Here is a 48,174-nt window from a genome sequence, read left to right on the forward strand (position 1 = left end):
ACCTCGGACTCGTCAATGTAGTCCACGCCGAGGGACTGCAGGACCTGGGCCTCCACGAAGTGGCCGATCCGGGCCTTGGCCATCACCGGCACGGAGACGGCGTCAATGATCTTGTCGATCATGTCCGGGTCCGACATGCGGGACACGCCGCCCTGGGCACGGATATCGGCCGGAACACGTTCCAGGGCCATGACTGCAACGGCACCGGCGTCTTCGGCAATGCGGGCCTGTTCAACGTTGACGACGTCCATGATGACGCCGCCCTTGAGCATCTCAGCCATGCCCCGCTTGACGCGGTTGCTGCCCGTGACGCTGTTCGCGGACGAACCGGCTTCGCTGCTTACATCAGGTGTAGACACAAAAACCCCTATGGGTAGATAGATGATCTTCGCCGGGCGTGAGGGCGGCAAGAAACCGAAAGTACACGCACCGGGTTGCCGGATACATTGACCGGGCAGTCACAATACTAGTCCCACGCCAGGCGGCGGGCTTAATCAGCCTTAATCCGAAGCCGCGGACTCCGCAAACGCCTGGCGATGGACGGTGGCTACGCGCTGGATGATGGTGATGAGGCTGGCCAGAGCCAGGAGTCCGAGCGTCACCAGAAGGACCACGGGGGGCAGCCCCAGGCCGGTAAATCCGGTGACCACCAGCACCGAAACCAGTCTCTCGGCGCGCTCGGCGATGCCCACATTGGCTGTGAAACCGAGGGCTTCGGCCTTGGACCGCGCATACGAGACCACCATGCCCAAAACCAGGCAGAGCATGGCTGCGACGGCGATGGCGTAATCGGCGCCCCCGGTGAAGAACCAGATAGCAACGCCGGCGAACAGTGCACCGTCGGCGATCCTGTCCAGCGTGGAGTCCAGGAAGTTTCCCCAGCGGCCGCCTGAGTCCCGAAGCCGGGCCATTATGCCATCGAGCACGTCCGAGAAGATGAACGCGGTAATGAACAGGGTCCCCCACCAGAGCTGGCCGAGGGGGTAGAAGACCAACGCCCCGACCACCACGCCCGCGGTTCCGATGACCGTCACGGCATCAGGGGAAACACCGATTCTCAGGAGCCAACGCGCAAGCGGAGTGAACAGTACGGTGAAAAACCCGCGCGCATGCCTATTCAGCATCCGTCTCCCCGGGCCAGGCCTCTGCAACCTGCTGGCGGACTTCATCCAGGGTCTGCGTGATGGCCTTGGTCTGGGCGATGATGGGGAAGAAGTTACCGTCCCCGCCCCAGCGTGGAACGATGTGCTGGTGCAGGTGGGCGGCGATTCCTGCCCCGCCCACCACACCCTGGTTCATGCCGAGGTTGAACCCGCCCGGGTTCGCCACCTTGCGCAGGACCCGCATGGCTGTCTGGGTGATCTCCGCAAATTCCGAGGTCTCTTCCACCGTGAGGTCGGTGTAGTCCGGGACGTGCCGGTAGGGGCAGACCAGGAGGTGGCCCGGATTGTACGGAAACAGGTTAAGGACCACGTAACAGGTCTTGCCCCGGTAAACGATAAGGGCTTCCTCGTCAGTCCGGCCCGGACCCACACAGAAAGGGCAGTCGTTCTCGTTCTTGAACTGGTGCTGGCCGCCCTTGATATAGGCCATCCGGTGCGGAGTCCACAGGCGCTGGAAAGCATCCGGCACGCCCGCAAGATCAAAGTCATCTGTCACGCCGGTATCCCCTGGGTAGCCTGCGCCTGTGTTCTCCTGCACCGTGTCTTTATCCGTTTCCGCTAGCTGGTCCGGTTACGGACGGCTTCTGTGATCCGCTTGACGGCCTCGGCAACCGGCACGCCGTTGTCCTGGCTCCCGTCACGGAAGCGGAAGGACACCGCGCCGGCCTCGGCGTCGTCGCCGCCGGCGATCAGGACAAACGGGATCTTGTCCTTGCTGGCGGTCCGGATCTTCTTGGGGAACCTGTCCGAGGACGTGTCCACCTCGGCGCGGATGCCTGCCGCCTTGAGCTGGTCAACGACGTCGAACATGTACTCGTTGAACGTTTCGGCCACCGGGATGCCCACCACCTGGACAGGGGAAAGCCACGCCGGGAATGCGCCGGCGTAGTGCTCGGTGAGCACGCCCATGAACCGCTCGATGGAACCGAAGAGCGCACGGTGGATCATCACGGGACGCTGGCGGGTGCCGTCGGCTGCCTGGAACTCCAGCTCGAAGCGTTCCGGGAGGTTAAAGTCCAGCTGGATGGTGGACATCTGCCAGGTGCGGCCCAGCGCGTCCTTGGCCTGAACGGAGATCTTCGGTCCGTAGAAGGCTGCGCCGCCCGGATCCGCGACGAGTTCCAGGCCGGATTCCTCGGCCACCTCGGCGAGTGTCCGGGTGGCTTCTTCCCAGGCTGCGTCCTCGCCGACGTACTTCTCCGGGTCCTTGGTGGACAGCTCCAGGTAGAAGTCGTTCAGACCGTAGTCCTTGAGCAGGTCGAGCACGAACTTCAGGGTCTTTGTGAGCTCGTCCTTCATCTGCTCGCGGGTGCAGTAGATGTGGGCGTCGTCCTGGGTCATGCCACGGACCCGGGTCAGGCCGTGGACCACGCCGGACTTTTCGTACCGGTAGACCGAACCGAATTCGAACAGACGCAGGGGCAGTTCACGGTAGGACCGTCCACGCGAGCGGAAGATCAGGTTGTGCATGGGGCAGTTCATCGGCTTCAGGTAGTAGTCCTGGCCGGGCTTGCGCACGGTGCCGTCCTCGTTGAGTTCGGCATCCACGTGCATGGCCGGGAACATGCCCTCCTTGTACCAGTCCAGGTGGCCCGAGACTTCGTACAGGTGGCCCTTGGTGATGTGCGGGGTGTAGACGAACTCGTAGCCGGCATCCACGTGGCGCTGGCGGGAGTAGTCCTCCATCTCCTTGCGGATGATGCCGCCCTTGGGGTGGAACACCGGCAGGCCGGAGCCCAACTCGTCGGGGAAGGAGAACAGGTCAAGTTCGACGCCGAGCTTGCGGTGGTCGCGCCGCTCAGCCTCCGCGATGCGCTCCTGGTAGGCCTTCAGCGCGTCCTTGGTGGGCCAGGCGGTGCCGTAGATCCGCTGCAGCTGCTGGTTTTTCTGGTTGCCCAGCCAGTACGCCGAGGAGGACCGGGTCAGGGCGAAGGCGTTGGAGATGAGCTTGGTGTTGGGCAGGTGCGGGCCGCGGCAGAGGTCGCACCAGACGGTGGTGCCCTCTTTGCGCTCAACATTGTCGTAGATAGTGATGTCGCCGGCGCCGACCTCGACGTTGACGCCCTCGCCGGCTTCGGCGGCATTGTTCTTCTTGCCCAGGAGTTCTAGCTTGTAGGGCTCGTTCTTCATGGCCTCGCGGGCCTCGTCCTCGCTGACCACGCGACGGACGAACTTCTGGTTCTGGTTGACGATCTTGAGCATCATCTTCTCAAGGGTCTTGAGGTCCTCGGGGGTGAACGGTTCAGCGACGTCGAAGTCGAAGTAGAAGCCGTCGGTGATGTACGGTCCGATGCCCAGCTTGGCCTCCGGGCGCAGCTGCTGCACTGCCTGTGCCATCACGTGGGCGGTGGAGTGGCGGAGGACGTCCAGGCCGTCAGGGGAAGCGATGGTGACGCCCTCGATCTCGGCGCCCTCGGGCAGCTCCTGGTCCAGGTCCTTCAGCTCGCCGTTGACGCGGGCAACAACAACATCGCGGCGCTCAAAGAAAAGTTCCGCACCGGTTGTCCCGGTAGTCACCTTGGTCTCTTCGCCATCGACGATGAGGGTGATCTGCTGGGCATCTGACACGGGTGTCTCCTATTCAAAGTTTTAGGCTTCATAGCTTGTGGCATACGGGGACCACAGCCAGCCATCGTCAATGCTATCGGTTTCCCGGGAGGCCGACCAACGGGACCCGCGGCCCCTCATCCGCCCATTCCGGTAATCGCAAGGCTTCGGCTGATCCCGTCCAGGGGATGCGGCACATCGGTGCTCTCCACGCGATCCGCCGCGAACGGCAAGGATTCCACCCTGCTCAGGTCCCAGGCCATGCTGGCGCTCAGGCTGATTCCCCGGGGACCTGTCCGCCGCGTGGTGCCCCGGATCAGCAGCAGCCTGGTGCCGAACAACAACAGCCCCGCCTGCTCCTGGGCTTCATGGAAGAACACGGAATCGACGCAGCCGGTGCCGTCATCGATGCTGATGAACACCACCCGCCGGCCGCCACGCATGGGCGGGGTCTGGGTGGCGATCCGCACCCCGGCCACCAGCACCTCGGTGTTGTTGCGCAGGCTCAACAATTTGTCTGCAGTGGTGACCCCCAGCCGGTCCAGCATGGGCCGGTGGCTGTCCATCAGGTGCCCGCTGACGTCTATGGCCATCAGGTCCAGTTCTGCCCGGACGTTTTCCACCAGGGTGGGCGCGGGAAGCCCGGGTTTGACGTTCCGCAGTTCCACATCCCCCAGCGGCAGGGACAGCTGCCCTTCCATGATGTCGATGCCTTTCCGGGTACCGCCCGCGGCCTGGAGCTGTTGCAGGTGCTGGACGAGGTCCGCGCGGTTGGCGGCGCCGCCCGATTCACGGTGCAGGGAATCAAAAGCACCCAGCTGGGCTAGCCTTTTGATACTTGGCTTGCCCAACCTGGACCGGGCCCGGAGGTCAGCCAGGGAGTCGTAGGGCTGGCCGGCGACAATCCGCTTGAGCTCGGTCCCGGACAGGCCGTAGATGCCGTTAAGGCTCAGCCTGATCCCCAGCTTGCCGGCATCCGGCCCTGCCGCCACCCGTTCCACCCTGTACTCGGCCTGGCTGCGGTTGATGTCCAGCGGCAGGATGGGAATGCCCAGCCTGCGGGCTTCGGCCACCAGCAGCCGTTTGGGGTACATGCCGGGATCGTGTTCCCACAGCCCCGCCAGGAAAGCCTCGGGGTGGTGCGTCTTGAGCCATGCGGACTGGTAGGTGGGAACGGCAAACGCCGCACCGTGCGCCTTGCAGAAGCCGAAGCTGCCAAAGGCTTTCAGGGTCTCCCAGACCTTGTCCACCACCTCCGGAGCGTACCCCTTGATCCGGGCCTCCTTGCGGAAGAACTCCTCCACCTTCAGCTCGTGGACCTCGTCGCCGAGCGCCCGGCGAAACTCGTCTGCGCGCGCCAGGCCGCAGCCAGTCATCACGTGGAAGGTTTTCAGGATCTGTTCGTGGAAGACAGTGACCCCATGCGTTTCCTGCAGCACGGGTTTCAGGTCGGGGTGCGGGTAGACCTCCGGCGCGAAGCCGTGCCTGTGCTCCAGGAAAGGCCGCACCATGTCCGATTTCATCGGGCCCGGCCGGAACAGCGAAATGTCGATGATGAGGTCGTTGAACTCACGCGGCGCCAGCTTGCCGATCAGCTCCCGCTGCCCGGGCGACTCGATCTGGAAGCAGCCCAGGGTGTGGGTGCTGCGGATCAGTTCGTAGGTTGGTTCATCATCCAGCGGCACGGCGTTGAGGTCGATGTGCCCGTTCTCGGCGATGTAGTCCGGCCCGGTCCCGTCAGGACCTGCAGGGTGGGCCCCGGCCGCCACCACTTCCGCCTTGGAAGGATGGATCCGGATGACTTCGCGGACGGCAAACGCCATGGCGCTCTGCATCCTGACGCCCAGGACATCAAGCTTGAGCATGCCCATGGGATCCATGTCGTGTTTATCAAACTGGCTCATGGGCAGGCCCAGTCCGCTGGGCTGCACCGGGGTCCGGTCCAGCAGCGTGGCGTCGCCCAGGATCACCCCGCAGGGATGCATGGAGATATGGCGGGGCAGCCGGTCCAGCCGTTCGGTGAGGTCCACCAGCAGGTCAAGCTGCTGGTTTTCGGCGAAGTCCCGCTGTTCCACCCGCCCGGCGAACTCCCGCAGCTCAGGTTTCTCAACCAGTGCCTCACGGAATTTCCTGGCCGAAAAGCGCCACAGCTGCTTGGCGATCTCGCCGACGTCGTCATCGTCCATGCCCAGGGCCATCCCGGCGTCGCGGACGGCACCGCGGGCGCGGTACCCGTTCTGCATGCTCATCAGCGTGACGCGCTCGGAACCGAAGCGGTCAAAGATCCGCCGGTATACGTTGTGCCGTTCGGCGCTTTCGACGTCGATGTCGATGTCCGGCAACGTGGCCCGGTCCCGGGACAGGAAGCGTTCGAAGATCAGGTCGTGTTGCAGGGGGTCCACCTGGCTGACATCAATGAGGTAGTTGACCAGGCTGGAAGCCCCGGAACCGCGGGCGGCTGCCCTGACCCCCATGTCCTGGATCATCCGGGAGACCTCCGCGACCGTGAGGAAATAGGAGGAAAACCCCAGGTTCCTGATGATCCCCAGCTCGTGCTCCAGCCGCGAGCGCATGTCCTTGTGAGCTGAGCCTGATATCCCAGGGAACCGCCTGCTGATCCCGGCCTCACAGCGCTGCACCAGTTCATTGTGCGGGTCCTGGCTGATGCCTATGACTGATGCCTCGGGGACTACCGGCTGCTTCCAGCCCATGTCAGTCACCGGGTCGATCCGGCAGAAGTCGGCGAGCGCCTCGGTCTGTGCCATCAGCTGTTTGAGGTCCGCTGCGCCATACCCTGCGGCGCGGATAATTTCCTTTCCGAGCTGAAGCATCTGCGCAGAGGATTTGAGCCAGGCCTGCCCGTTGGGCTGGAGCAGCGGTTCGGCCGCGAGTTCGGGGAGGGACTTCAGTGTCCGGGCGGAGTCGAGCACGTCTGCCGTGGCGGCACCGTCCTCTGCGCAGTAGCGGACAGCGTTGGTGAGCACGGCCGGTACGTGGTGTTCTTCCGCGAGCTTGAGCATACGTACCGCATGGGCGGTGCTCAGGTGCGCCCCGGGGGCGGTGAGCTGGGAAACGACTTCCGCCACCAGGGTTTTTGGGGGCATGGCGTCCAGCCAGCCTTTGAAAAGGGTGCGCGGACGGAGGTAGCGCCGGCCGCTCATGGCCCGTCCGACGTCGGAATCCGGGCCGATCAGTACCGTCAGGACCGGTTTCAGGGTTGTGGGGTCGAGCGTGCGGGAGGCGAGTTCGGCGCGGGTGACCGCCACCGGCACCGCTCCCCCGGCTTTGCCGGAGGTGCGGGCATGGGCATCGGACACCAGCCGGCACAGGGCCCGATACCCCGCCCCGTTGTTGTTGCCCCGGGCGAGCACCACCACCCTGCCGGCGAGCTGGGTGCGGTGGTCGCCGTCGTCGTCGAAGACCGCTAGGTCCACACCCACGATGGGGTCGATGCCGGCGGCCATGCAGGCTTTGAGGTGTTTGATGGTGCCGTACAGGCCGTCCCGGTCCGTGCAGGCGAGCGCGGTTGCGCCGTCCGCGGCGGAAACCTGGGCCAGTTCGTCGGGCCAGGCCACGCCATAGTGTGCGCTGAAGGCCGTTGAAACGTGAAGGTGGGAGAAGCTCATGCCGTCTGGGGCCGGAGTGCATCGTGGATCCGCAGGATCCTCCAGCGGCCGCTGCCGACATGCCTGCTCAGGTCCAGGGTGAGCGGCTCTCCTGCATCCCGAGGGCCGGTACCCTGCGGGTCCGCCTGTACTTGGACGCGCCAGATTTCGTGGTCCACCAGCCCCGGCCCGCTGCCGAGGGGCGCACGGCGCTCCTCGGCCCACCACTGCCGGCGTTCGTACCACCGGACAGGCTCGGCGCACACGGTGTAGTGCCGCCCGGCCCACTGGAGTTTCAGCGGCTGGCCCGCGGGGGTGCAGACGACGTCCACGGACTCGCTGAACATACCCATGGGCGCCTCCCGGAACTGAACGGAGCTGATGCAGGATGCTGATGCAACAACAATTATTCGAATACATATTCGAATAAATCCAGTCTACGACGGCGCTCCGACAAAACCTAGACAGGGGTGGACGGACGGGCGGCAGGAGGGCAGGATTGTGGCATGAGCACCCATGACGCACTCCTCAAGCACGTAAGCATCAAGGCCCAGGACGAAAAGCTCGTGGCAACCTTCGATATCGACGGCAACATACCGGGGGCAGGTGCGTACGTAGTGGGACTGGTGGCGGCGAGCCCTGATTACTCATCACAAAGACGGTTGGGCATTGAGTTCATGAACGGGGAGGCCATTGCCTTCTACTCATTCAGCCATGACCAGAGCGCCGAGGAAAACTATGATCTTGCCGGTGTGACACACTCGGGCAACACCATCACGGGCAACTTTCCCGTCGCGGCCGTGCATGGCCTGGGCAAGGGACACGTCATGTCGGCCTTCAGCGAGGCCGACGGCCGGGAATTCCAGTCGGGCGTCGCCGTCGACGAAGCGCTCTAGGAAACACGGGACTCCAGGAAACACAGGGCAGGTGCTGCCGGACCCGCGTCCGGACAGCACCTGCGGCGGTGTCAGCTGCTCTCTTTGTGGACCTTCATTTCAAGTTCGATAAACCCTAAGATCATGGCCCGGTAGGTTGATTCCACGATGTCCGGATCAATGTCCTTCTTTTCCGCGGCGGACCGGACATGCTCAATCACCCGTTCCACCCGGCCGGGGGCACGGACTTCAGCGTCGTCCCCCTTCAGGGTTCCGGCGATCCGTATCAGGCGTTCACGCCGCGCAATGAGCGTGACAATCTGCTCATCAACTTCGTCGACCGCAATCCGAACGGCTGCGAGCTGTTCCTTGTCGGCCAAAGCATCCCGATCGTTTCCTTGAATTGTTGCCATCTTCTGACAGTATCGAAGCATGCAGCCCAGAGTCGACTTCATCTCACTAGGCGTTCGCAGTGTTGACGCCTCCCGCCGGTTCTACGCCGAAGGCCTCGGCTGGCCTGTCCACCGCGAGTTCCCGGGCGATGTGGTGTTCATCCAGGTCAACCACGGCCTCGTCCTTTCCCTGTGGGACGCCGCGCAGATGCACGCCGAGGCCGGCGTAGGCGCGCCCGGCCCGGTCCCCTGCATCACACTCAGCCACAACCTGCCCAGCACCGAGGCGGTGGACCGGGTCATGGCGGAGGCGGCATCGGCCGGAGCCACCATCGTCGCTGCGCCGGTCACCCAGCCTTGGGGCGGGTACAGCGGCTATTTCGCCGATCCGGACGGCTTCCGCTGGGAAATTGCCTATAACCCCGCCTGGACAGTGGACGACGGCGGCCAGGTCACCGTTTAAGGGCCGGGCACCTCCGCCGTCAGCCGGGCCAGCGAACGGAGCTCCTCAGAACAGCGCATCCACCGGCCGGATGAGCTCCGGGGAGTTGTTGCGCACGTTGCCCACTTCGGTGCCGACGGAATCCACGTGCCAGTCTGCGGCGACGTCCTTCACATGGGCCCGAACCAGGTCCACGAGGAAGGCGGCGTCGTCGATCTGCGGATCAAGCCAGGACGCCATCGTGGCCCGGTCCATCGGCAGCGGAACGCGGTCATGCAAGGCAGTGAGCTTGCCGAAGATTGTCGACTCAGCACCGGGCGGCGGGGTGTCTGCCGTCAGGATGGATGTGGAGAGCATCCACCGGCCGGGGTCACCCTCGGCCTTGGCCGGATCCTTCCACCACTCGTACAGTCCCGCGAACACCAGCCCGCTGCCTTCGCCCGGATGGACGTAGTAGGGCTGCTTGGCTTTGCCGGTGCCCTGCTTCCATTCGTAGTACCCGTCCGCCGGGACAGCGCAGCGACGTGACTTCACGGCTTTGCGGAAGGCAGGCTTCTCGAGCACAGTCTCACTGCGCGCGTTGATCATCTTGGGGCCGATGCCCGGATCCTTCGCCCAGGACGGCACCAGGCCCCAGCGGGCCACGTGGAGCTGCCGCACGGGGCCGTCGTCCATCAGCCGTTCCAGGACGATCGGGACAGCGTCGGTTGGCGCCACGTTCCAAGACGGGAGAAGGTGTACTTCCTCCTCCAGCTGGGCATCAAAGTCGGCCAGCAAGTCGCCCACGGCCCGTGCCATCACATAGCGTCCACACATGGCTCCAGCATGCCATCAGCGTTATCTGCTGTCATCCGGCACCGCATCCGCCGGGCCGGCTCAGGGAATAGCCTGCCCCGGGTTACCGTTGATGGGAAGGAACCTACCCAACGATTTCAGGAGAGCTCCGTGGACTTTACCCCCGAGAACGGCACCATCACCATGTTTTCCACCACCTGGTGCGGCTACTGCAACCGGCTGAAGAAGCAGCTGGACGCGCAGGGCATCGGCTATACGGAAATCAACATCGAAGAGGTGGAAGGCACAGCCGACCTCGTGGAGAAGCTCAACGGCGGCAACCGCACCGTGCCCACCGTGCTCTTCCCGGACGGCACTGCCGCCACCAATCCTTCCGCTGCCGAGGTAAAGAGCCGCCTCGCGGCCTGAACACCGCAGCTCATGTGGTAGACAGAACGGGACCAACGTCCGTGTTGGTCCCGTTCTGTCTATCTGCATTAAGGGAGCCTTTCGTGATCCATAAAGTCAAAGGTGTCGTAGCCCGTTCCAAGGGCGCCCCGGTCACCCTGGAGACCATCCTGGTCCCGGATCCGGGTCCGGGCGAGGCCCTGGTGGACATCCTCACCAGCGGCGTCTGCCACACCGACCTGCACTACAAGCTGGGCGGCATCAGCGACGACTTTCCGTTCCTCCTCGGCCACGAAGCCACTGGAGTGGTCAGTGCCGTTGGCCCGGACGTCACGGACGTCGCCCCGGGCGACCGCGTGGTATTGAACTGGCGGGCCGTCTGTGGCGACTGCCGTGCGTGCAACCGAGGCCAGGCCCAGTACTGCTTCAACACCCGCAACGCCACCCAGAAGATGACGCTGGAGGACGGCACCGAACTGTCCGCCGCCCTGGGCATCGGAGCCTTCATCGAAAAGACCCTCGTGGCTGCCGGCCAGTGCACGAAGGTTGATTCCGACGCCGATGCTGCCGCCATCGGCCTGCTCGGCTGCGGGGTCATGGCCGGACTGGGCGCCGCGATCAACACCGGCGGCGTCAAGCGCGGTGACACCGTCGCCGTCATCGGCTGCGGTGGTGTGGGCATGGCTGCCATCGCCGGCGCCGCGCTCGCCGGCGCAACCACCGTCATCGCCGTCGACATCGACGCGAAAAAGCTGGAACGCGCGAAGGAACTCGGTGCCACCCACACCGTGGACTCCTCCGCTTCCGACCCGGTGGAGAAGATCCGGGAACTCACCGGCGGCTTCGGCGCAGACGTGGTGATTGACGCCGTCGGCCGTCCCGAAACGTACAAGCAGGCCTTCTACGCCCGCGACCTCGCCGGCACCGTGGTACTGGTGGGCGTCCCCACGCCGGAGATGACACTGGAGCTGCCGCTCCTGGACGTTTTCGGCCGCGGCGGGTCGCTGAAGTCCTCCTGGTACGGTGACTGCCTGCCGTCCCGGGACTTCCCCATGCTGATCAGCCTCTACAAGCAGGGCAAGCTGGATCTGGATGCCTTCGTGACCGAGCGGATCACCATCGACCAGGTGGAGGAAGCGTTCGAGAAGATGCACTCCGGTTCCGTGCTGCGTTCTGTGGTGGAACTGTGAGCGTCAGGATCGAGCACCTCGTCACATCCGGGACGTTCTCGCTCGACGGCGGCACCTGGGATGTGGACAACAACGTCTGGATCGTCGGCGACGCGGAGGAATGCGTGGTCATCGATCCCGCGCACGATGCCAAGGCCGTAGCCGCCGCCGTCGGTGGCCGGAAGCTCAAGGCGATCCTGCTGACCCATGGCCACGATGACCACATCCGGTCGGTGGCTGACTTCTGGGACCTCGTCCAGGCACCGATCCACCTTCACCAGGACGACTGGATGCTGTGGCGCAGCGTCTACCCGGAGGTGGAACCCGATGTCGCCATCAGGCACGGCGACGTCATCGAGGTGGCAGGGGCCAGCATGACGGCCCTGCACACCCCCGGGCACTCGCCCGGCTCGGTGTCCTTCCACCTGGCCGACGGGCCCGATGGCGAGGGCTCGCTTTTCAGTGGCGACACCCTGTTCCAGGGTGGCCCCGGCGCCACGGGCCGGTCTTATAGCGACTTCCCCACCATCATCGAGTCCATCCGGACGTGGCTGCTGCCGCTACCGGCCGAAACGGTGGTCCGGACCGGACACGGCGACAGCACCACCATCGGGGCCGAAGCCCCGCATCTGGATGAGTGGATCGCCCGGGGTCACTAGGATGCCCTGAGCCAGACCGCACCCCCCGCATGAGCGGGCTACGCCTCCCTGGCGTCCAAACCTGCATAGCTGCTGAAGTCGGCGTGCCGGAGGGAGGCGTGGCCCGCGTATGCGGCAATGACGGCGTCTTGGACATCCTGGACCGTCAGCCCGGGCACGAGGTCGTTGGCCGCGCCGGCGGTGGCCGGGTCCCAGTCCAGGCCCAAGGCGGCATAGCTGTCCGTCAGGACGTTGCGGATGGGGGCGGAGTTTTCCACCACGATCACGGAACTGAACAGCCACCCGCCGCTCACCACGCGTTGCGCTGTTCCGACGAGTTTGATCCGGCGTGCCGGATCGGCCGGGTCGGTTCCGTGAACGCTGAACTCGCCTGGGCAGTACTCTCCCGGAATTTCGCCAACTGCGGCCTGCACACCGACGTTCCGCAAAGACTGCGCCAGCAGCTCACCAAAGAATCCGAACCTGGCTTTGGAGCCGGCAATGGCATCGGTATGGGGCATCACGTGGTCCACCACCAGCGTGCCCTCGTGGTAAGCGGCGGCGCGGCCACCGGCCTTCCGCACCAGGGGTTCAAATCCGTGCTCCCGGCACGCCTGGGCGGCTGTGTCGAAGCCGGGCAGGCGGGTATCCCGCTGTCCGAACGCAACAGTGGGTGCGGGCCGGTACAGCCGGAGCGTGGGACCGATCCTGCCGCTCCTGGCCCGGGTCAGCAGTTCGAGGCCGAATTCCAGGTCACGTGCGGCGCCGAGGGAATGATCCTGGCGCACCACGGTGAGCGTCCCCATTCCTGCTTCGGCGTCCTGCATGTTGCTAAGCTCCCTTATGGTCATATTGCAATTCCTTGTTGTCGCGGCTGCGTTTGCCGTCATCGACGCCGTCTGGCTCAAGCTCATGAACCCGTTTTACCGCAGCCACATCGGTGACCTGCTCGCAGACAAGCCACATTTAGGTTACGCCGTGGCTTTCTATGTCATGTACATAGCGGGGATTGTCTTCTTTGCGCTGCGGCCGGCGCTCGACGGCGGCAGCTGGCTGACCGCCGTCGGCTACGGGGCCGCCTTGGGCGCCTTTGCCTACGCCACGTACGACCTCACGAATGCCGCCACGCTCAAAACGTGGCCACTGCAGCTTATTGTCGTGGACATCCTGTGGGGTGCCGCCCTGACGGGGCTGTCCACCCTCGCCGGTTGGCTGGTGTTCCGCTCCACCTGACATCCAGCGGATTAATACTGCACCGTCCCCATCGGGTGGCTAAACTCAGGAACTGGGCCCACCCGCTACTCCTCAGAAGAGGTAATCCACTGATACGCGTCATTAGCTACAATTTACGTAAGCACAAGGCCAGCGGGGAGCTGGTCGCCTTGGCACAGGACTTCGGCGTTGATGCCCTGTGCCTGCAGGAATGCGACACCACGGACCTGCCGGACACGCTGGGTCAACTGCAGCTGGCCGATTCCACGAAAGGCAACCGGCTGGGGCTGGCCATCTATTACCGGCCGGACCGGTTCACCGCCCACGGCACCAAGGCATTCGCGCTCAAGAAGTCCCTTCACGACATGGTCCTGGCGCCCGCCCATGAGCGCCTCATCGGCACTCGCGTGCGGGACAACGAGACCGATCACGAACTGGTCATCGCGTCTTTCCACGCTGCGCCGCTGACCGCCACCAACTCGCTGCGGCGCAACCAGATCCACGCTGCCCACGCGGAACTGCTGGGCATGGGCACCGGCCTGATGACTTTGATGGTGGGGGACTTCAACTACCCCTTCTTCACGAAGAACCTCAACGAACACATGAAGAACACGGGGTACGAACTATCCCTCAGTGATCGCCGGACCTACACGCGCTACAAGGTGTTCAAGGGCCACTTCGACTTTGCCACGTCCCTGGGCCTGAACATCGAGAACGTGGAAACCCTGCCCCGCGGCGCCTCCGACCACCTGCCCATACTGGTGACCGCCGAATACGGCCAGGACTCGACGCCGGTCCAGGAGCCCCCGGCGTCCTGAGGCCTGCCGGGAAGCGGCCAGGCAGAAATCAACGCCTGGGAACTGCGCCTCAGGTCCTGCGCAGCGTGAGGATCTGTTCTGCGCGGCCGAAGGGCCCCTGGAGATCGTGCAGGACGGTGGACGTGAGGCCAATACCGTCGGTTCCGAAGGAGACGGCGTTGTCCAGGCCCAGCCATTCGCCCCCGGGCCTGCGGTACATGTGGATCTGCAGGTCCAGGTTGGGGAAGGCGTAGCTGTCTTTACCTGGCGGGACCCTGGCCGCGATCCCGTTGGCTGTGTCAACGAGGCCCATCAGGCGGGCCAGGTCGCCGCTGTCGGCCTTGTCGGTGAGAGGGTGCAGTGTGCGGAGCCAGACGATCCCCGCGCCTGGCCGGTGGCCCTCTGCCACCCGCATCTCCAGGGACCGGATATAGCCGCCGGGCCAGATGGCAGGGCCGTCGAGCGGTTTGCATTCATCGGGCGCCGGAATGGCGGTGTCCTCGACGGCGGCAACCGCGGCTGTGTCGCTGGTGATCATCCGCCAGGCGGTGGCACGGATGGCCACCCTGCCATTGGCAATCAGTTCGGCCTGCAGGAGCTCGATGGTCCGGCCGGGGCGCAGGGTGGTGGTTTCGATGTGGAAACCGCCCCCGGGGATCAGGCCCAGGATCTCGTAGCTCAGCCGGGCCATCCGCATATCGTCGCGGGGTTCGTGGCGCTCCAGGCTGTCCGCGATCACGCCGGAAGCCGGCGCCATGTGCTGTTCGTGCTCGTTCCAGGCCCCCTGGGCGTGGATGGTGGAGCGGAATCGGCCACCGCCGAACGCCTGATAATAGAAATCGCCATCGGCCAGTTCCGGGAGTGCAGCAGTCAAAATTGACCCTTTCGATTGTCTTTGTGGGGCTCAGCCCACCCTGTCCGCTGGGCAGAAAGCTCCAGCAGGCGTGTCCGCAGATCCGGCCAGGATGCTGCGAAACCGGGATGGAGCTCTTTCCGGTCCACCGCATCCACCGGAACCCACTGGAGTTCGAGACTTTCCGGATCACTGATCACGGGCTCGAAAGGCTCGGTCACCAGAACCATGACGGTGGTGTAGGACCAGTACCCAATGTCCAGCACGGAGGTAAAGAGGACGCTCACATCCGCGGCCGGCACCGCAGCTTCCTCGTGCGCCTCGCGGAGGGCCCCGGTGACGGCGTCCTCACCCTGGTGCAACGCTCCGCCAGGCAGTCCCCAGGTGCCTCCGTTGTGGCTCCAGAGCGCGCGGTGCTGCAGCAGGACGCCCTTGCCGGGATCATAGGCCAGGACGCCGGCGGCACCGAACCGGCCCCAGAACTTGCCGCGGCTGCCCTCCACCCAGGCGTCACCGGGGTCCCGCGGACCGGTCCGGACCGGCGGAAACGTGAGGTTCGCATCAGCGGACGTGGCAGCCAAGGAGTGATCCATTCCACCAGTCTGACAGGTGCCCGCGGGCCCGGACGCGCAGCCCGCGGCGCGTCAGCCTGTTTGTCCCCCGTGGCTGCGTTCGACGGCGAAATCACCGCCGGGGTACATAACCGTTTCGTGTCCGTCGTCGAAGCGGACCAGATAGGGCGGATGGCCTTCCTGACCGCGGACTTCAACGATTACCCCGTGCCGGTCCGACGATCCGACGGTCCTCCCCCGGACGATGATCCTGTCACCCTGCGCTGCCTCCATGGCAATCACCTCCAAGGCCCAGAGTACGGCTGACAGGGATCAGGGAACAGGGGTCAGTCCCGTGCCCGGTTGCGCTTCCCGGAAATGGACGGCAGGTCAGTTCACTGGGAAGCGATGAGCCGGGCTGCGAGGCGGACTGCGTCGTCGGGGTCCTGGTGCCAGCGGGTGATGACGACGTCGGCGCGCTGTCGGTCGTTTCCGCCCAGACCCTGCAGCAACGGACCCACGACGTCGGCAATCAGGGCGTCCACCAGTTCGCCGGACTGTGCGGTTCGGATGAAGCCCTCCAGCCGGGTCAGGTCAGAGTGGCGGAGGAGGGAAACCCGGGACTGCAGCAACACAACGGCGGCGAGCCGCCGCTCATAGATTGGAAGCCTGCCTGGACCGGGCCGGCCCCAGAGGAGCGACGCTAAAGCGGTCACGTCGTCATGGCCAAGGTCCTTAAACTTCGTGCCTGCGTCGCGGACAGTGCCGCGGACGGCTCCCACCGACGATCCATAGGACCCCAGCGCCCCACCCACCCGGGACTCCACGTCCTCAGCCCGGTACCAGGCGCCTTCGTTCTGCAGGGTGGCGTCGATGAAGCCGGCAGCCTCCGGCACGCGCTCGTTCACGGCACCGCTACCGTCCATGCCGGCCGGTCGCAGCGTGGACTATGCAGAACGGCGTCGACGGGCGGGCTTCGAGCCGTCCCTCCGCGATGGGATCCCCGCACACGGCGCACGTCCCGTAGGTGCCGGCCGCAACCCTCGCCAGCGCCGCCTCCACCTGGTCAAGGCCAGAGCTGCTCTGCTGCAGGAGCGCCGATGCCTGTGAGAGCTCGAACGCAATGGTGGCGCCCTCGGGGTCGTGTTCGTCATCCACGTTGGAATCCTGGCGGGCGGCATTGGCGGAGGAGATGTCCGCTCGGAGGGCGGGGAGCAGTGCAAGTTTCCGGGCGCGCTCGTCCTCCAGCAGGACCCGGAAACGGTCAAAATCGGGCATGGGAAAAGCCTAGTGGTTTGGGTCTCGACAAGTGCGGCGAGTCGGAGGATGCTGGCAATCGTAAGCGCCTCAGATGCCGTCTGTCAGCCAAGGACAGACAGCTGATGGACACAGAATCAAAAGAGAAAGTCTGCATGTCATGCCTACAAACATCGTTACCGAGCTGGAAGTCAAATCCCACAACACACCGGATGAGAAGCGCCGCCCGGACAAGACTGAAGTCGACATCGTCAAAGTGGGTGACTACACGATCGGCCGGATGACGTTCAGTCCAGGCTGGCGCTGGTCGGACTGCATCAAGCCAGTGGTCCAGACCGAGACCTGCCAAAACAACCACGTGGGTTTCTGCGTTTCCGGCTCCATCCACGTCGAGACCACCGATGGCAACCGGATCACCATCAGCGCCGGTGACTCCTATACCATTCCACCCGGGCATGACGCCTGGGTGGAGGGCGATGATGCCTTCGTAGGCATTGAATTCCTCAGCGCCGCGGAATACGCCAAAGCCCCGGAAACGTGACCCGGCTGCAGGCCCGGACCAGGTCAGTACCAATTGTTGGCCACGGAATGGTTCCACGCACCGCACGGTGACCCGTAGCGGTCCGCAATGTAGGACAGTCCCCAATTGACCTGGGTCCGATAACTGGTGAGCCAGTCACTGCCGGCCGTGCCGTACTTACTGGCCGGCAGCGCCTGGGCTATCCCGTATGCGCCCGAGTAAGGATTGGTGGCGGTGGTCAGCCAGTTGGACTCCTTGGTCCACAATGACGCCAGGCACTGGAACTGGTCCTGGCCCCAACCGTAGGAAGCCAACTGCCCGGCCGCATAGTTTTTTGCGCCCGCGGGGTCGTTCACGGCGCCACCCGGCACGGAAGGTACGACGACGACGGGCGGCGGCACCGGCGTCGGGCCCGGGACCGGAGCGGGGGCGGGCACTCCCGGTACAGCACGCGGGGCCGGTGCCGGTTTTTGCGCAGCGGCGAGGGCCGCCGCCTTGGCCGCCGCCTCCGCCTGTTGGCGTGCCTGTTCCTGCGCCGCGGCCCGTTTGGCGGCCTGCGCCGTTTCGTATGCGGCCAAGGCCGACTGGCCCTGCCGGAACTCACCCTCCACCGCAGCGGTGGTGCCCTTGAGGGAGGCCAGCTGCGCGGTCAGTTCCTGGCCGTGCTCCTGCTGCTCCGCAATCTGCCGGGACATGGCCTGCTGGGCGGACTGCGCGGCGTCGAGCTTGGTTCTGGCCTCCCCCGACAGGCGCTCGCGTTCGGCCCTGGCTGCCTGCTCCTGATCGGCCAGGGCGCGGGAAATGCGTTCCGCAGCTGCGGATTTGTTCACCAGGACGGCTGTCTTATCACTGACGATCTGGACGATGTTCAGGCCTTGGATGCTGTTGTTCTGCACGGCGTCGAGGGCAACAAAGAAACCCATGTTGGTGCCACCGGTCTTGTACGACTGGGCAGCCAGGGCACCGATTTCCTTCTTGTACTGTCCCAGTTCGGCTGCGGCACGTGCGGTCTGGGCGGTAAGGGCATCCAGCATGGAAGTGGCAGCCTGAAGCGAGGCTTCGGCCAACGCGTACTCCGCGGCGGACGTTACGGCCGCATTGCCCAGTGCCTCGGCTTCGGTCTGGAGCCCGCCCAGCAGCGTGTTGATCCTCGTGACTTCTGCCGCCTTGCCGGCCTCGCTTTGCTTGGCGTTCTGCACGTCCTGCCATGAGGGATAGCCGCCCGGCGGCGCGTCGTCGGCGGCATGTGAGGGAAGCACCGCGGCCGACCCCACCAGGGTGACAGCCAGCATGCCCGCGAGGGCGGGCAGCCGCATTCTTTGAACAATCCGGGACATAGTTGGTGAGCTTACCGGGCATATCGGGCTTGCGGGGCCTGATCTGCCACATCGTTACCGAGGCAGCAGCCTGCAGGGCGCGCCAATCCGGCCGGCTTTGTTGGCTCAGGTTCCGCAGAAGGTCCGGTAGTTCCCGAAGTCTTCAGGGGCGGGGCCGGCGTAGCGTTCCAGCCCGGGGCGCTGCGTGTACGGGTCAGCCACGACGGCCATCAGGCGGTTGAAGACGGACAGGTCGCCGGCGGTAGCAGCGTCAAGAGCTTCTTCAACCAGGTGGTTCCTGGGGATGTAGACGGGGTTGACGCTGCCCATCAGGTCCGCGTCCGGCGCCAGGGCCAGCCACCGTTCCGCCCAGGCCTCGATGGCTTCGGGCTCCGCAAACATGGCCCGGGAAGTTTCCGGGGTGCCGCGGGCTGCCGAGACAAGGCTCCGGAAGAAGGAGGTGTAGTCCACTTCGGCGTCCTGAAGCAGCGACAGCACGCCGTTCACCAGCGGCAACGCGACGTCGTCGGGAGTGTCCGCGCGCAGCCCAAGCTTGGATTTCATGCCGGCTGACCAGGCTGCGCTGTACAGCGTGCGGAAGACGCCGAGGGACTCCACTGCGAGCGCCACGGCCTGGTCCTGGTCTTCGTGGAGCAGGGGCAGGAGTGCTTCGGCGAGCCTAGTGAGGTTCCATTCGGCAATGATCGGCTGGTTACCGTAGGCGTAACGTCCGTCCGCGTCGATTGAGCTGTAGACCGCGCCGGAATTGAAACTGTCCATAAATGCACACGGACCGTAGTCGATGGTCTCGCCGGAGATGGTCATGTTGTCGGTGTTCATCACGCCGTGGACGAAGCCCACCAGCATCCATTGCGCCACCAGGGATGCCTGCGCGGCTATGACGGCGTCAAAGAACGCGAGATAGGGCATGTCGGCGAGCGCGGCGTCCGGGTAATGGCGGCTGATGGCATGATCGGCCAGACGGCGCAGAAGGTCCGTCTCGCCGTTGACGCGGGCGAACTGGAAGCTGCCCACGCGCAGGTGGCTGCTCGCCACCCGGGTAAGTACAGCACCGGGCAGTATGGTTTCGCGGCGGACGGGCCGGCCCGTGGCCACCACGGCGAGGGACCTCGTGGTGGGGATGCCCATCGCGTGCATGGCTTCGCTGACGACGTACTCGCGCAGCATGGGACCGACGACGGCGAGTCCGTCACCCGCCCGGGCGAACGGTGTCCGGCCGGAGCCCTTAAGGTGGATGTCCCTGAGCTGCCCGTGGATGTCCGTGACTTCGCCAAGCAGGAGGGCGCGCCCGTCGCCGAGCTGGGGTGAGTAGCCGCCGAACTGGTGGCCCGCGTAGGCCTGGGCCACCGGCGTGGCACCGTCAGGGACCCGGTTGCCGATCAGCAGCAGCGTCCCCTCACCCGACCGCAGCGCGGACGGGTCCAGGCCCAGCTCGCTGGCCAACGGCTCGTTCAGGACCAGCAGCTGCGGATCAGGTGCTTCGTCCGCCTGCCACGGAACCGCCAGCTCCCCGAGTTCGCGGGCGAACCGTCCATCGAAGGTGAGCGTTAGTGGGATTGCGGAACTCATCCTTCAAGACTACCCGCGGCAGCACCGCCCATGCGGCGGCAGATGGGACGTGCTGACTCGGACATGCTGGCTCAGTCGCTGTCTCAGTCGCTGTCTCTGACGTGCACTCTCAGACGTGCTGTCCGAACCAGGCGAGGGTGTCCTTCCAGGCAGCGGTGGCCTGAGTTTCGTTGTAGCGCTCGCCGGTGTCGTTGTTGAAGGCATGGTCCACGCCGGGGTCGAGGCTGGCGGTACCGCGTTCCCTGCTCAGCACTTGATCCAGAGCCTGAGCGGCCTCAGTACAAGAAGATCGGCAACCAGTCGCGGTTGTGCGCGTGCACCAGCGCGAGGAACAGTACGAAGTCGAAGACCAGGTGCACCGTCACCACATAGGTGAACGACTTGGTCAGCTTGAAGGTGTAGCCCTGCAGCAGCGCGAACGGGAACGTCAGCAGCGGACCCCAGGCCATGTACCCGATCTCCCACAGGAACGACGAGAAGACCACGGCTTGCAGGATATTGGCGAGCCAGTCCGGAAAGTGCCGCCGCAGCAGGGTGAAGGTGGTGCAGATGAAGAACAGCTCGTCCCAAATTCCGACAGCGTTGACGCCAAGAAACAGCCGCCAAAAAATGGTGGGGTCGGACGCGTCCGGCCAGTTCTGATACACGTCCGTGCGGATCAGGTAGACCGGCAGAATGAGGTAACCGAGGGCCACAACAGCGATCAGATACAGCTTCGCTGACAAAGGCCATTTACGGCCCGTGTTCACCGGAAATTGGATGATGTTCTGGCGGTAGACGAAACGGGACACCAGCCACGGCACCAGCACGGCCAGCGCAAGGGCACCACCCATCAGCGTCATGTGCGAGATGCTCAAGTCAGCGTTCAGCGGAACCAGGCTGATGATCACCATTCCCGCCGCAACCAGAGCCAGGTCCCGCACGAATTCGCGGCCTATCAGCGTGGCCGTGACCAGGCTCAACGCGAGCACGCTGTAGCCCGCGGGCTCATTCTCGACGCCGAATAACAGCACTCCGGACGCTGAGAGGAGCACCGCAGGGACCAGCTTCCAGCTGAGCACAGTGCGGGGCGGCTGGGTCGAGGTGGATGTCACCCCACCAGCATGTCAGCGACGGTGACCCCTGGAAAAGATGGCCGCGGCAAGGCTTTGCTTTCCAGGGCTCCGGTCACCGACCATCCGAGGCCTCGAAGGCACTGTTTCCCCTGCCCACACGCGCTTTTTCGGAGTACGATATGGGCGTCGGCAGGATTCCTGCGACTCCTTGCCGCAAGGCCGGCTCTCCACCTGAAGAGCCGGCAATCAGCGTGAAAGGGAGACAAAATGACTACCGCGTCACACCCTGCCCAACACCACATGATGGGGTTGACACTTCACAACACCGCCATCGGTATCGGTGCAGTTTTCCTGCTGGTTGGAGTCCTCGGGTTCATCCCGGGAATCACCACCAATTACGGGGCCATGACCTTCGCGGGACATGAGTCCGGGGCCATGCTCCTTGGCGTCTTCCAAGTGTCGGTGCTGCACAACATCGTGCATTTGCTGTTCGGTGTGGCTGGCATCGTTATGGCCCGGACAAACCCGATGGCCCGCTGGTTCCTGCTCGGCGGCGGCACCGTGTACCTGGTGCTGTGGATCTACGGCCTGGTCATCGACATGAACGCGGCTGCCAACTTCGTCCCGTTCAACACTGCTGACAACTGGCTGCACCTGGTTCTGGGCCTCGGCATGATCGGCTTGGGCCTCTGGCTCGGCAGGGATGCCATGGCGAAGATGAAGCGAAGCACCCCATAGCGCCACAGTTAGTGGAAAACCGACGACGGCGGCCGTCCCCCGGGCGCGAAATCCTCGGGACGGCCCGCCGTCGCCTCCCTCGGCGTCGGCTGCTGCTGACGCAGCCTTAACACAGCCGAGCAGTACACCGGGTGATCCTGAGGTGACGCAGTGAATGACGCATCGAACAGTGGACGGCCGGAAGGTGAATCCCGCTCCCTCTGGGTCGCCACCGCCGGAACCACCGATTATCTGGTCCAGCGCGGGGATCTGGAGGTGGACGTCGCGGTCATCGGGGCCGGCATCGCCGGGCTGACCGCCGCGTTAGCGCTCAAACGCACCGGCCTGACCGTCGCGGTCATCGAGACCGCACGCGTCGGAACCGGCGTCACCGGCCACACCACGGGCAAGGTCACCTCCCTTCACCGCCTGGCGTACACGGACCTTGCACGCCGACACGGCGACGACACCGCCCGCACCTACGGGCAGGCCAACCAGTCCGCAGTCGAATACGTCGCGCAATTAGTGGCCGAGGAGGCCATCGACTGTGACTTCCGCCGAGTTGCCAACTACACCTACGCCGAAACCGACAACGCGCTCGACCTCGTCCGCGTCGAAGCCAACCTTGCAGCGAGGCTCGGCCTGCCCGCCTCCTTCACCACCGAGGTGCCGCTGCCCTTCCCGGTCAAGGGTGCTGTCCGCTTCGACGGACAGGCGCAAATCCATGCCGTGAAATACCTCCAGGGGCTCGCCCGCGTGGTTGATGGTGAAGGCAGCTTCGTGTTCGAGCAGACCCGGGCCCAGCGAATCCACGACGGCTCCCCGTCCGTCGTCGATACCGAACAGGGCACCGTCCGGGCCCGCAACATCATCGTCGCCACGAATGTGCCGTTCGGCGGCCAGGGCCTGTTCTACCTGCGGTGTCATCCGCACCGCTCCTACATTGTCGCCGGACGCGTGGACACCCCACCGCTGGACGCCACGTTCATCAGCGTCGACGAACCGATGCGGTCGATTCTGACCGCGAGCGTCAGTGGCACCAGCTATGTGCTTACCGGCGGCGAGGGCCACCGCGTATCGGAGTCCGGCGACACAGCCGCGCGGTACCGCAGACTTGCAGCCTTCGCACACGACCGCCTCGGCATGGACAAGGTCGCCTACCGCTGGTCAACACAGGACGGCATGCCGCTCGACGGGCTGCCCTACGCCGGCCTTATGTCCCCCACCGCCAAACATGTGTACGTCATCACCGGTCTGCGCAAATGGGGCTTGTCCAACGGAACCGCGGCCGCGCTCATTCTCGCTGACACCCTCAACGGCCGGGAGAACCCTTGGGCCTCGGTGTTCAACAGCAACCGTATTACCCCGGCGGCCAGCGCGAGACGTTTCATGAAGGAGAACGTCAAGACCGTGGCCGCGGTCCTGGGCGGCAAACTCCGCGGCCGGCCCGGCCACACGGAGCTGTCGCCGGGTGAGGGGAAAGTCATGACCGTCAATGGCGAGAGTACTGCCGTCTACAAAGACGCAGACGGGCAGGTCCACGCCGTGTCCGCCACCTGCACACACCTTGGCTGCACCGTCGGCTTCAACACCGCCGACGCCACCTGGGACTGCCCCTGCCACGGCTCCCGATTCACCCCCGAGGGCACCGTCATCCAGGGGCCGGCCGCCAAGAACCTCCCACCCGCAGAGATGCCTTGATCCCCCGCTAGTTGCCGCCGGACCTGCCTGGTAGCCGGGGCCAGATGGATGTGTACCCCGGCGTCGATGAACAAAGCCAGTGCCGTCAGTTCGGACCGAAAGGGCGCCTGTGGTTCGGTGAAGGGCGGCCGACGGCGGTTGCTGCTGCAGGCGGCGCCGTGTCCTTCCTCCGGGTCGGCGAGGCACACCCATGAAACATCGCCCTGGCCGACGTCGGCGTACGTGGCGCCCAGCGCCCGCAGCCGGGCCACTTCGGCCGCTTCCCCGCATGATCGTCGTCACCTCGTGCAGGGTCCAATCCGTAGCCTCGCCCCAGAACCGGGCCATGGCCCGCAGGTCCGCGCAGTTGAGCACCACAGTGGCACCGAGTTCCACCAGGCGCGCGACCGGATCCGGCCAGACGAAGCCCACGGGCTCAACATTGGTCACTCCGGTTCCCGCGCTGGAAACACCCCAGCCGAGGGCATACCGGTGCGAACAGGATCACGATGGCACCCCTCTATCGGCACTCACGATCACGGCCTGGTGTCGGGAATGAGCCCTCCTATGAGTCCCGCCAGGGCTGCCGGCAGGGCGATAAGACCGGTGATCTGTGGAATCAGAGACGGGGGCGTCATGATCATGGTGGCCATGCCCACCAGCACTGCTGGCGAGGCAACGCAGATCGTCGCCCAAAGCGGGTTACCGCGGACCTGCGACCATATTGCTGCTGCAAGCGATATGGCAGACCCGGCGAGCATTAGCAGCCTGCCAACGCGCAACCGCTCTATGAACTCCGGGACCGGCGTGTAGATGAAGAATGCCGTCCGTTCCAGGGCAATCCCTGTGACGACGATGGAGACAACGACCAAAGCCGCCCAGGGCAGTGATCTTGCCCTCCACCACCGGCGAACGACGTAGCGTTCGTTGCCGTTCTGCGAACTCGTCACAGGGCGAGCCTAGCGGGCCTCTCAGCTTCTCGCAGCACCCGTGCATTCTCCTCGCCCGCCAGGCCGCCCGCCGGCCACGGGAGTCGACGAAAGCTGAAGGGCGCGCCTGGTTCCGTGCAACAGCAAATTTCCAAAGTGTGGGCAAACACAGCCGTCGAGCGGACGGTTAGGCTGGGTGGATGGCAACAGTTATTCTCGTGCGGCACGGCCGCACCACAGCCAATGCCACTGGACTGCTGGCCGGTCGGGCCGCCGGTGTCAGCCTGGACCAGATCGGGCGTGAGCAGGCGGCTTTGACCGGAGAGCGGCTCGCGGCCGTGCCCGTAGTTGGGGTGGTATCGAGCCCTCTAGAGCGTTGTCAGCAGACCGCCCAGCTCATCCTTGATCGCCAGGCTGGCGCTCCTTACGCGCCGTTGGAATCCGATCTTACCGAGTGCGATTACGGCCAGTGGCAGGGCCGCACGCTCAGTGATCTCGCAACCGAAGATCTGTGGTCGGCCGTGCAGTCACAGCCGTCCGCCGTCATCTTTCCCGGCGGTGAATCCATGGCCGCAATGCAGGCTCGGTCGGTGGCAGCGATTCGACGCCACGATGCAAGCTTTGAAGCCGAGTACGGGACAGGTGCCGTGTGGGTGGCGGTGAGTCACGGTGACATCATCAAGTCCATCCTCGCCGACGCGCTCGGCATGCACCTCGACCTGTTCCAGCGTATTAACGTGGGCCCTGCCTCCGTATCGATCGTGCACTACGGCGCTGGTCGGCCGAGCGTCTACGCCACCAACACCGACGCGGGGGATCTGTCATGGCTGTCGAACGGCCTCAACCCTGGCGATGCGCCGGTGGGTGGCGGTGCAGGGCAGAAGGCCACATGAACCTCATGTGCCTAGAATACTCATATGCCTACACGTGTTCACGAGTTTGCCTGGCCTGATCGGGTCGTCGTTGGCACCATTGGCCTTCCGGGGGCGCGAACGTTCTACCTGCAGGTGCGCGCAGGGACCCAGATCGCAAGTATTGCCCTGGAGAAGCAGCAGTCGGCTCTGCTCGCAGAGAAGGTCGACGAATTGCTCGACCAGCTTCTCGCCGTCGAGGGCAACCCCTACAGCATTCCCACGAGTACTCCGATCGAACTCGTCGACAATGACCAGCTCGAGGCCGTTACGGAGCAGTTTCGGACCGGCGCCATGAGCCTGGGTTGGGACCCCGCGACGGCGCAGGTCGTGATAGAGGCCTACCCGATCCCCGATGTCGACCCTGACAGCAACGACGAGTCGCTTGATGAGGACGACGCTGACGTGCCCGAAATGCTGCTGGTACGGATGCCGGTTGGCACCGCCCGCGCATTCGCTAAGCGCACGCGTGAGGTTGTGGGCGCCGGGCGTCCCGCATGCCCGCTCTGCGGCTACCCCGTAGATGCCGACGGGCACGTCTGCACTCCGCCCGAGGTCTGATGCCGGCGTCCGACCTACTGACTGCCGAGCTGACGCTTACCGGCCGTATCACGACGGCGTCGAACGCCACCTTCCTGGGCAGCATCGGCGACACGAAAGTCGTCTATAAGCCGATAGCCGGGGAGAAACCGCTCTGGGATTTTCCCGACGGCTTCCTTGCCCACCGGGAGGTTGCCGCCTACCTGGTTTCGGAGGTCCTCGGATGGAACGTGGTGCCACGCACCTGGTTGCGCGACGGTCCGTTCGGCGAAGGGATGGTGCAGCTGTGGCAGGACACAGACCCCGACCAGAACGCCGTGGACCTGGTTGCCTCGGACGACGTTCCGGAGACTGGCTGGAAACACGTCCTCGAGGGTCAGGATGAGAATGGACGAATGGTCGCCCTCCTGCACGAGGACTCGCCGGCCCTCAGACGCATGGCAGTGTTCGACGTCGTCGTGAACAACGCTGACCGTAAAGGCGATCACATCCTTGCCATGGCGGACGGACACCGGCACGGCGTGGACCATGGGCTCACCTTTCACCGTGACCACAAGCTCCGGACGGTGCTGTGGGGGTGGCTGGGCGACGCACTGACCGTCGAGGAACTTGAGGGCATCGATCGGGTTAGGGAAGGACTCGCCGGTGAGCTGGGCCGAAACCTGGCGGACCTCCTCAGCGCCGACGAAATTGCGTCGGTCGCCAGGCGCTGCTCCCGGTTGCGCCTGACGGGCCGGTTCCCTGCTCCCAGCGGTGATATGCCTGCGGTGCCCTGGCCGCTGTTCTAAGGGAATCACGGCTACGGGCTTCGCTGACGCTGCCCTTGCCTAAGGGGCCTCCGCGAACGGCTCGCTGTCTGAATCGGTTGCGAGCGCGGCTGGCAGCGGCAACCCATACTTCTCGCACAGGAATCGGGTCTGGCAGTACCGTTGTGCGTCGCGGCTACATTGCCGAGGACCGCTGAGTTCATGCCGGCACCGATGAGGATGCCCACGAACGGCACCACCTTTGCGACGTTCTGAACCGGAGCCTTGGAGCCGGCAGGACCAAGGTGCTGCAGTAACTTCTCAAGGGCGGCCAGCAGACGGTGGTCGGCGCGGAGTTTGTCTGACCACCGAGCACGTCCGCGATCCGCGATGCAGTCGATGTGCTCAAGACTTGGATGACAAGAATGTCCGCTGTCATCGCGACAGGGATCCCGGCCACGGGAGCCAGAGCCAGCACACGCATCGTCCCACCTTCGAGCGCGCCGGCGGTCCGCCACGTGAGGGTGTTGAACTTCAGCAGCCGGTCGCAAACCTTGAGGTCCTGCTGCCGCAGTTCTGTGAAAGTGTTCAGATCGAGACCTCGCTTGCGCGCGAGCTTCTCAACGCCCTCAGGGTCGTTAAGTTCCATAGCCCAGTCGTTGACCAGTTCGAGACGCGCTGCCGCGCCTTCAGGGCCGGCCGCCCGGCCTTGTTGGCGATCGCGTCGCCTGCGCGACGAATCGGTTCCTTGACCGCCTCTGGCACAGCATCAGTTACCCGACTCACGGCCTTTCCCGCGACCTCACCCGTGCGATTTAGCGCAGTGCTCGCCCAGTTCGGCAGACCACGGCGGTTGTTACGCCTCTGCCAGTGCTCGTTGAGCTTGTCCCACCTGCCCCTCGTAGGCACTCGTCGGCATTGCGGCACGGCGAGAAATCGCGCCGCAGGGGAAGGACATCGTCGGCTGAACCCAAGGTCTCCTTCCCCCAAGGTGACGCCTACCCCGGGATCTGGATCCGCGCCGCTTCCTGCATCAGCGGATCTGAGATCATCACCGTCGCCGAACCGGGGGCCATGTCGAACGCGATAAACCCGCGGGACTTGTCCCCCGGCAGGACGTCTCCGGAGCCCAGCTGGTTATCGGCAAACATGCTGAGGTCAGCCTTACGGCCGCTGGCATCCTTGGCCGAGAAGTAGAAGGGATTCGAACTCGTCTTTCTCGCCTCGGTCTCCCACAGCACGTCCAGGAGCAGGTAGGTTCCGTTCTTCGGCGGCGTCGCAAACGCATTGGTGCTCACCGCGTCCGTCCGCACTGCGGTGACAATCGTGATCCGGGCCGCATCGCCGTTGCGCATCTTCACGGTGAAGGGTGTCCCCACCGCGGGTGCCGCCGGAGCCGCCGGTGCTGGAGCGGCCGACGGCGGTGCTGCCGCCGGCTGCGCGGCTGCCTCAGCAGGCGCCGCGGAATCAGCGGCAGAGGCAATGGGGCTGGAATCAGCTACAGGTTTGCCGCCGCTGGAGCACGAACCCAGGACGATGCCGAGCAGCAGGACGCCAGCCGGAATCACAAAGCGCTTCTTCTTGTAGAACGGGCGCTTGGCTGTGGCCGTAGGAACCGGCATGGACGGGACTGACTCAAAGTTCTGGTGAGACATGGTGGTGGTGCCTTTCAAGGGTGCGATTGGTGATGCTGCGGGTGCTATTGCTTTTCCCATTTGCCGCAGCGGGTTGAATTGAAGTCCTGGCCCGGAGAGAGGGTGACCACTGGTCGGCCACCGCCCGGGAGGTCGTTGTCGATGATGTCGCCGCCGTTGCTGCCGCTGCGGTAAATCCCCCAGTAACAGGTGGATCCCACCGCCGCGGCGGCACGGTAGGTTCCGGGTTCGATGTCGGACCCCACCGTCCACGTGCCGTCGCCAATGGTGTTGGCCGCTTTGGTCTTTTCCGCTCCAGCGACAGCCTCTTCCCGGGCTTTCACCGCGGCTTCGGCAGTCTTGACTGCAGCGTCGGCCTTGCCCACTTCGGTCTCCCGTGCGGAAACCTTGGATTCCCGGGCTGTGATGCCGCCCTGAAGGCTGTCGTACTTGCCCTTCACGGACGCATAGCTGGACAGTGCGGCGTCGCGCTCGATCTCAACCGTTCCCTTCTCGTCCGCCAGCGCCGCATAGGCATCGCTGGACTTCGGGTCAGGAAGTACGGTCCCGAAAGCCACTCCCCCGGCAAGAAGTACGACGGCGGTCGTCGCCTGAAGGATGCGCCTCTTCCGGCTGCGTTTCGGCGCCGCAGCTGCCGGCTGCGCCTCCGGCTCCATAGGTTCCGTACTGTCTGGCGCTGGCGCGCCATCGTCGTCCGTGTTCAACATGTTCTCTTCCTTCGTTTGTGGATGACCGCTAAACGGCGGCGGGATACTGATCCCCCAATACGCGGTTCCCCGCCGCCGTCGCAGCTCCGGAAGATTGCTTCGTGGCTGCAGAATGAACCTACGGGCGGATGTTGCCAATGGCATGTGGTGGTTCTGATAACCCGGGTTATCAGCAGCGAACCAAGAATGTCGGCGGCCGCCACTAAGCTGATGGGACGATCGCGACTGAAGAGGGCAGCCATGGAGACATTCACTGAAACATTGCGCATGACGCTCTCCGATGTCGCCTCGCTCGCACAGGTTCAGCGCCCGGTCGTTTCCATGTGGCGCAAGCGCAGCAGCGGAGGCCCGCTGCCTTTCCCGACGGCAGCCTCCCACGTGAACGGCGTGGAGATGTTCGACGCAGACCACATCACCGCCTGGCTGCAGGCCACCGGCCGGGGGAACAACCCGGAGGCCCGGAACGACGTCGCAGTCTTCGCGAGACTCGCGGCCCCGCCAGCGGAAGCACCAAGGGACAGCCGCCAGACGTTCGATGGCCTGACCTCGCTCCTCGCCCTGAAGGTCATCACCGGACAAGCCGTAGGTGGAAGTACTGCAACTGATTTGTTGGACGCCGCAGATGAAGCGGACCCTGACGATGTGTTCCTCTACGCCGAACTGGAGGGCCTCGGCTCGGCGCTCCCCGGACTGGCCGGCTTCGCCGACAGGTTGGCGGACAGTGCGTTCAGCGCGCCGGCGGCCTTCGAAAAACTGCTGGCTCACCGGTTTAAGGAGGGGCTGCGCGAGCAATCAGACACCGCGCTGACAGACGACGCACTACGGCTCGTGGGCGCAACTGCCATGGAACTGGCATCCACCCTGGACGGTAGGCTCCTCTTCGTCGACTCAACGCCCGGCGGGAGCGACGTGATGCAGAGCATCGTCGAGCAATTCGGCGAGTCGCGGCCCATCACATTCCTGACCGCGGACCACCACGGCAGCGCGTCGCGGCTGGCCCGCCGTCGACTGGCAGTGCATGGCACGGACAGCAGCCCCGTGAAGATCGACGCCAAGGGAGCATTCGCAGTCAGCGGCCCCGCGGTGCACGTGGCGCAATATCCGGCTCCCGGCGACCCGTCCCTGAACACCGGCGGCATCCTGCTGGGCATCGAAAACATCGTGCTGCAGATGGACGATTCCCAGCGTGCGGTGGTCATAGCTCCCGCCCGCGTCCTGTGCGACGCCCTTGCCGGAGATGCCGGCAACCTCCGCTCAGATCTCCTGCGCTCCGGCCGGGTCCGCGCCATCGTCCGGCTGCAGTCGGGCCTGCTGCGCGCCAAGCCGCGCGAACCGCAAGCGTTGTGGGTCTTGGGGCCGTCCTTTGCAGAGGTGCCTATCGCCGACCGGTGGACCATGGTGGCTGACCTGAGCACCACCCCGCTCACCACAGCTGTGAGCCAGGATCTGATCAGCGACGTCGTCGCGTCCATGGGCAGCCGTGCCACCATCCGCGCGCACTCGTTCCGGTTCGCGCGGCTCGTGCAAACGCGCGTGCTTCTCGCCGGCAAGGGTGCCCTCGTCAGCGTCCCCGCTATAAAGAGTACGACGGCGGCACGCGGCGCCGAAGCGGCGCTTCGGGTTGAAGAACTCGTCCGCCTCCTGTCCGCCGAAGCGGCTCATCCGCCAGCACTTCCAAACGTCCAGCCAGCAGCGACCGCAGCAGGGATACCTTCGGCGACCGTGCAGGAACTCATCACCGCCGGGACTATCAAGTACCTCAAAGGCATCAGGCTCGAGGAGACGGACATGAACCGGGAAGCCGGCAGCAGGATCCTGGGGCGCGAGGAATTGATGGATCCACACAACCACCTACCGCGCTTCATCACCCTCCTGGACTTCGCGGCCAAATATCCGGGAGGTCGGCTCACCGAACCGGGCGACGTCGTCTTCTGCACCAGTCCGCGGCCCGCCGCGGTGGTGGACGCGGAGGGCGGCGCCGTCGTCGTCTTCCCTGCCCGGATCCTGCGGATCCACCCCGGCGACCCTGGCGGCCTGGTGCCGGACGTCGTGGCCGCGGACATCAACGCCCGGCCGGCGGCTGACAAGACCTGGCGCAACTGGCGCCTGCGCCGGACGCCGGACCGGCAAAGACGGCCGCTCGCCGCCGTTCTCGCCCAGGTGCAACACGAACAGGACGCCGCGCGGGAACGCCTCCGCCAGCTCGAAGAACTCGCTACCCTGATTACGGACGGCGTCGCCGGCGGAAGCCTCACCCTGACAGACCCGATCTCCCACGCCGCACCGACCGAAGGAACAGCATAATGCCCCCGAAACTGAAGGTGGACCTCGCCCCGTCCACCATGAAGGAACTCAAGGACACGCTGTGGAAGGCCGCGGACAAGCTGCGCGGCTCCATGGATGCCTCGCAGTACAAGGACGTGATCCTGGGGCTGGTGTTCCTGAAGTACGTTTCGGATGCGTTCGAGGAGCGGCGCTCGCAGATTGTCACCGAGCTGGAAGCTGACGGGCTCAACGAGGACCAGATCGCGCAGCTGATTGACGACGTGGATGAGTACACCGGCCGTGGAGTTTTCTGGGTTCCGGCGCGGGCGCGCTGGGAGTACCTGGCCGCGAACGGCAAAGGGCTGCCCGCGATGGACGGCTCGGCGCCGAAGAGCATCGGTGAGCTGATCGACGCGGCGATGGACCTGGTTATGGCCTCCAACCCGTCCCTGGCGGCCACGCTCCCCCGCATCTTCAACCGGGACAACGTGGACCAGCGGCGTCTGGGCGAGCTGCTGGATCTGCTTAACTCGGCCCGTTTCACTGGCCAGGGTGTCAGCAAGGCCCGCGATCTGCTCGGCGAGGTCTACGAGTACTTCCTGGAGAAGTTCGCCCGGGCCGAGGGCAAGCGCGGCGGCGAGTTCTACACCCCGGCCGGTGTGGTGCGGGTGCTGGTGGAGGTGCTTGAACCGAACCGCGGGCGCGTGTACGACCCCTGCTGCGGCTCCGGCGGTATGTTCGTGCAGACGGAGAAGTTCCTCGAGGCCCACAACAAGGAGGGCTCGGACATCTCGGTGTACGGCCAGGAGCTGAACGAGCGCACCTGGCGGATGGCGAAGATGAACCTGGCAATCCACGGGCTCAACGCCAACCTGGCGTCCCGCTGGGGCGACACGTTTGCCCGTGACCAGCACCCGGAGCTGACCGGGGCCAACGGCGCGGACTTCATCATGGCCAACCCGCCGTTCAACATCAAGGACTGGGCCCGCTCCGAGTCCGATCCCCGCTGGAAGTACGGCATCCCGCCAGCCGGAAACGCCAACTACGCCTGGATCCAGCACATCATTTCCAAGCTGGCGCCCGGCGGCAGTGCCGGCGTGGTGATGGCCAACGGCTCCATGTCCTCCAACTCCGGCGGCGAGGGCGAGATCCGCGCCCAGCTGGTGGAGGCCGACCTCGTCTCCTGCATGGTGGCGCTGCCCACCCAGCTGTTCCGTTCGACCGGCATCCCGGTGTGCACCTGGTTCTTCGCCAAGGACAAGTCCGCCGGTTCGCGTGGTTCCGTGGACCGGACCGGGCAGGTGCTGTTCATCGACGCCCGGAATCTGGGCTACATGGTGGACCGCGCCGAGCGCGCCCTGTCAGAGGCGGACATCGCCAAGATCGCCGGCAGCTACCACGCGTGGCGCGGCACCTCCTCGGCAGCTGAGGAGGGATTGACGTACGACGACGAACCCGGCTTCTGCTATTCGGCTTCCCTTGCGGAGGTCAAGGCTGCCGACTACGCGCTGACGCCCGGCCGGTACGTCGGGGCCGCTGAACTGGAGGACGACGGCGAGCCGATCGAAGAGAAGATCGCCCGGCTGTCCAAGGAGCTGCTGCAGCAGTTTGACGAGTCGGAGCGTCTGGCGGCAGTTGTGCGCGAGCAGCTGGGGAGGGTTTCGTGAGCGGCTGGCGGGAGGTCAAGCTCGGTGACATTGCCGATGAAGTAACAGTCGGACACGTAGGATCCATGGTGCAGGAGTACCGGACAAGCGGAGTTCCTCTGTTGCGATCACAAAACGTTGTTCCGCACGGTTTCGACCTCAAGGACGTCAAGTTCATAGATGGCGACTTCCATGCACGGTTAAAGAAGTCCGCTCTTAGAGCCGGCGACGTAGTCACAGTAAGGACTGGCAAACCCGGAGCAACAGCCGTGGTCCCCACACACTGGGCGGAGGCCAACTGCTCGGACTTGGTCATTACTAGGCCGGGAAGCGAACTCAATTCCCACTGGCTGAGCTACTACATCAACAGCGCTGCCGCCGGATACATAGATTCTCAATTAGTCGGTGCAGTCCAGCAGCACTTCAACGTGGGCGCTGCGAAAAATATGACCTTGAATCTTCCGCCATTGCCCGAGCAAAAAGCAATAGCGGAGGTGCTGGGCGCGCTCGACGACAAGATCGCCGCCAACACCAAACTCGCAACCTCTGCGGCCGAGTTGGCAACGGTACAGTTCACCAAAGCGAGTGCAAGTGCGGACAGCACCGTTCGGCTATCTGAGTTGGTATCAACGCAGTATGGAGTTACAACATCTGCACACGATTTGCCCGGACCCAGATTTCTCCGGGTCACTGATATCAACAAGAGGCCTTGGATTGAGTGGGATAGCACTCCGAATTGCACGGTCAGTAAGTCGGAACTTGACAAGTACCGTGTGTCAGAGGGCGATATTCTGGTGGCTCGAATGGCAGATCCAGGCAAGGCCGCGTTCATCGATGCGGCCAGCCCCGAAGCCGTTTTTGCGTCATACCTCGTCCGCCTCCGTGCAAGCAATCCTGCTCAAGCCCTCTATATCTATTACTTCCTGCGCTCACCTGCGTATCTGGATTACGCAGAGGGCGCCATGACGGGTTCGGTGCAGAAGAACATGAACGCGAAGGTCATTGTTGCAACAGATGTAGCACTTCCTGACTCGGACATAATTCAGCGCTTCAACGAAACCGTCACTCCGCTGCGCATGCTTATCCAATTGCGTCTGAACGAGAACCAGATGCTCATAGCCACCCGCGACGCTCTCCTCCCCCACCTCATGTCCGGCAAGATCCGCGTCAAGGAAGCGGAAGCGTTAGTTGTCCCAGCCATCTGAGGACCGACAAAAATGTCGGTGCCTGCCGATACGTTCGTGGTGACCACAGCCACTTAGAGGGGACCACGCAGCATGCCGGACTCAGCATCGTTCGAATCAACACCTGCAAAGGTCGGCATGCCGGACTGGTACCCGGAATTGTTGGAATCTGTCTCCAGAGAGGTCAGCGCCGGCCGTTCCAGGGCCATTGCTTCCGTCAATCGGGAAATGCTCCTGTCCTATTGGACGATTGGCCGCGAGCTTGCCAGCCGGGAGTCAGCGCAAGGGTGGGGCAGCAAAGTAGTAACACGGCTCTCCGCTGACGTGCGCAGTGCTTTCCCGGAGGCGACCGGCTTCTCGCCACGGAACCTCCGGTACATGAAGTCGTTCGCCCAAGCCTGGCCGGACTTTCCAATGTTGCAAGCGCCGCTTGCAACATTGCCTTGGTACCACCAGATAGCCCTGCTCGAGAAGCTCGGCGACCCGAAAACCCGCCTTTGGTACGCGGCCGCCGCCGTCGAAAACGGCTGGTCACGCAATGTCCTGGCGCATCACATCGAGACGAAACTGCACCAGCGTTCCGGCAAGGCGGTCAACAACTTCAAGGCGACGCTGCCGCCGTCGGATTCCGACCTCGCCGAGCAGTCGTTCAAGGATCCCTATGTCTTCGACTTTCTGGCAATGACGGACAAACGGAACGAACGCGGGCTTGAGGATCAGCTCATCCAGCACGTCGAAAAATTTCTCTTGGAACTTGGGCAGGGGTTTGCCTTTGTCGGACGGCAGGTGCGGCTCACCATAGGCGACGACGAATTCTATGCCGACCTGCTGTTCTACAACTTCAGGCTTCGCTGCTTTGTGGTGGTCGAACTGAAGGCCACGGCCTTCATCCCCGGTCACGTGGGCCAACTCAACATGTACATGTCGGCCGTGGACGACCTTCTGGCCCACCCGGAGGATAAACCCACTGTCGGACTTCTCCTCTGCAAGACCAAAAACAACGTGGTGGCTGAATACTCGCTGCGCGGCTTCTCAAGTCCCATCGGCGTGGCCGAATGGGAATCCGAAGTGGTCAAATCCTTGCCCGAGGAATTCGCGACAACCCTGCCCAGTATCAGCGAACTCGAGGCGGAGCTTTCCCAAAACGAAGGTTCTGAATGATCAACCCTGCCGGAGCCGAAATTGGCCTGACTTCAGGCTACAATTCCAGCATGAGAACGGTACCGCTGAGCGAAGCCAAGGACAAGCTGTCCGCCCTCGTGGAGGAAGCGGATGCGACGCATGAGATCATCCAGATCACCCGGCACGGTCGCCCGTCCGCCGTGCTGATGTCGGCGGATGATCTGGAGTCCCTGCAGGAGACCATCCACTGGCTCTCCCAGCCGGGTATCCGTGAAGACCTCGACCAGGCCCGGCTCGACGTTGCCGATGGCAACACGACCAGCGGCGATGACCTCCGCCGGGAGTTCGGTCTGCCACCCCGGTGAGCCACGGACAAGATGCCCTCCCTGCGCCGTGGAAGATTGAGGTGACGAGCCCAGCCCTGAAGGGTTTCCGCCGTCTGCCCGAAAAAGCAGCGGCGGCCATTATTGAATTCGTCACCGGCGCCCTGTCCAAGAATCCGTACCGGCTCAGCAAGCCCCTCACCAACGAACTGCTCGGTCTGCACTCGGCGAGGCGCGGCGACTACAGGGTGCTGTTCACCTTGGATGTCGAAGCCCATATCCTGTACGTCCACCGCATCCAACACCGGTCCGACGTCTACAAACCACGTTAGGCAAAGTAAATGACTTTGGGGGAACAACCGTGAGCACAACACCCGTAAAAATCCCGGCCATCGGCTTTTCCGAGGCCGACTGGGAAGGCGTGGCCAAGGAACGGCTCGGCGAGCTCGACTGGAAACCGATGAACGGCCAGGACATTGCTCCCGGCACCGGCGAACGCGACTCCTGGGACGAACTGCTCATCCGTCCCCGCCTGCTCACGGCCCTGCAGAAATTCAACCCCACGGTCCCGCTGCAATACCTGCAGCAAGCTGCCGCCGAGATCGCGGCGCCCAAGTCAACAGATCCCATGGCCGAAAACCACGGGATCCACGGCTACTTCGTGGACGGGTACCGGCTCAGCTACATCGACAGCGACGGCCTCGAAGCCAACCCCACCATCCGACTGCTCAGCCCCGACCCCGACCAGAACCACTGGCTCGCCGTTAACCAGGTCACACTCATCCAGGGCGACTACAAACGCCGCTTCGACGTGGTCCTCTACTGCAACGGCATGCCCGTCAGCATCGTCGAACTCAAGAAGGCCGGCAGCCCCCACGCCGACGTCGCCGCCGCGCACGCCCAACTCCAGACCTACCTCCGCGAATTCCCGCTCGCCTTCCGCTTCTGCGTCTTCACCCTCGCCTCTGACGGGATCGAGGCCAAGTACGGTACGCCGTTCACGCCCCTCAACCACTTCTCACCATGGAACGTGGACGACGACGGCGTCCCCGTCGCACCGGGTTACATGGAAGACGGGGAGGCGGTCACCCCGCTGGAAACAGCCCTGAACGGGCTGTACAACCAGACCCGCTTCCTGCAGCTGGTCAACAACTTCACCGCGTTCGACGGCGGCTCCGAGGGTTTGACGAAAAGGATCGCCAAACCGCACCAGTACTTCGCCGTGACCAAGGCCGTGGGCAGCACCGTCCAGGCGGTGGAAAGCAACGGCAAGGCCGGCGTCGTCTGGCACACCCAGGGGTCGGGCAAATCCATGGAAATGGAGTTGTACACCAACCTTGTGGCGCGGCATCCCCGGCTGAAGAACCCCACGGTTGTGGTCATCACGGACCGCAACGAACTGGACGGCCAGCTGTTCGAAGGGTTCGCCAAAAGCCTACTGTTGGCCGAGGCACCCAAGCAGGTCCGCCGTCGTAATGAACTCCGTGAAGAACTGTCCAACCGAACCACCGGCGGCATCTACTTCACCACGCTGCAAAAGTTCGGCCGCAGCAAGGCCGAGAAGGACGCCGGCGCCGACCACCCGCTGCTGTCCGACCGGCGGAACATCATTGTGGTGGTGGATGAGGCACACCGCAGCCACTACGACGACCTGGACGGCTACGCCCGGCACCTCCGTGATGCCTTGCCGCACGCCACTTTGATCGCTTTCACCGGCACGCCGATTTCCTTTGACGACCGCAACACCCGGGACGTGTTCGGCGACTACATCGACGTCTACGACCTGTCCCGCGCCGTGGAAGATGGCGCCACCGTACCCGTCTACTTCGAACCGCGGCTGATCAAAGTGGAGCTGGCCGCCGGCGTGACCGAGGAAGACCTGGACCAGTCCGCCGACGAGCTGACCACCGGGCTGGACGATACGGAACGGGCGCGCATCGAGGCGAGTGTCGCCGTCGTCAACGCGGTGTATGGTGCGCCGCAACGAATTGCCGCGCTGGCCGAGGACCTGGTGGCGCACTGGGAGAACCGCAGCGCGCGGATGAAGAAGTTCATCGAATCCCCGGGCAAGGCGATGATCGTAGGCGGAACGCGGGAGATCTGCGCGAACCTGTACGCGGCGATCGTGGCGCTGCGCCCAGAGTGGCACTCGGACGACCTGACCAAGGGGAAGATCAAGGTGGTGTACTCCGGGACGCCGTCCGATGTGCCCCCGGTGTCCACGCACGTTCGCCGCGATTCGCTGAACGCTCTGGTGAAGGAGCGGCTCAAGGATGTGGACGACGAGCTGGAACTGGTGATCGTCAAGGACATGATGCTCACCGGCTACGACTCTCCTCCCCTGCATACGCTGTACCTGGACCGGCCGCTGCGGGGTGCGTTGCTGATGCAGACGCTGGCCCGGGTGAACCGGACGTTCCGCGGCAAGGAGGACGGGCTGCTGGTGGCGTACGCGCCGCTGGCGGAGAACCTCGCGAAGGCGCTCGCGGAGTACACGGACACCGACCAGCAGAAGAAACCGGTGGGCAAGAACATCGACGATGCGATTGCCGTGACTGCCGATTTGGTTGCTAAGATCTCCGGCTTGCTGGCTGGGTACGACTGGCGGGCTGTGTGGATGAAGGGCGGGCCGAAGGCGTACCTGAACGCCGTGACCGGCGCCGTGAACTACCTGCGCGCACCTTCGACGCCGTTCAGTTCCTCTGATGATGAGACCTTGGCTGCGGCGTACCGCAGGTTGTCCGGGCAGCTCTCGCGGGCCTGGGCGCTGTGTTCGGGGGCCTCGACTATGGCGCCGCTGCTGCCCGAGGTCAAGATGTACGAGGAGATCCGGGTCTGGATGGCGAAGTTCGATGCCAGCGACCGGCAGGCTTCGGGTGAGCCTGTCCCGGAAGACATTCAGCGGCTGTTGGGCGAGCTGATTGCTTCTGCCACGTCCTCCGGGGAGATCCTTGATATCTACGAGGCCGCGGGAATGCCGAAGCCATCCCTGGATGACCTGACTCCGGAGTTCATCGCGAAAACGCAGAAGGCGCGGAACCCGCAGCTGGCCATCGAGGCGTTGCGGAAGCTGATTGCCGAGGAATCTGTGGCTACGACGCGCAACAACGTGATCCGGCAGCGGGCCTTCTCCGAGCGCATCACTGAGCTGATGAAGAAGTACACGAACCAGCAGCTTACGTCTGCGGAGGTTATTGCCGAACTGGTGGAACTGGCACGCGAGGTTGCCGCCGAGGGCAACCGTGGCGCAAACTTCACTCCCCCGCTCAATTCGGACGAGCTGGCATTCTACGACGCGGTGGCTTCGAACGAGTCTGCCGTGGATGTCCAGGGTGAAGGCATCCTGGCCGACATTGCCCGCGAGTTGGTCGCCGTGATGCGGCGGGACGTCCGGACTGACTGGACTGTGCGTGACGACGTACGAGCCAAGCTGCGCTCATCAATCAAGCGGTTGCTGGTTCGATTTGGGTATCCGCCGGACAAGCAGCCCGAGGCAATCAAGCTGGTCATGGAACAGATGGAGTCGATGGCGCCAAGGTTTGCTGAGGCACGCGTGTAGCCCACGAGATTTCCGCCAATAGGCGGTCGCAACAACACTACGAAAAATGGGGAAATGACTACTTACGAAACATCCAATGGAAACGCGGTGCCGCAAGTACCGCCGACACCAGATCACGCACCTCAGCTGAAGGCCAAGCGGCTGAAGTTAAAGAAGCTCCGGTCGGCCAACAGCGCCCGGATCATTGTGGGCTCTGTCTTGGGTCTGCTGCTGATAATCACCTGGATCGTCAACAACCCCGCCATGAGTGGCAGCAGCCCCTCCGACTGGAAGTCGGAGCTGAGCGCGGCCGATCTAAAGAACACCATGAACAACGGCGAGACAAAGGGCGCCCCGCAGCAGACAGTTGTCAACGGTTGGTACGCCAATGACATCGCCGCTGTCACTGCTGCGCAGAACACTTACATTGCCGCAAGTTCCGCCCGGAACGGGAATCTCTTGACGCTGGTGGGCTTTGGGTTGGCCGGCGAACTGATTATCCGCGGCGCCGAGCGGGCACGCATCACCCGCCGCGCTGCCGCGTAGCGACGTTTGCCTGAACGTCGGCGGACCTCACTTCTGGTAAATGTCCCGACGGTGCCCCAGATTGACGACTACTACCAAGAGCACGTCATCCTGGATGGTGTAGATGATGCGGTAGTCGCCGACACGGACCCGATAGCCAGGACGGCCGCTCAAGGCGATTGCCTTGGGCGGCCGTGGGTCCTGGCCGAGGAGGGCGATGGCACCCTGAATCCGCGCACGGTCCTCGGGATGCACCTTCTTGAGTGCGCGGATGGCCGCAGGTCTCAGCTCGATCCGGTACCGACTCATGCCCAGCCCAGGTCCGCCTTCGCCTGAGCCCAGGGAATGTTCTCGCCTTCTTCCGCCATTGCCGCATCGAACGCCGCAATGTCCTCGACTTCTTCCAAAGCATCGAGCATCTGCTCATAGCGCTCTGGCGATACTAAGACGGCTGCCCGATGTCCGCGGCGCTCAATGAATACCGGCTCAAATACAGCCTTTTCGATGAGCTCGGGCAAGTGCGATCGCGCGTCCGTGATGTTGATGGTCGACATGCCTCAAATGTACATCCGCCAAAGCTAGATGTACATCTGGTTCATCAACGCGGGAGCAGACGACCTCGCCCCGCGCAAAATGTCAGACCCCCCTTTCATAGTGGGTACATGGCAAGCGAAGCGGTACTAGAGGCATTTGAGGCGATAGACGCCGCTGTTGCCATGCTTCGCGACGAGGTGGCTCAATCCGGTTGCGGGTCGCCCTCGGTCTCCGACCCTCTGGCCGTCGTTGCTGACGAATGCCTGGACATCCTCGCCGGGATCGCACGGGCTGAGGCTCGGATCGCAGCATTGAAGGCGGAGGCAGCCGCTGCATATGCGGACTCGGCGCGGTCGGCGGCACCTCTGGACAGACCGGTCCAGTCGCAGGAAATGGCAATTGCGGCCGAAGTGGGCTGCGTACTGGCCATCGGCGACCGGGCCGCAGGCGCGCTGCTGGAGCAATCCTACGCTTTGGCAACATCTCTGCCACGCACTCTTGCAGCCCTTCAGGCGGGAACGGTTTCGTGGCAGCACGCCAGGGTGATGGTGGAAGAGACCGCCACCCTTGACCGCGACGCAGCCAAGGCACTGGAAGCCCACTTCCTCGATGCTGACGCGCCCAATCCTGCCTGCGGTTGCCCGGCCGGCGAGATGCCCGCCTACAGGTTCCGGCGGAAAGCCCAGACCTGGCGGGAACGCCACCACCCCGACAGCATCGAAAAACGCCACGCTAAGGGCGTCGAGGAAAGGTGCCTGGAAAATACCCCGGAGCAGGACGGCATGGCGCGGATCTCCGCCTACCTGCCCGCGGACCAGGCGGCTGCGATCTGGAACCGCATTACCGCCATCGCGCGGGGCCTGCAGGGTCCCCAGGAGGACAGGACGCTCACGCAGCTGAGGGCAGACGTCTTCGCGACGGCAGCCCTGCGAAGCGACAGCGACAGCGGCTGCACCCGCTGCCGCAACAGCATCGGCAGCAGCGGGACTGCGGCTAGGGCGGGGGCACCCGGTCTTGCCGATATCCCCACACCCCGGGCGGAGGTCCTGATCACCGTCCCCATCTTCTCCCTGCTCGGGGTGACCGAGGAGCCGGCGATGCTTGACGGGTACGGACCCATCCCAGCCTCCATGGCACGGGATCTGGTGGCCAACGGAGCTGACTCGTTCCACCGGGTACTCGTCGATCCGCGGGATGGGGCACCTTTGGAAATCGGCCGCACGAGTTACCGGCTTACGAAGGCCATGCGGAACTGGCTACGGATGCGCGACGGCAAATGCCCATTCCCCGGCTGCAGCAACCATTCCCTGGACAACGAGGCAGACCACCTCCTGGCCTGGCATCACGGCGGAACCACCGGGATCAGCAACCTTGGACAGCCATGTCGCCGGCACCACAGCCTCAAACACGCCAGCGGCTGGAATCCGACGCCGGCAACAAAGAATGAGCCGCCCGGCTGGATCTCACCAACAGGACGCAAATACAAAAGCGAACACCAGGATTGGGAACCACCCCACTGGCCGCCTTCACTGGGGCCGCGAGCCGGCGAGGGGCACCGCTCTGAGCCGTATGCACCGCGGTCCACCGCCTCGCGCGGGACGGTGGACTATGTTCAGATGCCGCCATCGGCGGGAGAAGACTGCCTTCGCGCGTACCTCAGTGCAAGATGAGCTGCCGGACGAACCTGCCGGGCCTCGACCGCCGTGGGCTCCGCTGCGCCACCGCCTGTCCCGCGCGCCGGATCCACGTTGACCTGTCCCCCAACGCACAAGGGACGCCGCACAAAGCGTGCGGAGTCCCTTGTTGTTGTCAGGTCCTTGAAGAAATTATCGGGTCCTAGAAGTCCCAGTCGTCATCCTCAGTATTAACAGCCTTGCCGATCACGTACGACGAACCAGATCCCGAGAAGAAGTCGTGGTTCTCGTCGGCGTTCGGTGACAGTGCCGAGAGGATGGCCGGGTTCACGTCGGTGACGGAAGCCGGGAACATGGCCTCGTAGCCCAGGTTCATCAGGGCCTTGTTGGCGTTGTAGTGCAGGAACTTCTTGACGTCCTCCGCCAGGCCAACGGAGTCGTAGAGGTCGTGCGTGTACTGGACCTCGTTCTCGTACAGCTCGAAGAGCAGTTCGAACGTGTAGTCCTTGATCTCCTGCTTGCGCTCCTCGGAAAGACCTTCGAGGCCCTTCTGGAACTTGTAACCGATGTAGTAACCGTGAACGGCTTCATCGCGGATGATCAGGCGGATCAGGTCGGCCGTGTTCGTTAGCTTGGCCCGTGAGGACCAGTACATCGGAAGGTAGAAGCCCGAGTAGAACAGGAAGGACTCCAGCAGGGTGGAGGCCACCTTGCGTTTCAGGGGATCGTCGCCCTGGTAGTAGTCCATGACGATCTGGGCCTTCTTCTGAAGGTTCACATTCTCGGTGGACCAGCGGAATGCCTCGTCGATCTCCTTGGTGGAGGCCAGCGTGGAGAAGATCGAGGAGTAGCTCTTGGCGTGCACGGACTCCATGAACGCAATGTTCGTGTAGACGGCTTCCTCGTGCGGGGTGATCGCGTCCGGAATCAGCGAAACGGCACCGACGGTGCCCTGGATGGTGTCCAGCAGGGTCAGGCCCGTGAACACGCGCATGGTGAGCTGCTGCTCGTCGGGGGTCAGTGTGGCCCACGACTGCACGTCGTTGGACAGCGGGATCTTCTCCGGTAGCCAGAAGTTGTTGACCAGGCGGTTCCAGACGTCTACGTCCTTGTCGTCTTGGATGCGGTTCCAGTTGATCGCTTCGACGTGGCTAAGAAGCTTGACCTTTTCGGTCATGTCATCCCCTAAGTGTTTGGGTTCTTGTTTACGTTAAGCCTACGACGGGGAACCATCACCCGCCGTCGTACTCATGCGTTTGTTGCGGCTGTACTTGGGACCGGAGCTGGGGCTCACCAATCATGCCGGCTCGCCCCAGCCCCGCGTCTTCTTCTAATTTCGTGATACTAGTGGTACGGCCGCAAGCAGGGCTGTGGGCCGCTGCACGTCATACATCCATCGTCAGAATTCTCTTCGTCGTCCATATTGCGACGTTCCGAGCGAGGTTCCTGACAAGAGTCGTAGTTCATAGAACCAGACTCCTTCCGGTGAAACTCATACCGTATCTGGTGGCGTGATCACGTCCTACGGTGCGGCCCGCCATCTGACTGATGGCGTCTCCGGAATCGTGCTACAGTCTCTCTATTCAATTACTAGAAACTCTGCACCGGACCTTCATCCGACTGTGGAGCGAGATTTGCGTAGGGCCGGATGTTGACGCATCCGGCCCTACTTCTATTTCCACAGGCGAACTACCGTGGGTGACGACGGCGGGCGGGCGCCCGCCGTCGTGCGCTTCACTATTTAGTTGAATCTACAACTAAAGCATACAGCTGACGCAGCCGTCCACCTCAGTTCCCTCCAGCGCGAGCTGGCGGAGACGGATGTAGTAGATGGTCTTGATGCCCTTCTTCCAGGCGTAGATCTGGGCCTTGTTGATATCGCGCGTGGTGGCGGTGTCCTTGAAGAACAGCGTCAGGGACAGGCCCTGGTCCACGTGCTGCGTGGCAGCAGCGTAGGTGTCGATGACCTTCTCGTAGCCGATCTCGTAAGCGTCCTGGTAGTACTCCAGGTTGTCGTTCGTCAGGTACGGCGCCGGGTAGTACACGCGGCCCAGCTTGCCTTCCTTGCGGATCTCGATCTTGGACGCCACCGGGTGGATCGAGGAGGTGGAGTTGTTGATGTAGGAAATCGAGCCCGTCGGCGGCACGGCCTGCAGGTTCTGGTTGTAGATGCCGTGCTCCATAACGGAAGCCTTCAGCTCGCACCAGTCATCCTGGGTGGGGATGTGGATGTTCTTGAACAGCTCCGCAACCTTCTCGGTCTGCGGCACCCACTCCTGCTCCGTGTACTTGTCGAAGAACTCGCCCGACGCGTACTTGGACTTCTCGAAGCCGCCGAAGGTCTGCCCGGTCTGGATGGACAGCAGGTTCGAGGCGCGGACCGCGTGGTACACCACCGAGTAGAAGTAGATGTTGGTGAAGTCCAGGCCCTCTTCGGAACCGTAGTGGACCCGCTCGCGGGCCAGGTAGCCGTGCAGGTTCATCTGGCCCAGGCCGATGGCGTGGGACTGGTCGTTGCCGCGGGCGATCGAGGGCACCGAGGTGATGTTGGACATGTCCGAGACCGCCGAGAGGGACCGGATGGCCGTCTCGATGGTCAGGCCGAAGTCCGGGCTGTCCATCGCCTTGGCGATGTTCAGCGAACCCAGGTTGCAGGAGATGTCCTTGCCGGTCTCGGCGTAGGACAGGTCATCGTTGTACGTGGTGGGCTGGGAAACCTGGAGGATCTCCGAGCACAGGTTGGACATGATGATCTTGCCGTCGATCGGGTTTTCCCGGTTCACGGTGTCCTCGAACATGATGTACGGGTAGCCGGATTCGAACTGGATCTCGGCGAGGGTCTGGAAGAACTCGCGCGCCTTGATCTTGGTCTTCTTGATCCGGGAATCGTCCACCATCTCGTAGTACTTCTCGGTGACCGAGACATCGGAGAACGGCATGCCATAGACGCGCTCGACGTCGTACGGGGAGAACAAGTACATGTCCTCGTCCTTCTTGGCCAGCTCGAACGTGATGTCCGGGATGACAACGCCCAGCGAGAGGGTCTTGATGCGGATCTTCTCATCCGCGTTCTCGCGCTTGGTGTCCAGGAAGCGGTAGATGTCCGGGTGGTGCGCGTGCAGGTACACCGCACCGGCACCCTGGCGGGCACCGAGCTGGTTGGCGTAGGAGAAGCTGTCCTCGAGGAGCTTCATCACGGGGATGACGCCGGAGGACTGGTTCTCGATCTGCTTGATGGGGGCGCCCACTTCGCGGATGTTGGTCAGCGCGAACGCCACACCGCCGCCGCGCTTGGACAGCTGCAGGGCCGAGTTGATGGACCGGCCGATCGACTCCATGTTGTCTTCGATGCGGAGCAGGAAGCAGGAAACCAGTTCGCCACGCTGGCGCTTGCCGGCGTTCAGGAAGGTCGGGGTGGCCGGCTGGAATCGGCCTTCGATGATCTCGTCCACCATCTGCAGGGCGAGCTTCTCGTCGCCGCGGGCCAGGTGCAGGGCCACCATGCAGACGCGGTCCTCGTAGCGCTCCAGGAATCGATTGCCGTCGAACGTCTTCAGCGTGTAGGAGGTGTAGAACTTGAACGCGCCCAGGAAGGTTTCGAAGCGGAACTTCTTCTTGTACGCGCGGTTGTAGAGCTCGCGGATGAAGTTCATCGTGTACTGGTCGAGGGTTTCGCGCTCGTAGTACTGGTTCTTCACCAGGTAGTCGAGCTTCTCTTCCAGGTCATGGAAAAAGACGGTGTTGTTGTTCACGTGCTGCAGGAAGTACTGGTGTGCAGCCTCGCGGTCGGCCTCGAACTGGATCTCGCCGTTCGGACCGTACAGGTTCAGCATGGCGTTGAGCTCGTGATAGCCCAGGCCCTTATAGGCGGCCGGCATCTCGGGCTTCTCGACGGCGGCGCCTGCGCGGGTGCCCTGGCCTTCGGCCCTGGTTACTTCTGTTTCTGCGACAGTCGTGTCCAAAACGTGTCCAATCCATTGTGTACGCGGGCGACGTCTTCTGGCGTGCCCATAAGTTCAAATCTGTAAAGCCGGGGGACGTTGCACTTGGCGGCAATGATGTCCGCGGCCATGCAGTAGTTGTCCCCGAAGTTTGTGTTGCCTGCACCGATAACCCCGCGGATCAGTTGCCTGTTCTGCGGGTCGTTCAGAAAGCGGATCACCTGCTTGGGCACGGAGCCCTCTCCCCCGGTGCCCCCGTAGGTCGGCACTACCAGCACGTAAGGCCGGGTGGCGAGAAGTGGTGCATCCTTTGCATGGAGCGGGATACGTGCCAGCTCACATCCGAGCTTCGCGACAAAGCGGCTGGTGTTCTCGGAGGTGGAGGAAAAGTAGATGAGCTGGCTCTTTGTGGTGACAGGCGCCAACGGGGCCACCTGGGCCCTGACTACTGCCAGTGCTGACACGGGAGTCACCTCATGTGTGCGGATTGAAAGTTGCCAGCTGGCGGAAAGTTTAAGGCCTTAGGCCACGGAGGAAACGGCAGACAGTGCCAGTTCCTCGATCTTGTCCGGACGGAAGCCTGACCAGTGGTCCTGGTCCGTGACTACAACAGGTGCCTGCATGTAGCCCAGCGCCTTAAGGCGTTCGAGGGCCTCTGCGTCCTGGGAGATATCAACGCTCTGGTAAGTGATGCCCTTTTTGTCCAACGCACGGTAGGTTGCGTTGCACTGTACACACGCAGGTTTGGTGTAAACCGTAACGGTCATTGTCCCTGTCCCCTTTATCGAAATCTTCGCTCGTCTTCGTCCTGCCCAAGCTGTACGTCGATACTACATGTAGTGCAGACGGCTCTTCGGAACCCCAAGATGATGTATTACAAGTATGTCATTTAACGCACTTTTAATCCACAGGCAAGCGCCCTCAAAATGTCCGGAATCCCGCCATTTTTGCGGACGAAATCCACACCCTGTGGAGTACTTAGCCACAATTAACCCCCAGCGTGTCGCGTACGGGGCGGCGTGTCGCGCGGGGCTCGAACAGGCCAAACCGGAGTCTTAACTCCGTACCGTGGGCAGCGACGCCAAGAGGCCCATGGCGCGGTCGAGCAGGTCATCCATGCTTCCCCGGGCCGCTCCGGCCACAGCCTGCCTCGCCACGGCATCCGCACGGACCGTGTCCCCGGACTCCAGCGCCGCGCTGGCCTCTGCCAGGAGGATCTCAACCTGTACCCAGGTGTACGAATCAGTGACCCGGCTGCAGAGGATCCCCGCGTTCTTCATCCACTCCAGTGCAGTATCGGCGTTGCCCTCCAGCAAATGCGTGAGCCCGATGGTCTTCGCAGCAAGGCCTTCCCAGCAGGGGTCCTGCAGCTGGTGTGCGAGCGCGAAGGTTGCCTCCGCCTGCTCCCGGACCACCCCGGGCCGTTCTCCATCGGACAGACGGGCATGGGCCAGCCACGCTTCCGGCCAGGGCCGGAATGCCGTCCAGCGTTCGCGGCGGGCCAGTTCGCAGGATTGCCGGGCCCATTCTCCGGCCTCGTCCACGCGGCCCAGGAGGAACAGGCTTCGTGCCCCCAGTCCCAGGTTCCAGGCTTCACGCCTGACGGCACCGGCACTCCGGCTCAGCTCGACGGCGGCAGCGAACTGAGCGGCACCTGCTTCAAGCTTGCCCCAGTCGCTGAGGTTCATGGCTTCAAACCCGGCAATGGCAGCGTCGAGGGACGGATCCCCGGTTGCCAGCCCGCGGGCAGTTTCCAAGTATCCGGCGGCACTGGCCCGCCGTCCGGCGAGGATGTCAACATATGCCAGCTCCGACAGCGCCTTTGCCGTTACCGGCTCCGCGCCGGCGGCAGACGCCAGGTCTACGGCGGCGGCAAGAATGATGGAGCCTTCGTCGTCGTAGCCTCGAATTGAGTGGACGAGCGCCGCGCCAAGCTCGGTCAGGCAGCGGCTCAGCAGTTCCTTGTCGCCGGATAACTCGGCTGCGGCGGACGCTCCGCGCAGACATTCGATCCCGGCGTCGGCAGCGCCGGCTGACAGGGCGGCAAGCCCGGCCTCGCACAGGGACTGGGCGGACGCACGGGCTGAAACACCGGGTACCGGCGCCGCGACGGCGGGCCGTGCGGCCGCGCGGAGGGCCGCGGTGGGCCTTGTTCCGAGCTCGGCGGCGAACATTGCTTCGCTGGCGTCGGCCTGCCGGAGGGCAGCGGCCACATCACCGGATGAGGCCAGCGCCTTGACCAGCAGGATGTGCGGCCCTTCTTCGAAGGGCGCCCGTGCCACCATGGCCCGGGAAAGTTCCACGGCCCGGGCGGACTGCCGGGCAGAAAGCGCCCGAAGAGCGGCCTGCCTCAGGGCGCCAGGACTCTGGACATAGCGTTTTAATTGTTGGCTGACGTTTCTTTGTTTTTGAT

Annotated in this window: 50 protein-coding genes and 2 pseudogenes; 22 read left to right on the top strand and 30 right to left on the bottom strand. The window is 63.9% G+C overall.

Annotated features, from left to right (window positions below; genetic code table 11):
- The 6 genes and pseudogenes from QK290_RS15450 to QK290_RS15475 form a co-directional block, all read right to left on the bottom strand.
- Nucleotides 1–281 (bottom strand): annotated as a pseudogene (locus QK290_RS15450) (pyridoxal 5'-phosphate synthase lyase subunit PdxS); the annotation flags it as partial.
- 219 nt (nucleotides 282–500) lie between these two features.
- The gene (gene pgsA, locus QK290_RS15455) at nucleotides 501–1,124 is read right to left on the bottom strand and encodes a phosphatidylinositol phosphate synthase (protein WP_282331514.1); all 624 of its coding nucleotides are present in this window, start codon (nucleotides 1,122–1,124) and stop codon (nucleotides 501–503) included.
- On the bottom strand, nucleotides 1,114–1,701 hold the full coding sequence (locus QK290_RS15460; RefSeq protein WP_282331515.1) for an HIT domain-containing protein: 588 nt from the start codon (nucleotides 1,699–1,701) through the stop codon (nucleotides 1,114–1,116). The genes pgsA and QK290_RS15460 overlap by 11 nt, the downstream gene beginning before the upstream one ends.
- A gap of 20 nt (nucleotides 1,702–1,721) precedes the next feature.
- Nucleotides 1,722–3,731, bottom strand: coding sequence for a threonine--tRNA ligase (thrS, locus tag QK290_RS15465; protein WP_282331516.1), 2,010 nt, complete (start codon nucleotides 3,729–3,731; stop codon nucleotides 1,722–1,724).
- A 116-nt stretch (nucleotides 3,732–3,847) separates the two neighbouring features.
- Nucleotides 3,848–7,336, bottom strand: a complete 3,489-nt coding sequence (dnaE, locus tag QK290_RS15470) for a DNA polymerase III subunit alpha (protein ID WP_282331517.1) — start codon at nucleotides 7,334–7,336, stop codon at nucleotides 3,848–3,850.
- On the bottom strand, nucleotides 7,333–7,668 hold the full coding sequence (locus QK290_RS15475) for a DUF6504 family protein (RefSeq protein WP_282331518.1): 336 nt from the start codon (nucleotides 7,666–7,668) through the stop codon (nucleotides 7,333–7,335). Before QK290_RS15475 ends, dnaE begins: the two co-directional genes overlap by 4 nt.
- Before the next feature lie 153 nt (nucleotides 7,669–7,821).
- Between QK290_RS15475 and QK290_RS15480 the strand changes: the two genes are divergently transcribed.
- Entirely contained in the window at nucleotides 7,822–8,211 is a 390-nt protein-coding gene (locus QK290_RS15480) for a hypothetical protein (RefSeq protein WP_185260689.1), read from the top strand.
- A gap of 71 nt (nucleotides 8,212–8,282) precedes the next feature.
- On the opposite strand, the gene QK290_RS15485 is transcribed toward QK290_RS15480, so the two are convergent.
- Nucleotides 8,283–8,603, bottom strand: coding sequence for a chorismate mutase (locus tag QK290_RS15485; RefSeq protein WP_282331519.1), 321 nt, complete (start codon nucleotides 8,601–8,603; stop codon nucleotides 8,283–8,285).
- Between the two features lie 19 nt (nucleotides 8,604–8,622).
- Between QK290_RS15485 and QK290_RS15490 the strand changes: the two genes are divergently transcribed.
- On the top strand, nucleotides 8,623–9,045 hold the full coding sequence (locus tag QK290_RS15490) for a VOC family protein (protein ID WP_282331520.1): 423 nt from the start codon (nucleotides 8,623–8,625) through the stop codon (nucleotides 9,043–9,045).
- Between the two features lie 45 nt (nucleotides 9,046–9,090).
- On the opposite strand, the gene QK290_RS15495 is transcribed toward QK290_RS15490, so the two are convergent.
- Nucleotides 9,091–9,840, bottom strand: coding sequence for an SOS response-associated peptidase (locus QK290_RS15495; RefSeq protein WP_282331521.1), 750 nt, complete (start codon nucleotides 9,838–9,840; stop codon nucleotides 9,091–9,093).
- A gap of 129 nt (nucleotides 9,841–9,969) precedes the next feature.
- Here QK290_RS15495 and QK290_RS15500 point away from each other — a divergent pair, with 129 nt between their 5' ends.
- The 3 genes from QK290_RS15500 to QK290_RS15510 all read left to right on the top strand — a co-directional run bounded on the left by QK290_RS15500 (nucleotide 9,970) and on the right by QK290_RS15510 (nucleotide 12,034).
- Entirely contained in the window at nucleotides 9,970–10,227 is a 258-nt protein-coding gene (locus QK290_RS15500) for a mycoredoxin (protein ID WP_056340387.1), read from the top strand.
- 83 nt (nucleotides 10,228–10,310) lie between these two features.
- The gene (locus QK290_RS15505) at nucleotides 10,311–11,396 is read left to right on the top strand and encodes an S-(hydroxymethyl)mycothiol dehydrogenase (protein WP_282331522.1); all 1,086 of its coding nucleotides are present in this window, start codon (nucleotides 10,311–10,313) and stop codon (nucleotides 11,394–11,396) included.
- The gene (locus QK290_RS15510) at nucleotides 11,393–12,034 is read left to right on the top strand and encodes an MBL fold metallo-hydrolase (protein WP_282331523.1); all 642 of its coding nucleotides are present in this window, start codon (nucleotides 11,393–11,395) and stop codon (nucleotides 12,032–12,034) included. The genes QK290_RS15505 and QK290_RS15510 overlap by 4 nt, the downstream gene beginning before the upstream one ends.
- Nucleotides 12,035–12,072: 38 nt before the next feature.
- Here the strand turns inward: QK290_RS15510 and QK290_RS15515 are convergent, their stop codons facing one another.
- On the bottom strand, nucleotides 12,073–12,840 hold the full coding sequence (locus tag QK290_RS15515; protein ID WP_282331554.1) for a lipoate--protein ligase family protein: 768 nt from the start codon (nucleotides 12,838–12,840) through the stop codon (nucleotides 12,073–12,075).
- Between the two features lie 16 nt (nucleotides 12,841–12,856).
- Here QK290_RS15515 and QK290_RS15520 point away from each other — a divergent pair, with 16 nt between their 5' ends.
- Complete coding sequence (locus QK290_RS15520; RefSeq protein ID WP_111907731.1) at nucleotides 12,857–13,246, top strand: DUF2177 family protein; 390 nt, start codon at nucleotides 12,857–12,859, stop codon at nucleotides 13,244–13,246.
- A gap of 92 nt (nucleotides 13,247–13,338) precedes the next feature.
- Nucleotides 13,339–14,043, top strand: coding sequence for an endonuclease/exonuclease/phosphatase family protein (locus tag QK290_RS15525; RefSeq protein ID WP_282331555.1), 705 nt, complete (start codon nucleotides 13,339–13,341; stop codon nucleotides 14,041–14,043).
- Between the two features lie 49 nt (nucleotides 14,044–14,092).
- Here QK290_RS15525 and QK290_RS15530 read toward each other — a convergent pair whose 3' ends face one another.
- The 5 genes from QK290_RS15530 to QK290_RS15550 all read right to left on the bottom strand — a co-directional run bounded on the left by QK290_RS15530 (nucleotide 14,093) and on the right by QK290_RS15550 (nucleotide 16,704).
- Nucleotides 14,093–14,896 carry a thioesterase family protein gene (locus QK290_RS15530; protein ID WP_282331524.1) on the bottom strand — a complete coding sequence of 268 codons (804 nt, stop codon included), beginning with the start codon at nucleotides 14,894–14,896 and terminating at the stop codon, nucleotides 14,093–14,095.
- Entirely contained in the window at nucleotides 14,893–15,468 is a 576-nt protein-coding gene (locus tag QK290_RS15535; protein WP_282331525.1) for an NUDIX hydrolase, read from the bottom strand. The genes QK290_RS15530 and QK290_RS15535 overlap by 4 nt, the downstream gene beginning before the upstream one ends.
- Nucleotides 15,469–15,519: 51 nt before the next feature.
- The gene (locus tag QK290_RS15540) at nucleotides 15,520–15,720 is read right to left on the bottom strand and encodes a DUF1918 domain-containing protein (RefSeq protein ID WP_282331526.1); all 201 of its coding nucleotides are present in this window, start codon (nucleotides 15,718–15,720) and stop codon (nucleotides 15,520–15,522) included.
- A gap of 101 nt (nucleotides 15,721–15,821) precedes the next feature.
- Nucleotides 15,822–16,352, bottom strand: a complete 531-nt coding sequence (locus QK290_RS15545) for a DNA alkylation repair protein (RefSeq protein ID WP_282331527.1) — start codon at nucleotides 16,350–16,352, stop codon at nucleotides 15,822–15,824.
- Nucleotides 16,342–16,704 (bottom strand): TraR/DksA C4-type zinc finger protein, encoded by a 363-nt coding sequence (locus QK290_RS15550; RefSeq protein ID WP_282331528.1) that lies wholly within the window; start codon nucleotides 16,702–16,704, stop codon nucleotides 16,342–16,344. Before QK290_RS15550 ends, QK290_RS15545 begins: the two co-directional genes overlap by 11 nt.
- A 139-nt stretch (nucleotides 16,705–16,843) precedes the next feature.
- On the opposite strand from QK290_RS15550, the gene QK290_RS15555 reads away from it, so the two are divergent.
- Complete coding sequence (locus QK290_RS15555; protein ID WP_282331529.1) at nucleotides 16,844–17,224, top strand: cupin domain-containing protein; 381 nt, start codon at nucleotides 16,844–16,846, stop codon at nucleotides 17,222–17,224.
- Between the two features lie 23 nt (nucleotides 17,225–17,247).
- On the opposite strand, the gene QK290_RS15560 is transcribed toward QK290_RS15555, so the two are convergent.
- The 4 genes from QK290_RS15560 to QK290_RS15575 form a co-directional block, all read right to left on the bottom strand.
- The gene (locus tag QK290_RS15560; RefSeq protein WP_282331530.1) at nucleotides 17,248–18,540 is read right to left on the bottom strand and encodes a lytic transglycosylase domain-containing protein; all 1,293 of its coding nucleotides are present in this window, start codon (nucleotides 18,538–18,540) and stop codon (nucleotides 17,248–17,250) included.
- 105 nt (nucleotides 18,541–18,645) lie between these two features.
- Nucleotides 18,646–20,109, bottom strand: a complete 1,464-nt coding sequence (locus QK290_RS15565; RefSeq protein ID WP_282331531.1) for a protein adenylyltransferase SelO — start codon at nucleotides 20,107–20,109, stop codon at nucleotides 18,646–18,648.
- A 109-nt stretch (nucleotides 20,110–20,218) separates the two neighbouring features.
- Nucleotides 20,219–20,371, bottom strand: a complete 153-nt coding sequence (locus tag QK290_RS15570; RefSeq protein WP_282331556.1) for a dienelactone hydrolase family protein — start codon at nucleotides 20,369–20,371, stop codon at nucleotides 20,219–20,221.
- A gap of 13 nt (nucleotides 20,372–20,384) precedes the next feature.
- Nucleotides 20,385–21,203 carry a CPBP family intramembrane glutamic endopeptidase gene (locus QK290_RS15575; protein WP_282331532.1) on the bottom strand — a complete coding sequence of 273 codons (819 nt, stop codon included), beginning with the start codon at nucleotides 21,201–21,203 and terminating at the stop codon, nucleotides 20,385–20,387.
- 228 nt (nucleotides 21,204–21,431) lie between these two features.
- On the opposite strand from QK290_RS15575, the gene QK290_RS15580 reads away from it, so the two are divergent.
- Together QK290_RS15580 and QK290_RS15585 are read left to right on the top strand one after the other, a co-directional pair.
- Nucleotides 21,432–21,902 carry a DUF4383 domain-containing protein gene (locus tag QK290_RS15580; protein ID WP_282331533.1) on the top strand — a complete coding sequence of 157 codons (471 nt, stop codon included), beginning with the start codon at nucleotides 21,432–21,434 and terminating at the stop codon, nucleotides 21,900–21,902.
- Between the two features lie 150 nt (nucleotides 21,903–22,052).
- Nucleotides 22,053–23,582 (top strand): FAD-dependent oxidoreductase, encoded by a 1,530-nt coding sequence (locus tag QK290_RS15585; RefSeq protein WP_282331534.1) that lies wholly within the window; start codon nucleotides 22,053–22,055, stop codon nucleotides 23,580–23,582.
- A 167-nt stretch (nucleotides 23,583–23,749) separates the two neighbouring features.
- Here the strand turns inward: QK290_RS15585 and QK290_RS15590 are convergent.
- Nucleotides 23,750–24,047: pseudogene (locus QK290_RS15590) on the bottom strand (VOC family protein); the annotation flags it as partial.
- Between the two features lie 50 nt (nucleotides 24,048–24,097).
- Nucleotides 24,098–24,511, bottom strand: coding sequence for a hypothetical protein (locus QK290_RS15595; protein WP_282331535.1), 414 nt, complete (start codon nucleotides 24,509–24,511; stop codon nucleotides 24,098–24,100).
- Between the two features lie 179 nt (nucleotides 24,512–24,690).
- Here QK290_RS15595 and QK290_RS15600 point away from each other — a divergent pair, with 179 nt between their 5' ends.
- Genes QK290_RS15600 through QK290_RS15610 form a run of 3 tightly spaced genes read left to right on the top strand, consistent with a single transcriptional unit; the run spans nucleotide 24,691 to nucleotide 26,729 of the window.
- Nucleotides 24,691–25,383, top strand: coding sequence for an MSMEG_4193 family putative phosphomutase (locus QK290_RS15600; RefSeq protein WP_282331536.1), 693 nt, complete (start codon nucleotides 24,691–24,693; stop codon nucleotides 25,381–25,383).
- A 24-nt stretch (nucleotides 25,384–25,407) separates the two neighbouring features.
- The gene (locus QK290_RS15605) at nucleotides 25,408–25,962 is read left to right on the top strand and encodes a DUF3090 domain-containing protein (RefSeq protein ID WP_282331537.1); all 555 of its coding nucleotides are present in this window, start codon (nucleotides 25,408–25,410) and stop codon (nucleotides 25,960–25,962) included.
- Nucleotides 25,962–26,729, top strand: coding sequence for an SCO1664 family protein (locus QK290_RS15610; RefSeq protein ID WP_282331538.1), 768 nt, complete (start codon nucleotides 25,962–25,964; stop codon nucleotides 26,727–26,729). The genes QK290_RS15605 and QK290_RS15610 overlap by 1 nt, the downstream gene beginning before the upstream one ends.
- Before the next feature lie 178 nt (nucleotides 26,730–26,907).
- Here the strand turns inward: QK290_RS15610 and QK290_RS15615 are convergent, their stop codons facing one another.
- The 3 genes from QK290_RS15615 to QK290_RS15625 form a co-directional block, all read right to left on the bottom strand.
- A complete protein-coding gene (locus QK290_RS15615) occupies nucleotides 26,908–27,336 on the bottom strand; it encodes a hypothetical protein (RefSeq protein ID WP_282331539.1) in 429 nt (142 codons plus the stop codon).
- Nucleotides 27,337–27,685: 349 nt separating this feature from the next.
- Nucleotides 27,686–28,342 carry a hypothetical protein gene (locus tag QK290_RS15620; RefSeq protein ID WP_282331540.1) on the bottom strand — a complete coding sequence of 219 codons (657 nt, stop codon included), beginning with the start codon at nucleotides 28,340–28,342 and terminating at the stop codon, nucleotides 27,686–27,688.
- Nucleotides 28,343–28,386: 44 nt separating this feature from the next.
- Nucleotides 28,387–29,049 (bottom strand): hypothetical protein, encoded by a 663-nt coding sequence (locus tag QK290_RS15625; RefSeq protein ID WP_282331541.1) that lies wholly within the window; start codon nucleotides 29,047–29,049, stop codon nucleotides 28,387–28,389.
- 240 nt (nucleotides 29,050–29,289) lie between these two features.
- Here QK290_RS15625 and QK290_RS15630 point away from each other — a divergent pair, with 240 nt between their 5' ends.
- The 8 genes from QK290_RS15630 (at nucleotide 29,290) to QK290_RS15665 (ending at nucleotide 39,673) form a co-directional block, all read left to right on the top strand.
- The gene (locus QK290_RS15630; protein ID WP_282331542.1) at nucleotides 29,290–31,353 is read left to right on the top strand and encodes a hypothetical protein; all 2,064 of its coding nucleotides are present in this window, start codon (nucleotides 29,290–29,292) and stop codon (nucleotides 31,351–31,353) included.
- Complete coding sequence (locus QK290_RS15635; protein ID WP_282331543.1) at nucleotides 31,353–32,981, top strand: class I SAM-dependent DNA methyltransferase; 1,629 nt, start codon at nucleotides 31,353–31,355, stop codon at nucleotides 32,979–32,981. Before QK290_RS15630 ends, QK290_RS15635 begins: the two co-directional genes overlap by 1 nt.
- Nucleotides 32,978–34,165, top strand: coding sequence for a restriction endonuclease subunit S (locus QK290_RS15640; protein WP_282331544.1), 1,188 nt, complete (start codon nucleotides 32,978–32,980; stop codon nucleotides 34,163–34,165). The genes QK290_RS15635 and QK290_RS15640 overlap by 4 nt, the downstream gene beginning before the upstream one ends.
- Nucleotides 34,166–34,237: 72 nt before the next feature.
- Nucleotides 34,238–35,305: a PDDEXK nuclease domain-containing protein gene (locus QK290_RS15645; protein WP_282331545.1), complete on the top strand. Its 1,068-nt coding sequence runs from the start codon at nucleotides 34,238–34,240 to the stop codon at nucleotides 35,303–35,305.
- A 50-nt stretch (nucleotides 35,306–35,355) separates the two neighbouring features.
- On the top strand, nucleotides 35,356–35,631 hold the full coding sequence (locus QK290_RS15650) for a type II toxin-antitoxin system Phd/YefM family antitoxin (RefSeq protein WP_282331546.1): 276 nt from the start codon (nucleotides 35,356–35,358) through the stop codon (nucleotides 35,629–35,631).
- Nucleotides 35,628–35,921, top strand: a complete 294-nt coding sequence (locus tag QK290_RS15655; protein ID WP_282331547.1) for a type II toxin-antitoxin system RelE/ParE family toxin — start codon at nucleotides 35,628–35,630, stop codon at nucleotides 35,919–35,921. The genes QK290_RS15650 and QK290_RS15655 overlap by 4 nt, the downstream gene beginning before the upstream one ends.
- Before the next feature lie 59 nt (nucleotides 35,922–35,980).
- Nucleotides 35,981–39,148: a type I restriction endonuclease subunit R gene (locus QK290_RS15660; protein ID WP_282331558.1), complete on the top strand. Its 3,168-nt coding sequence runs from the start codon at nucleotides 35,981–35,983 to the stop codon at nucleotides 39,146–39,148.
- A 54-nt stretch (nucleotides 39,149–39,202) separates the two neighbouring features.
- Entirely contained in the window at nucleotides 39,203–39,673 is a 471-nt protein-coding gene (locus QK290_RS15665; protein WP_282331548.1) for a hypothetical protein, read from the top strand.
- A 27-nt stretch (nucleotides 39,674–39,700) separates the two neighbouring features.
- On the opposite strand, the gene QK290_RS15670 is transcribed toward QK290_RS15665, so the two are convergent.
- Nucleotides 39,701–39,961, bottom strand: a complete 261-nt coding sequence (locus QK290_RS15670) for a type II toxin-antitoxin system RelE/ParE family toxin (protein ID WP_282331549.1) — start codon at nucleotides 39,959–39,961, stop codon at nucleotides 39,701–39,703.
- Nucleotides 39,958–40,206: a type II toxin-antitoxin system Phd/YefM family antitoxin gene (locus tag QK290_RS15675; protein ID WP_282331550.1), complete on the bottom strand. Its 249-nt coding sequence runs from the start codon at nucleotides 40,204–40,206 to the stop codon at nucleotides 39,958–39,960. Before QK290_RS15675 ends, QK290_RS15670 begins: the two co-directional genes overlap by 4 nt.
- A 108-nt stretch (nucleotides 40,207–40,314) precedes the next feature.
- Between QK290_RS15675 and QK290_RS15680 the strand changes: the two genes are divergently transcribed.
- The gene (locus tag QK290_RS15680; RefSeq protein ID WP_282331551.1) at nucleotides 40,315–41,856 is read left to right on the top strand and encodes an HNH endonuclease signature motif containing protein; all 1,542 of its coding nucleotides are present in this window, start codon (nucleotides 40,315–40,317) and stop codon (nucleotides 41,854–41,856) included.
- Nucleotides 41,857–42,022: 166 nt separating this feature from the next.
- Here the strand turns inward: QK290_RS15680 and nrdF are convergent, their stop codons facing one another.
- From nrdF to QK290_RS15705, 5 genes are all read right to left on the bottom strand, one after another.
- Nucleotides 42,023–42,997, bottom strand: coding sequence for a class 1b ribonucleoside-diphosphate reductase subunit beta (gene nrdF, locus QK290_RS15685; protein ID WP_024368367.1), 975 nt, complete (start codon nucleotides 42,995–42,997; stop codon nucleotides 42,023–42,025).
- Nucleotides 42,998–43,577: 580 nt separating this feature from the next.
- A complete protein-coding gene (gene nrdE, locus QK290_RS15690; RefSeq protein ID WP_282331560.1) occupies nucleotides 43,578–45,698 on the bottom strand; it encodes a class 1b ribonucleoside-diphosphate reductase subunit alpha in 2,121 nt (706 codons plus the stop codon).
- 53 nt (nucleotides 45,699–45,751) lie between these two features.
- Nucleotides 45,752–46,216, bottom strand: coding sequence for a class Ib ribonucleoside-diphosphate reductase assembly flavoprotein NrdI (gene nrdI / locus QK290_RS15695; protein ID WP_282331561.1), 465 nt, complete (start codon nucleotides 46,214–46,216; stop codon nucleotides 45,752–45,754).
- 66 nt (nucleotides 46,217–46,282) lie between these two features.
- Nucleotides 46,283–46,528 carry a glutaredoxin-like protein NrdH gene (gene nrdH / locus QK290_RS15700; protein WP_013601222.1) on the bottom strand — a complete coding sequence of 82 codons (246 nt, stop codon included), beginning with the start codon at nucleotides 46,526–46,528 and terminating at the stop codon, nucleotides 46,283–46,285.
- Between the two features lie 288 nt (nucleotides 46,529–46,816).
- Nucleotides 46,817–48,174 (bottom strand): BTAD domain-containing putative transcriptional regulator (locus tag QK290_RS15705; protein WP_282331553.1); only part of this gene is annotated, 1,358 nt, incomplete at its 5' end.

Source organism: Pseudarthrobacter sp. AL07 (assembly GCF_029960665.1).
GTDB lineage: Bacteria > Actinomycetota > Actinomycetes > Actinomycetales > Micrococcaceae > Arthrobacter.

Excerpts from the sequence above, each read along its gene's own strand:
- QK290_RS15560 (WP_282331530.1), bottom strand. The coding sequence starts at position 18,540 with ATGTCCCGGATTGTTCAAAGAATGCGGCTGCCCGCCCTCGCGGGCATG.
- QK290_RS15650 (WP_282331546.1), top strand. The coding sequence starts at position 35,356 with ATGAGAACGGTACCGCTGAGCGAAGCCAAGGACAAGCTGTCCGCCCTC.
- QK290_RS15475 (WP_282331518.1), bottom strand. The coding sequence starts at position 7,668 with ATGGGTATGTTCAGCGAGTCCGTGGACGTCGTCTGCACCCCCGCGGGC.
- QK290_RS15620 (WP_282331540.1), bottom strand. The coding sequence starts at position 28,342 with ATGTCTCACCAGAACTTTGAGTCAGTCCCGTCCATGCCGGTTCCTACG.
- dnaE (WP_282331517.1), bottom strand. The coding sequence starts at position 7,336 with ATGAGCTTCTCCCACCTTCACGTTTCAACGGCCTTCAGCGCACACTAT.
- QK290_RS15520 (WP_111907731.1), top strand. The coding sequence starts at position 12,857 with ATGGTCATATTGCAATTCCTTGTTGTCGCGGCTGCGTTTGCCGTCATC.
- QK290_RS15680 (WP_282331551.1), top strand. The coding sequence starts at position 40,315 with ATGGCAAGCGAAGCGGTACTAGAGGCATTTGAGGCGATAGACGCCGCT.
- QK290_RS15515 (WP_282331554.1), bottom strand. The coding sequence starts at position 12,840 with ATGCAGGACGCCGAAGCAGGAATGGGGACGCTCACCGTGGTGCGCCAG.
- QK290_RS15580 (WP_282331533.1), top strand. The coding sequence starts at position 21,432 with ATGACTACCGCGTCACACCCTGCCCAACACCACATGATGGGGTTGACA.
- QK290_RS15675 (WP_282331550.1), bottom strand. The coding sequence starts at position 40,206 with ATGTCGACCATCAACATCACGGACGCGCGATCGCACTTGCCCGAGCTC.
- QK290_RS15480 (WP_185260689.1), top strand. The coding sequence starts at position 7,822 with ATGAGCACCCATGACGCACTCCTCAAGCACGTAAGCATCAAGGCCCAG.
- QK290_RS15545 (WP_282331527.1), bottom strand. The coding sequence starts at position 16,352 with ATGGACGGTAGCGGTGCCGTGAACGAGCGCGTGCCGGAGGCTGCCGGC.
- QK290_RS15555 (WP_282331529.1), top strand. The coding sequence starts at position 16,844 with ATGCCTACAAACATCGTTACCGAGCTGGAAGTCAAATCCCACAACACA.
- QK290_RS15535 (WP_282331525.1), bottom strand. The coding sequence starts at position 15,468 with ATGGATCACTCCTTGGCTGCCACGTCCGCTGATGCGAACCTCACGTTT.
- QK290_RS15565 (WP_282331531.1), bottom strand. The coding sequence starts at position 20,109 with ATGAGTTCCGCAATCCCACTAACGCTCACCTTCGATGGACGGTTCGCC.
- QK290_RS15645 (WP_282331545.1), top strand. The coding sequence starts at position 34,238 with ATGCCGGACTCAGCATCGTTCGAATCAACACCTGCAAAGGTCGGCATG.
- QK290_RS15615 (WP_282331539.1), bottom strand. The coding sequence starts at position 27,336 with ATGGAACTTAACGACCCTGAGGGCGTTGAGAAGCTCGCGCGCAAGCGA.
- QK290_RS15490 (WP_282331520.1), top strand. The coding sequence starts at position 8,623 with ATGCAGCCCAGAGTCGACTTCATCTCACTAGGCGTTCGCAGTGTTGAC.
- QK290_RS15635 (WP_282331543.1), top strand. The coding sequence starts at position 31,353 with ATGCCCCCGAAACTGAAGGTGGACCTCGCCCCGTCCACCATGAAGGAA.
- pgsA (WP_282331514.1), bottom strand. The coding sequence starts at position 1,124 with ATGCTGAATAGGCATGCGCGCGGGTTTTTCACCGTACTGTTCACTCCG.
- QK290_RS15665 (WP_282331548.1), top strand. The coding sequence starts at position 39,203 with ATGACTACTTACGAAACATCCAATGGAAACGCGGTGCCGCAAGTACCG.
- QK290_RS15610 (WP_282331538.1), top strand. The coding sequence starts at position 25,962 with ATGCCGGCGTCCGACCTACTGACTGCCGAGCTGACGCTTACCGGCCGT.
- nrdH (WP_013601222.1), bottom strand. The coding sequence starts at position 46,528 with ATGACCGTTACGGTTTACACCAAACCTGCGTGTGTACAGTGCAACGCA.
- QK290_RS15550 (WP_282331528.1), bottom strand. The coding sequence starts at position 16,704 with ATGCCCGATTTTGACCGTTTCCGGGTCCTGCTGGAGGACGAGCGCGCC.
- QK290_RS15605 (WP_282331537.1), top strand. The coding sequence starts at position 25,408 with ATGCCTACACGTGTTCACGAGTTTGCCTGGCCTGATCGGGTCGTCGTT.
- nrdE (WP_282331560.1), bottom strand. The coding sequence starts at position 45,698 with ATGCCGGCCGCCTATAAGGGCCTGGGCTATCACGAGCTCAACGCCATG.
- QK290_RS15600 (WP_282331536.1), top strand. The coding sequence starts at position 24,691 with ATGGCAACAGTTATTCTCGTGCGGCACGGCCGCACCACAGCCAATGCC.
- nrdF (WP_024368367.1), bottom strand. The coding sequence starts at position 42,997 with ATGACCGAAAAGGTCAAGCTTCTTAGCCACGTCGAAGCGATCAACTGG.
- QK290_RS15540 (WP_282331526.1), bottom strand. The coding sequence starts at position 15,720 with ATGGAGGCAGCGCAGGGTGACAGGATCATCGTCCGGGGGAGGACCGTC.
- QK290_RS15495 (WP_282331521.1), bottom strand. The coding sequence starts at position 9,840 with ATGTGTGGACGCTATGTGATGGCACGGGCCGTGGGCGACTTGCTGGCC.
- QK290_RS15625 (WP_282331541.1), bottom strand. The coding sequence starts at position 29,049 with ATGTTGAACACGGACGACGATGGCGCGCCAGCGCCAGACAGTACGGAA.
- QK290_RS15485 (WP_282331519.1), bottom strand. The coding sequence starts at position 8,603 with ATGGCAACAATTCAAGGAAACGATCGGGATGCTTTGGCCGACAAGGAA.
- QK290_RS15670 (WP_282331549.1), bottom strand. The coding sequence starts at position 39,961 with ATGAGTCGGTACCGGATCGAGCTGAGACCTGCGGCCATCCGCGCACTC.
- QK290_RS15630 (WP_282331542.1), top strand. The coding sequence starts at position 29,290 with ATGGAGACATTCACTGAAACATTGCGCATGACGCTCTCCGATGTCGCC.